This is a genomic window from Hydrogenophaga intermedia (assembly GCF_023715105.1).
GTDB classification, from domain to species: Bacteria; Pseudomonadota; Gammaproteobacteria; order Burkholderiales; family Burkholderiaceae_C; genus Hydrogenophaga; species Hydrogenophaga intermedia_A.
Genome location: NZ_JAMBNO010000008.1, coordinates 55321 through 111095 on the forward strand (window position 1 = coordinate 55321; position 55775 = coordinate 111095).

Consider the following 55775-nt stretch of genomic DNA (forward strand, 5'->3'; position numbering starts at 1 on the left):
GAACAGTCTGCACCTGCTCGGCGCCGAGTACGTCGCGTTGCACCACACGAATGTCACCTGCGCCGGTGACGCCAGGCAGTGTGTCCAGCGTATAGCGCCCCGGGCCCACACTGGCGCTGCCTGCCGGGCGACCATTGACCAGCAGATCGATGGCGCTGGGAACCTGTGCGCTACCCTGCACCGCGGGCAGCGGCTGCGTGACCAGGTCGGGCCGCAAGGCGAAGTCGGTGCCGCGTTGCACGCCCGCAAAGCGCAGTGCAGGCACGAGTTCGCCTCCGCAGGTGATGGCATCACCCAGCGTGGTGCGGCGAAGCCCTTCGGGCTCGGCCTGTGTCCACGCCGTGTCCAGGCGCTGCCAGCGCGCTTGGGCCTGGGTGTCGGCACCGCCACGCAGCACACCACTCGAGCGCAGCAAGCCGCCGGTGCTCCAGCCGAAGGCCCGCAGATCAAGCAAGGCAGCGTGGCGTTGTTGGCTGCTCTCGCGCTCCAGGTGGACCGCGTAGTCCAGCGCCAACCCGGGCAAGGGCTCGACGATGGGCGTGCCGGCGGATGCTGTGGCATCGATCTGCAGGCGCTGGGGCAGGAAGTCGTGCTCGGGCGCGTCGATCGCGAGTCGCTGGGCGGCGGTGTCGATGGTGGGTTGCCAGCGCTGCAGCCCATGGTGCGGCACACCTTCGATGGTCCGGGGAGCATCGGTGGGCCGCAGCCGCCATTGGGACAGCGTGGATGCGGGCGCATACCATTGGCCCGCGTCCTCCATCAGCGGCGCAAAGCTGTCCACGGGCTGACCGTTCAGCCAGACTTCGATCAGCCGAGGCGTCGGTTGCGCGTGCGCTGCCACGGCCCACAGGGCCAGCGGCAGTGCACAGGCGCACAGGCGCTCAGCGTGGGGGCGGCGCATCGAGCGCCCCGGCCAAAGTGCCTGCATCGCTGTCGGCCTCCCAGCGTAGTGCGCCCGACCAGCCCGAGGGCAATGGCCAGCGACACCTGCCGGCCGGGAGCGCGTAACACGGACCCAGCGTGGTCCGGTGGCCGTCTTCGCTCTGCAGCTTGATGGCGCGGACCTGCAAGTGACGTGCCCCGGTGTTGCGCAGCTCCACCGCATCGCCAGTGTGGTGCCAGTGTGGTTGTGGGCCGGGCGTGCCGGCACCGGTCACGAACACGGGCAGGCTCACGCGCATGAGCAATTGCACGCCGCTGTCCGGTACGTCCGGCGTGGCCACTTGGGTCAGCCAGATCCGGAAGCTGCGTTCGACCCCTGCTTCGAGCGGGCCACGCATTCCCACGCGCATGACCTGCGAAGCGCCAGGTGCGATCTCCACGATGGGCGGGTTGATGATCAGTGCCTGCGTCGGGCGCAAGGCGTCCTGCGTATCGTCCTGGGTCCAATCGAACACCTCGGCCTGCAACAGCAGCGGCCGCGTGGTCGGGTTGTGCACCATGAGCTGCGTGGCCGTGGCGCGATTGTGCAGATCGACGCGCACCGGGCGCACCTGGAACGCGTGCGCGGCCGTGCCAAGCAGTAAGGCGACGATCAGGCTCGTGAATGCGTCGCGCGCGCGCATGGTCAGTACGTGGCCGTGACGGTGATGGTGTCGGCGTAGACGCCGACCGTGGTCGTGGCGCTGGAGGGTACGCGGCCGTAGACCGTAAAGGCCTGTGCCAGCCCGGTGCCGGTGCTGCCCACGGTGGACGAGCCCGCGGTGCCGTCGCCCCAGGGTTGGGTGCGCGCAGCATCCCGGTAAAGGCCGTAGGGCAAGATGTCGGCTCCGCTGCTCATGCGCCTCTGCGTCATCGTGGCGCCGCTGCCGGTGCCGGCATCCAGCGACAGTGTGTAGGGGGTTCCCACGGTGCAGATCGCGGTGACGCTCACGCTGCCGTCGGACTGATTGCCCGGCGTGACAATGCCGAACGCCAACGTGCCACCTCCGACGACGGTACAACTGGGCAACACCGTGGCCGTCACGGTGAAGGTGGCGCTGCTTTGTGCGCCTGCGACGGCGCAGCTCAGGGCGAGCACGGACACGGCCAGGGCGCGCGGCAGTGGCGGCACCCGGGATGAGTGTGCATTCGGTTGACGAGGGAACATCGGGCATCCTCCGCTTCGGTTGTCGGGTACGTTGCCGGCCCGCGGGCGGCGACGTGTCCCCGAAATGTCGGCGAATTTGCTGCCCAACTTGACGCCTGCACCCCGTGGCGCGGGTGCTCCCGGCGGGGCGCGTCCAGTTTTCCCGGCAAACACCGGGAAGGCGGCTCAGCCGGCCTGGCGCAGTGCCTGTGTGCGCTCAGCGAATTCCTGGCGCAGTTGCTTTCGCACCTGGGCCGCGGCGTGGCGGCGGCGCTCGTCGGGCGTGAACGCACGCAATGGCGGCACCGGGACGGGTTTGCCGTCGTCGCCCATCGCCACCATGGTGAAGAAGCAGCTGTTGGCGTGCCGCACCTCCTGCGTGCGGATGTTCTCGGCCAGCACCTTGATACCGACCTCCATGGAGGAGGTGCCGGTGTGGTTCACCGAGGCCAGGAAGGTCACCAGTTCGCCCACATGGATGGGTTGGCGGAACATGACCTGATCCACCGAGAGCGTGACCACGTACCGCCCGGCGTAGCGACTGGCACAGGCATAGGCCACCTGATCGAGCAGCTTGAGGATGGTGCCGCCGTGCACATTGCCGGAAAAGTTGGCCATGTCGGGCGTCATGAGCACGGTCATGCTCAGCTGGTGGGCGGGGAGGTCCATGGGGGTGGGCGCGTGGCGGGCGAGGCCGGCGAATGTACACCGGGCAGCCTGTCGCCCGCCTGTCGGCGCCGGAACAGGGCGGCCCGCGCCAGCACGATGGTGGTCACCGGTGCGGTGATCGACAACACGATGATGATCAGCCACACGTGCAGTGCCAGGCCCTGGGCGCGCAGGCTGAAATGCAGGATCGACGCGAGCGTGACGATCCATGCCGCCAGCGTGGACGCCAATGCTGGCGCGTGCATGCGCGAGAAGAAATCGGGCAGTCGGTGCAGGCCCAGCGCAGCAATCAGCACCACCGCGCCGCTGACCAGCAGCAGCAGGCCCACGATGAGTTCGGGCCAGGGGGGCATGGTCATTCGATCACCTCGCCACGCAGCAGGAACTTGGCCAGTGCCACGGAGCCGATGAAGCCGAACAGCACCATCAGCAGCGCGCCCTCGAAGTACATCTCGCTGTCGTAACGGATGGCCAGCACCAGCATCACAAGCATGCCGACCACGTAGAGGAAATCGACCGCGAGCACGCGGTCCTGGGCGCTGGGGCCGCGCATGAGGCGCAGCAGGCCGATGCCCATGGCCACGAGGTAGAGAACGAGGGTGATGCCGATGGCCACCGAAAGGAATGGGCTCATCCGAAGATCTCCAGCAGCGGCCGCTCGTAGTCGGCCTTGAAGTGGGCGATGAAGGCGGCCTCGTCGTCGAGGTCGAACACGTGGACCAGCAGTGCGCTGCCGTCGTGCGCGAGCTCGCTCCACACCGTGCCGGGTACCACCGCGGTGATCATCGCCAGCGCGGCCAGGCCGTGTGTGTCCCGCAGGTCCAGCGGCACCACCACGAAGGCGCCGTTCGGTGGATGTCGGCGGGTGCGCACCACGCCCACAGCCACGTCAATGGCCGAGCGCACCACGTCGCGCCCCACGCGCAGGATCAGCAGGACAAGCGTGCCCCAGGCGCGCAGCGGGCCGGGCGTGGGGCGCAGCGGTGACATCAGCAGCGGGGCGACCACGGCCACCATCAGGCCGAGCAGCCACTGGCCCGCACTGCCGCTGCGCGTGAGCAGCAGCCAGCCACCCAGCAGGCCGATCGACAACCACGGTGAAGGAATCAGGCGCTTCATGGCATACCTCCGGTCGGCGACGGTACGGTGCGCGCGCGCATCACCGCGTCGACATAGCGCTGCGGCTCGTGCAGCGCATCGGCGGTGGCGCGCGCGTAGCCGAACACCGCCTCGGCCTGCACCACCATGAACACGGCCCCACCCAGCAACAGTGCGATCGGCAGTGTCTCGGCCACGCGCAGGCGTGGCGCAGGGCGGTCCTGCGTGGTCCAGAAGTGGCGCACGCCCACGCGCATGAGCGCCATGGCCGCGAACAGCCCCGAGGCGATGAGCAGGGCAAACAGCGTCCAGGCGGCCACCGTGCCCAGCTCCAGCAGCGCGATGAGCATGCCGAGCTTGCCCACGAAGCCGGAGAGCGGTGGCAGCCCGGCGATGACCATGGCACAGAGCGTGAAGGCCACACCCAGGAACACCAGTGCCGCGGGAATGGCTCGACCGATCAGCACTTCCTCGTCGTCGTCGAGGTTGGCGCCTGGCGGCGGTTGCGCATCGAAGAAGGCGGGCAGGGCGTCGTTGCCGTCATCCAGGTCCTGCGGGCCTTGCTCCACCTCGCGTGCGCGCTCCAGCAGCTCCACCAGCAGGAACAGCGCACAGCCCGCCAATGTCGAGCTGGCCAGGTAGAACAGCGCACCGCTGCTCAGGGCTGGCGCGTCGAAGCCGATGGCCGCGATCAGCGTGCCCGATGACGCGATGACGCTGTAGCCGGCGAGCCGGCCAAGCTGCTGCGAGGCGAGCATGCCGATGGCGCCGAAGGCCAGCGTGGCCAGACCACCCAAGATGAGCACGTCGCCCCCGAAGCCAGCAGAGGCGCCCACCGCATCGGCCGGAAAACACAGCGTCCACAGCCGCAGCAGGGCGTACACGCCGACCTTGGTGAGGATGGCAAACACCGCGGCCGCCGGCGCGCTGGCCGCCCCATAAGCGGGCGTGAGCCAGAAATTCAGCGGCCACAGCGCGGCCTTGGCCAGGAAGGCAACCGCCAGGATGGCCGCGCCCGCGTGCAGCAGGCCGAGATCGCGCTCGGGTATGAGCGCGATCTTGGCCGCGATGTCGGCCATGTTGAGCGTGCCCGTGACGCCGTAGAGCACCGCCACGCCGATGAGGAACAGCAGCGAGGCCACCAGGTTGATCGAGATGTAGTGCAACCCTGCGCGCACGCGTGCGATGCCGCCACCGTGCAGCAGCAGGCCGTAACTGGCGGCCAGCAGCACCTCGAAGAACACGAACAGGTTGAACAGGTCGGCGGTAAGGAAGGCGCCGTACAGGCCCATCAGCTGCAGTTGCAGCAGCACGTGGAAGTACACGCCCGCGTGCTGCCAGCGCGCCAGCGCGTAGAGCAGGGCGGCCAGGCCCACGGCGCCGGCCAGCACCGCCATCAGCGCCGAGAGCCGGTCGGCCACCAGCACGATGCCAAAGGGCACCGGCCAGTTGCCCGGCAGATAGATGCCGAATGCGGCGCTGCCTTCGGCGTGCACACGCAGCAACAGCGCCACCGCGAGCAGCAGCCCCAGGGTGGTGGAGCCGACGTTGAGCGCGCTCTTGAGCCGCCGGTTGCCCTCGCCGAGCATGAGCATGAGCGCGGCGGTGGCCAGCGGCAGCAGCACCGGCGCGACCAGCAGGTGTTCGCTGGGCAGCATCACGGCTTCTCCTCTTCGCCGTCGACGTGGTCGCCGCCGGACAAGCCACGAAGCGCCAGCAGCACCACCAGGTACAGCGCCGTGGTGGCAAAGCCGATCACGATGGCGGTCAGCACCAGCGATTGCGGCAGCGGATCGGTGTAGTGCGAGAGATCGGCCGGCACACCAGCGCGCACGATGGGCTCGGCATCCACCGACAGGCTGCCGACGCTGAAGATGAACAGATTGACGGCATAGGACAGCAAGGCCAGCCCGATGAGCACCTGGAAGGTTCGTGGGCGCAGCACCAGCCAGACGCCGGCACCGGCCATGACGCCAATGGCAAGCGAGACGACAAGTTCCATCAGTGCGCTCCCTCGGCGGCGGGTTGTTCCTCGTCGAGCGCCTCTTGCCGGCGTCGCGCGCGCAAGGACTGGTGCGCGATCGCCGTCAGCAGCAGCAAGGTGGAACCCACCACCACCGCGAACACGCCGAGATCGAAGAGGAAGGCGCTGGGCAGATGCACCTCACCCACCAGCGGCCAGGTGACGTGCGCGGTGTGCGTGGTGAGGAAGGGATAGCCCAGCGCGAGCGAGCCCAGTCCGGTGGCCAGCGCCAGCGCCAGGCCGGCGGCGATCCAGCGCGGCGGCAGCAGGTGCATGCGGTCCTCCACCCAGCGGGTGCCGCTCACCATGTACTGCGCAATGAAGGCAATGGCGACCACCAGCCCGGCCACGAAGCCGCCACCGGGCTCGTTGTGGCCACGCATGAACAAATGGAAGGCAAACACCGCGGCCACCGGCAGCAGCAGGCGCACCAGCGCGGCGGGAACGGCGAGGTAGGGCTGGGGCGTGTCGCTGTCGTCACGCGAGATCAGGTCGCTCTCCACGTTCTGCGGCACCGCGCGCTGTTGCATGGGCTGGTCGATGACCTCCACCGGTGGGCGAAAGCGCCGCAACAGGGCGTAGACGGTCACGCCCACGATGCCGAGCACGGTGATCTCGCCCAGCGTGTCGAAGGCGCGGAAGTCGACCAGCATGACGTTGACGATGTTGGTGCCGCCGCCGCCGGGCAGGGCGTTCTCGATGAAGAAGGGCGATATCGACAAAGGCGCCTGGCGCGTGAGCAATGCGTACGACAGCCCTGCCAGGCCGACGCCGATGCACACCGCGATCACAAGGTCGCGGCGGCGCCGCCACCAGACGCGGCTCTCCAGGCGCGGGTCGTCGGCCGGCACGCGCTTGGGCATCCAGCGCAGGCCGAGCAGAAACAGCACCGTGGTGACGACCTCCACGGCCAGTTGCGTGAGCGCAAGATCGGGTGCGGAGAACCACGCGAAGGTGATGCACAGCGCCAGGCCCACCACGCTGAGCATGATGAGCGCGGCCAGCCGGTGGAACTTGGCCTGCACCGCCGCGCCCACCGCGCACGCACAGCCGATGATCCACAGCAGCACGAATTCGGGTGTCACCGGCACGCGCGGTCGGTCGCCCCAGGACAGCGGCACGACCAGTGCCGAGCCCAGGCCGGCCAGACCGGCGATCACGATCAGCCACAGCAACTGCGGCTGCAGGCGGCGCGTGCCCAGCCCACGGGCCAGGCGCCGCGCGGCGTCGGACAGCGCGGCCATCAGCCCCTCGAACACGCGCCGCCCGTTCAGGCCGAACAGGCCGGGCGCCAGGCTGTGTTCGCGCATCTTCAGGCGCCGGCCGAACAGCAGGTACACCGCCACGCCACCCGCGGTGGCGATCAGGCTCATCACCAGCGGCGTGTTGAAGCCATGCCAGACCGCCAGGCTGTAGTCGGGCAGGGTGCCGCCCACCACCGGTTGCGCGGCCGTGGCCAGCAGCGGGCCGACCGACCACGCCGGCAGTGTGCCCACCAGGATGCAGGCCAGCACCAGCAACTCCACCGGCACGCGCATCCAGTGCACGGGCTCGTGCGGCTCGCGCGGGCAGTCGGGGCGGTCGCCGAAGAACACGTCGTGTCCGAAGCGCAGCGAATAGACCACCGCGAACACACCGGCGAGCGTGGCCAGCGCCGGCAGGCCGAATTCGATCGCCGGGTTGGCGCTCACGAACACGGTTTCGGCAAAGAACATTTCCTTCGACAGAAACCCGTTGAGCAGCGGCACGCCCGCCATCGCCGCGCAGGCCACGATGGCCAGCGTGCCGGTGATGGGCATGCTGCGGAAGAGGCCATCCAGGCGCCGCATGTCGCGCGTGCCGGTCTCGTGATCGATGATGCCCACCGACATGAACAGCGAGGCCTTGAAGGTCGCGTGGTTCATCATGTGGAACACCGCGGCCACGGCGGCGAGCGGGCTGTTGAGGCCCAGCAGCAGCGTGATGAGGCCGAGGTGGCTGATGGTGGAGTACGCGAGCAGGCCCTTCAGGTCGTTCTGGAACATGGCCGCATAGGCGCCGAGCAGCAGCGTGGCCAGGCCCGCACCGCCCACGATCCAGAACCATTCCGGCGTGCCCGACAGCACCGGCCACAGGCGTGCCAGCAGGAACACGCCGGCCTTCACCATGGTGGCCGAGTGCAGGTAGGCCGACACCGGGGTGGGCGCGGCCATGGCGTGCGGCAGCCAGACGTGGAACGGGAACTGTGCGCTCTTGGTGAGCGCGCCCAGCAGCACCAGCACCAGCGCGGGCGTGTACAGCGGGTGCGCGCGCACCTGCTCGCCCGCTTGCAGCACGGCCTCGAGCTCCAGGCTGCCGACGATGTGACCGAGCAGCAGCACGCCAGCCAGCAGGCACAGCCCGCCGGTGGCAGTCACGGTGAAGGCCATGCGCGCGCCGCGCCGCGCGTCCTTGCGGTGCGTCCAGTAGCCGATCAGCAGGAAGGAGAAGACGCTCGTGAGTTCCCAGAACACCACGAGCTGCACCAGCTGACCCGACAGCACCACACCCAGCATGGCGCCCATGAAGCCCAGCAGCAGCGAATAGAAGCGCGCGGCGGGGTCCTCGGGCGAGAGGTAGTAGCGCGCGTACACGATCACCAGCAGGCCCATGGCACTGACCAGCATCGCGAACATCCAGGCAAAGCCATCGATGCGAACGATCAGGTCCATGCCGAGCGAGGGCAGCCATGGCAGGCGCTCAGTGAGCACGGCGCCGTCGCGCACCTCGGGGTAGAGCAGGGCCAGCGGCACGGCCACCGCCAGGGCCACCAGCGCGGCCCACAGCGATTCGAGGTTGCGTGCGTTCGTGGGCAACAGTGCCGCGACCACGCAGCCTGCAAAAGGCAGCAGAAGCAACAGGAACAGGGACATGTCCCCGAGTCTAGAGGAAGCTCGGGGCCTGCTCCGGCGCGGGGTTTCGTGCGCCGATCAGGCCGGCGCGGCAGTGGCCTCGTTGCGCGCTGCGGCCTGCACCGCGGGCCGTGCACCGCGCAGCAGTTCCACCAGGGCAGCCGTGTCCGTCGGCAGCGCGTCGCCACGCCACACCACGTGCTGGTCGGGCCGGCACAGCAGCAAGGCGTGGCGGTACTCCGTGGGGCGCCGGGGCTCGGCGCTCAGGTCGAGCAGCGTCATCGGCACGCCCGCGTCGGTGGCGGCCTGCAGCAGGCGCGCCGCATCGGCATGGGGCCGGGCGACGAGCAGGGTGTAGCCCGGGCCGAAGGCGTCGTACAGCGAGCGCCCGTCGCGCAGCCGGAAATGCGGAGCACGGCAGCCGGGCACGGTGGATGCCGTGAAGCTGCCCATGGTGTAGGGCGGTGGTTCCTCGCCGTCGCCGGCGATGATGGGCGAGCCGCTGTAGTAGTAGCCGTAGTTCAAACCCGCGCAGCAGAACTGCTGCACGTTCAACTGGTAGGCCTCGTCGCCGATGAGCGCGCGCGCCGCGGCGCCGGATGCATCGTCGGCCTCGATGTTCGGTGGCACGGCGCTGCGTGCCTTGATCATTTTCTGCGCGTGGTCCATCGCGAAGCGCGACACCTGCTCGGTGATCGGCTGGCGTTCGGCCTCGTAAGCGTCGAGCATGGCCGGGTCGGCCCAGCCTTGCACCTGTGCGGCCAGCAGCCACGCAAGGTTGAGCGCGTCGGCGATGCCGGCGTTCATGCCGTAGCCGGCGTAGGGCACCCACAGGTGCGCGGCGTCGCCGGCGATGAAAACGCGCCGGTCACGGAAGCGGTTGGCCACCAGGCGGCGGCCCACCCAGTCCTCCTTCGAGATCACCTCGTACGCGAAGTCGTCGCCGACGCCGAGGATGTGGCGGATGCTCTGGTCGCGATCCACCGAATCGAATTCGGTCTCCTGCGGATTGAGGTGGTTGTGCACCAGCCAGGTTTCGCGTCCGTCGATCGCGAAGACGGTGCCGCAGCGGCGCGGGTTGACCGAGTAGTAGCACCACGCCGGTTTGCCCGGCAGGCGCGAGAGCAGGCCTGGCGCGCGGATGTGGGTGGACTGCACCCGCTGGATCACGGGTGTGCCCTCGAACTGCGCGCCGATGGCCTTGCGCACGCCGGAGGAGCCGCCGTCGCATCCGACCAGGAAGCGCGCGCGCACGGTGCGTTCAGCGCCGTCGTCCACGCCAACCAGCGTGGCCGTCACGCCCGCCTCGTCTTGCGTGAAGCGCTCCAGCCGCGTGCGGTTGTGCAGCGACACGCCGGGCAGCGCCGCGGTGTGTTCGAGCAGGATCGGCTCCAGATAGATCTGGTTGATGCGGTGCGGCGGCTCGGGTGTGGGCCACCAGGTGTCCGGACCGCCGTTGTCCACGAAGCGCTCCAGGCGGTTCGGGATCGGGATGCGCGTGAGCTCGATGCCGGTCATCGCGGTGCGGAACACCACGTCGTTCGGGTACTCATCGGGCAGGCCGGCGCGGCGCAGCTTGTCGGCCACGCCCAACTGGCGAAAACGCTCCATGGTGCGCGACGAGACGTGGTTGCACTTCACGCTCGGTGGTTCGAGGTACGCGCGCGGCTCGGCGATCATCACGCGCACGCCGCGCCCGGCCAGGTCCATCGCAAGCGTCAGGCCCACGGGGCCCGCGCCGGCGATGAGCACGTCGGTGTCGAAACGTTCCTGCGTTGCGGTCATGGGCAAGGAGGTCATTCGAGTTTGATGCCGGCGTTGCGGATCACCTGGCCCCACTTCACGGTTTCGGACTTGATGTAGTCCGCAAAGGCCTGGGGCGTGGAAGGCGCCGGCTCGACACCGATGGCCCGGATGCTGGTCTGGATGGCCGGGTCGTTGAGGGCTTCGACGATGGCGGCGTTGAGCTTGTTGACGATGGCGTCCGGCGTGGCCGCGGGTGCCACGATGCCGAACCAGCCCACCGATTCGTAGCCCGGCAGGCCGGCCTCAGCCACTGTGGGCACGTCGGGCAGCGCGGGCACACGGCGGCTACCGGTGACCGAGAAGGCCATCAGCTTGCCGGCGCGGATGTGCTGGATCGCCGCGGGCAGGTCGGTCACGGCCAGCGGAATCTGGCCGGCCAGGGCGTCCATGGCGGCCGGGCCCGAGCCGCGGTAGGCCGCCTGCACGATCTTCACGCCCGCCATCTGGTCGAACAGCGAGGCGGTGAGGTGCATGGCCGTGCCGTTGCCGCCATGGCCGATGGTGAGCTTGCTCGGGTCGCGTTTGGCCAACGCGATGAGTTCGGCCTGCGTGCGCACGCCCACCGAGGGGTGGCCCACGATCACGAAGGGAATGGCCGCGACCAGCGAGACCGGCTTGAGGTCCTTCACCGGGTCGAACGGCATCTGCGGATACAGGCTCACGTTGGCCGACAGCGCGCCCGCGGCCCCCAGGCCCACCGTGTAGCCGTCGCCCTCGGCCTTGGCCACGGCGGTCAGGCCGATGTTGCCGCCCGCCCCCGGCCGGTTCTCGATCACCAGCGGCTGCCCGAGCCGTTCGCTCACGCGCGGGCTGATGGCGCGCACGATGGCGTCGGCGCTGCCGCCGGGCGGGAACGTCACGATCACGCGGATCGGCTTGGTCGGCCAGGCGGCGTCCTGGGCGCTCGCGGGGGCGGCCAGTGCGAGCAGGGCAGCGCCACCAAGCGCGGCGCACAGCGTGCGGCGCAGGAAGGGGGTCTTCATCGGCTTGTCTCCTGGTTCTGATGTGGGAAGGCCGGGTGTCATTCAACCGGCTTCGCATTCATGCGTAAAGCGAAACTTATCGAACGATTTATGATCTGAACTCATGAATGCCGAGGGCCGATTCCTGCCCAGCATGCGCCAGTTGCGCGCTTTCGCGGCCGTCTATCACCTGCGCAAGGTGAGTGCGGCGGCCGAACAGCTGTCGGTCACGCAGTCGGCGGTGAGTCTGTCGCTGCGGCAGCTGGAGGATGGGCTGGGCGCGCGGCTGTTCGAGCGCACCACGCGCACCCTGCAGCCCACGCAGGCCGCGCACGAGGCCATCGTGCTGGCCGAGCGCATCCTGCGCGACGCCGAGGCGCTGGGCGCGGGCACGCTGGAGTTGTCCGAACTGCGCCGCGGACGGGTGAGCCTGGCGATCACGCCCACGCTGGCCGAGCTGCTGCTGCCGGCCGCGGTGGTTCACTTTCGTGAGCGGTTTCCGGGTGTGCACATCGACATCAGCGACTGTGCGCCCGACCAGTTCGTGGCGCGCGTGGTCGGCGAGCAGGTGGACTTCGGCATCGGCGTGCCTGAGCAGGCAGGTGCCGACGTTGACACCGACACCCTGGTGCGCGATCACCTGGCGCTGGTGTGTCCGGCGGGGCATGCGCTGGCGGGTCGCAACCGGCTGCGCTGGGCCGACCTGGACGGCCACCCGCTCATCACCGTGCGGCCAGGCTATGGCGTGCGCCCGCTGATCGACGCCAGCGCCGCACGCGCCGGCGTGCGGCTGCGCGTGGTGCACGAGGTCACCTTCCTGTCCACCGCGCTGTGGATGACGCGCGCCGGCATGGCGGTGGCCATCATGCCCGCGTCCTACGCGCGTGTGGCGCCGGCGGGCGAGCTGGTGGTGCGGCCGCTGTCGGCACCGCGCGTGTCGCGCGACATCTGCGTCGTTACCCGGCGCGGCCGCGTGTTGTCGAACGCCGCGCAGGCGCTGGTGCGCGAGATCCGCGCGGCCTTGCGCGCGGCCTGAACCCGCGCGCTCAGCGCTCCACCACGTGCTGCCCGTCGCGCACGCCGTTGCCGGGATAGAGCACCACGCGCTCGCCAGCCTGCAGGCCCGCCTCCACCACCGCGAACTCGCTGCCGCGTGGGCCGGGTGTGACGCTGCGCGAGCGGGCGTGGTCGTCGGCATCGACCACGTAGACCTTCCACTGCCCGTTCGCGCGCAGCAGCGCGGCGGTGGGCACCAGCAGCGCGTCGGCCAGCGCCAGGGTGACGATGCGTGCGTCCACGCGGTAGCCGTCGCCGAGGGTGCTGCGTGCGGGCCAGGGTTCGTCGAGCGCGATGTGCAGGTTCACGCGCTGCTCCTCGATGCCCAGCGCCGACACCTTGGTGAAGGCCACCGGATCCACCCGCGCGACGTGGGCGCGCAGCGTGGGCAGGCCGGCACCGACCTGCAGCGTCACGGGCGCGCCCTCGGGCACGCGCGCGGCGTCGCCCGAGAGCAGGTCGACCACGGCTTCCAACCGTTCGGTGTCGCCGATGTCGAGCAACGGCTGCCCGGCGGCCACGGGCCCCTCGCTTTCGTGGTGCACCGCGATCACGCGGCCGGCCACCGGGCTGCGCAGCGTCCACACGCCACTGTCGGTGCGCCCCCCGTCGGCCAGCGACAGGGCCGCGCGTGCCTCGCTGAGCGCGAAGTCGGCCACGCGGCGTTCGGCCTGCGCCGCGGCCACCGCCTGCTGCGCCTGCCGCTGCGCCAGTTCGGCCTGCTCGCGCGCGGCCGGCGAGACGAACTGTGCCTGCGCCAACGCTTCCTGGCGCCGTACGTCGAGCTGGGCCTGCGCCAGCGCGGCCTGCAGGCGGCCCAGTTGCGCGTCGGCCGCGGCGCGCGCGGCCTGCGCGCTGCCCAGGCGCTGTTGCAGCACGGCGCGCGTGCGGGCGTCGATCATGGCCGACGCGGCAGGGCGCAGCAGCAGCACCGCCTCGCCGGCGGTCACCACATCACCCACACGCAGGCCGGGGCGTTGCAGTTCGCCCGCGGTGGGCGAGGCCACGGTGTAGCGCTGCAGCAGGCGCAGCACGCCGTCTTCTTCGATCACCTGCTCGAAGGCGCCGCGCGCCACCATGGCGGTTTGCACCGCCAGCGGCGCCGGGCGCAGGGCCCAGGCCAGCACACCGGCCACCAGCAGCACGGCAGCGCCCACGAGCATCCAGCGGCGCCAGGGATTGGCTTTGAGGTTCATTCGCGCACCTTCAGAACGGCCACCAGGTCGAAGCGGTCGACGCGGCGGCGCACGAGCAGGGCACTGGCCGCGCCCGCGGCCAGCACGATGAGCGCGGCCCAGGCGTAGGTGTCGGGCGCGATCACGACGGGGAAATCGATGTTGTCGGAGGACATGAGCCGCATCAACAGCGTGGCCAGGCCGTAACCGGCGAGCATGCCCAGCGGCAGCGCCAGCAAAAGCTCCACGGCGAGCTGGCCCAGCAACAGCACCGACACCTCGCCGCGCGTCATGCCCAGCACGCGCAGGCTGGCCAGGTCCCACGCGCGTTCGGACAGTGCGATGCGCGCGGCGTTGTAGGTGATGCCGACCGCCATCGCCACCGCGAACAGCGTGAGGATGGCGCTGAAGGCGCCCATGTTGTAGGAGGTGCGTTCGTCGAACGAGCGCTGCACCGAGCGCTTGTCGAACACCGCGGCGACGCCGGGCGTGGCCTTCACCGCGGCCCAGAAGGCGGGCAGGGCGCTGTCGTCCACCAGCAACGCGGCGTCGGAGAGGCCGGCGCCGTCGCGCGTGGCGCGGTGCAGCGCGGGCAGCGACATCCAGGCCTGCTGGCCCATGAGCGCCTGCACCACCGCCACGACCGGCAGTTGCACCTGCTCGCGGTGCCCGAGGCGAAACTCCACCGTCACCACGTCGCCCACGCCCGCACCGAGCGCGCGCGCCAGCAGTTGCGACAGCACCAGTCCCTCGTCAGGCAACGGCACCGCGCCGCGCTGCGCGTCCACCACCGGCAGCAGCGGCGCGTGCGGCGGCAGGCCGGTGAGGGCCGCGTCCTTTCGCCGGGTGCCGAACTGCACGCGCACCGGTTCGCTGCGGTAGCCCTCGGCCATCAGCACGCCGGGCAGGCGCTGCAACTCGCGCACTACCGTGGGCGCGGCGTGGGGCTGGAAGTTCAGCAGCACGTTGCCCGGCTGAACCTGGCGGAACTGCACGTCCACGATGTGGGCGATGGCGTCGAGCCAGAACGCGCCGGCGATCTGCAGCGCCATGGCCATCGCCACGCCGCCGACGGTGAAGGCGCTGCGCCAGGGGCGGTTCTCCACGTCGCGCAGGATCATCAGCAGGCGCGCGCTCACGCGCCCGCCCGGCGCCAGCCGCTCGGCCAGCGTGCGGCGGTAGCGCGGCGGCGCGGGCGGCTGCATGGCCTGTGCCGGGCGCAGGCGCACCACCGCGCGGATGGCGCTCCAGGTACCCAGCAGCGCCGCCGCGGCCGCCACCGCGGTGGCCACCGCCACCAGGGCCGGGGTGGTGCGGTAGGCCAGCGCGTCGAAGCGGAACACCGGTTCGTACAGGCTGAGCATCATGCGGCCGATCACGCCGCTGAGCGCCAGGCCGCCGAGCAGGCCAAGGCCCGCGATCACCAGTGCGAGCTCGGCGTAGTGCACGCCGATGGCAAGGTCGCGATAGCCCAGTGCCTTGAGCGAGGCGATCTGCGCGCGCTGCGTCGCGATCTGGCGCGCCAGCACGCCGTTGAGGATGAACATCGCCACCGCGAGGAAGATCGCGGGCAGCACGGTGCCCATCACGCGCAGCTGGTCGAGCTCGTCGTCCACGATGCGCGCCGAGAGCTGGTCGCGCCGCGCGACCGCACCCAGCGAGCCATAGGGATCGAGCAGGCGGTCCAGCGCGGCCGTCACCGCGGGCTCGCTGGCCGGGCTTTCCAGGCGCACCACTGCCTGGTTGAACGCGCCCTGCAGGTCGAGCAGTTCGCTCAGGCGCTGCGCGTCCACCCACCAGATGCCGTAGCTGCGTTCATCCGGCGCGCCCGCGCTGCCGGCGAACACGTACTCGGGCGATATCGCCAGGCCCGTCACGCGCACCGGCTGCAGCCGGCCGTTGAGCACCGCGCGCACCTGGTCGCCCGGGCGCAGGCCGCGCGCATGAGCGAAGCTCTCGCTCACCACGGCCTCCAGCGCGGCACCGCTTTCGGGCCAGCGCCCCTCGCGCAGGCGCACCGCGTTCAGGCCCTGTGTGCCGCGGTGCACGCGGCGCAGGTCCAGCGCCACGAAGCGGCCTGTCACGGGCGCGCCGGGGTCACCGAGGTCGATCTGCGCCTCGAGGGCCAGTCCGGTCTGCACCTCGGCCACGCCGGGCAGGGCGGCCATGCGCGTGGCCAGCGCGGTGGGCGCGCGCTTGAGGTTCACGAACACGTCGGCCAGGCGGTGGCTGCGGTAGAAGTCGTCGCGCGCTTGCAGCAGCGAGGCGTGCACCGAGAACAGGCCCACGAAGCCACCGACGCCGATGGCCACCACCAGCGCGATGGTGAGCACCTGGGCGCGCAGCTTCCACAGGTCGCGGCCGAGCTTGATGTCCAGGGCCCGCATGGCGTCGGCCTACCAGTTCAGGGCCTCGGCCGGCACGCGCCGGTCGTTGGCGCGGTCTTCGACGATGCGGCCGTCGGCCAGGCGCAGCACGCGGTGCGCCATCTGCGCGATCGGCGCGTTGTGCGTGATCACCACCGTGGTGGTGCCCAGCGAGGCGTTCACGTATTCGATGGCCTGCAGCACGCGCACGCCGGTGGCGCAGTCCAGCGCGCCGGTGGGCTCGTCGCACAGCAGCACCGCGGGGCGCTTGGCGATGGCGCGCGCAATGGCCACGCGCTGCTGTTCGCCGCCCGAGAGCTGGGCCGCGAAGTGGTTCATGCGCTCGGCCAGACCCACCATGGCCAGCGCGTCCTCGGGCGCCATCGGGTCGCTGGAGAGTTCCGTCACCAGTGCCACGTTCTCGCGCGCGGTGAGGCTGGGGATGAGGTTGTAGAACTGGAACACGAAGCCCACGTGGTCGCGCCGGTAGGCGGTGAGTTCGGCGTCGCTGGCGCCGGTGAGCTCGTGTGCTTCGCCCTCGTGGGTCCATTGCGCGGAACCGCTGCTGGCCGAGTCGAGCCCGCCCAGGATGTTGAGCAGCGTGCTCTTGCCGCTGCCCGAGGCGCCCAGCAGCACCACGAACTCGCCGCGCCGGATGTCCAGGTCCACGCCGCGCAGCGCATGCACGGCCGTGGCGCCCTCGCCATAGGTCTTGGTGAGGCCGCGGGCGGTGAAGACGGCGGGGGCGGCGTCCGGCATGTGCCGCATTGCAGCATGGTCACTCCCCTGGGCGATTGACGAACGTCAAGGCTTGGGCGACGGTCGCGGGAAGCCACCGGAGAGCCACCATGCAGCCAGACCCCGCTTCCGCCCGCACCGAACACGACGCCTGGGGCGAGATCGCCATCCCCGCCAACGCCCCCTGGGGCGCGCAGACGCAGCGCGCCATCGAGCACTTCTCGATCTCCACCGAGCGCATGCCACCCGAGCTGATTCAAGCGCTGGCGCTGATCAAGCGCTGCGCGGCGCAGGTGAATGGCTCGCTCGGCGGGCTTGACGCGCCGGTGGCGGCGGCGATCGTGAAAGCGGCCGATGCCGTGATGGCCGGCCAGTGGTCCGACGCCTTTCCGCTCTCGGTATGGCAAAGCGGCTCGGGCACGCAGAGCAACATGAACATGAACGAGGTGCTGGCGCACCTGGCCTCGACCCCGGCGCGCGCGGTGCACCCCAACGACGAGGTCAACCTGGGCCAGTCGTCCAACGACGTGGTGCCCACCGCCATCCACGTGGCCGCGCTGCTGGGCTGCCAGCGCGCGCTGCTGCCCGCGCTGGACGCGCTGCACGATGCGCTGATGACCCAGGCCGAAGGGGTGCAGGACGTCCTCAAGACCGGCCGCACGCACCTGCAGGCCGCCCTGCCGCTAACGCTGGCGCAGGAGATGCGGGCCTGGGCGGTGCAGCTACATCACGCGCAGCGCGCGGTGAGCGAGGCCATGGTGGCCGCGCAGGGCCTGGCCATCGGCGGCACCGCGGTGGGCAGCGGCGCCAACACCCACCCGCAGTTCGGCGAGCGCATGGCGCAGGCTTTGAGCGAGGCCACCGGCCTGAGCCTGCGTCGCGCCGACGACCCGTTCGCCGCGCAGGCCGCGCACGATGCGCTGGTGCAACTGCACGCCGCTCTGCGCGCGCTTGCGATCGCCCTGCGCAAGATCGCCGACGACGTGCGCTGGATGGGCAGCCCCTGGCTCGGCGAGCTGCGCCTGCCGGCCAACGAACCGGGCAGTTCCATCATGCCGGGCAAGGTGAACCCGACGCAGAGCGAATCGCTGCTCATGGTCACGGCGCAGGTGATGGGCAATGACGTCACCATCGGCTTCGCCAGCACGCTGGCCCAGTTCCAGATGCACGCGGCCAAGCCGGTGCTCGCGCTCAACCTGCTGCAGAGCATCCGCCTGTTGGCCGACGGCATGCGCAGCTTTGAGCGGCATTGCGTGCGCGGCATGCAGGCCGACCGTGAACGCATCGCCTCGGCGCTGTCACCGGCGATGCTGCAGGCCACGTTGCTGGCCAAACACATCGGGCACGAAGAGGCGGCGGTGCTGTACCGCGAAGCGCAGGCCAAGGGGCGGCCTTTGCGCGAGCTGGTGGTGGAGCGCGGCCTCGCCAGTGGCGAGCAGTTCGACGCCTGGACTCAGTAGCGTGCGCCGCGCACGAATCGCGCGATGCCCTGCGCCACGTCCGCTTCCTGCTCGGCAAAGCCGTGCGGTGAGCGGCCCTCGCAAGCCTGCAGCGGATCCGCCGTGCGCACGCCTGGGCCGCCGGTGACGCTGACGGCTTGTGCACGCACGCTGCGCGTGGCGGCGATCACGCGGGCCGATTCGGTGGGCGGCGAGCGCAGGCAGTTGTCCTGCGCGTGCACCACCACGAGCAGCGGCTGGGCGATGTCGGCCAACGGCAGGTCGAACACCGAGTGCGCCACCCAGGGCTTGCGTGCGCGCGGGTCGCCCAGCACCACGGCCGAGGTCAGCACCACGCCGTCGGGCGCGGCGTCGCCTTTCAAACGCGCCGCGGCGTTCACGGCCGAGATGGCGCCACGGCTGGTGCCAACCACCCACACCGCGCCGCCACCGCGTGCACGCACGGCGGCGATCACCCGGCCCAGCTCGTCGGCGTGCGCGGCCAGCACGCGGTGGCCACCCAGGCCGTCCGGGCCCTGGTGGCTGCGCGGTGCGTCCACGAACACCGTGCCCAGCCCCTGTGCCTGGAACAACGGCAGCGAGCGGTTGAGCGAGTTGCCCTTGAGCTGCTGCGCACAGCCCTGCGCATCCAGATCGGCGTGGCCGCCACCACCGGGCAGCAGCAACAGCGTGACGGGCGGTTGCGCCGTGGGTGCGACGTAGGCCGCGCGCAACTCGCCCGATGCGGCGGTGGCGATGGACAGCACCTCGCCGCAGCCCTGCGCCTGCGCCGCGCTGGCAATCAACAAGCTCAGCAACAGGGCAGGGTGGCGCATGGACCTTCTCTGGTCAGACCTTTTCGACGATGAGCGCAATGCCTTGGCCCACACCGATGCACATGGTGCACAGCGCGTAGCGCCCGCCCGTGTGGTGCAGGCGGTTCACCGCGGTGGTGACCAGGCGCGCGCCGCTGGCGCCCAGCGGGTGGCCGAGCGCGATGGCGCCGCCCCAGGCGTTCACGCGCGCGTCGTCATCTTTCAGGCCCAGCATGCGCAGCACGGCGATGCCTTGCGCCGCGAAGGCTTCGTTGAGTTCGATCACGTCGATCTGATCGAGCTTCAAGCCGGTGAGGGCGAGCACCTTCTCGGTGGCCGGCGCGGGGCCGATGCCCATGACGCGCGGCGCCACGCCGGCGGTGGCCATGCCCACCACGCGCGCCTTCGGCGTGAGGCCGTTCTTCGCGGCAGTGGCCTCATCGGCCAGCAGCAGCGCGCACGAACCGTCGTTCACGCCGCTGGCGTTGCCGGCCGTCACGCTGCCCTCGGGCGTGACCACGCCCTTGAGTTTGGCCAGCGCCTCCAGGCTGGTCTCGCGCGGGTGCTCGTCCTGGCTCACCACAATGGGGTCGCCCTTTTTCTGCGGGATGGTCACGGGCACGATCTCGCGCGCCAGGTGGCCGGCCTTCTGCGCCGCCACCGCCTTGAGCTGGCTGGCCAGGGCCATGCGGTCCTGCGCTTCGCGCTCGATCTTGTGGTCGATGGCCACGTTCTCGGCCGTCTCGGGCATGGAGTCGACGCCGTACTGCGCCTTCATCAGCTTGTTGACGAAGCGCCAGCCGATGGTGGTGTCGTACACGGCATTGGCGCGGCTGAAGGCACTCTCGGCCTTGGGCATCACGAAGGGCGCGCGGCTCATGCTCTCCACGCCGCCCGCAATCATCAGGCCCGCCTCGCCCGCCTTGATGGCGCGCGCCGCGCTGCCCACCGCGTCCAGGCCCGAGCCGCACAGGCGGTTGATGGTGGCGCCCGGCACGTCGATCGGCAGGCCGGCCAGCAGCGCGGCCATGCGGGCCACGTTGCGGTTGTCCTCACCGGCCTGGTTGGCGCAGCCGTAGAGCACGTCGGCCACGGCGGCCCAGTCCACATTGGGGTTGCGCGCCATCAGCGCCTTGATGGGCAGGGCGGCGAGGTCGTCGGTGCGCACGCTGGAGAGCGCGCCGCCGTATCGGCCGAAGGGGGTGCGGATGGCGTCGCAGATGAAGGCTTGTTTCGTCATGGGGTCTCCGGAGAAAAATTCAGGCGGCAGTGATTGGCAGGCCGACCAGGCGCTGCAGTTCGTCGAGCGACAGGCCGTCCACCGCGTCGATCAGCTTCAAGCCTTGCGGCGTGCATTCGAGCGTGGCGAGGTCGCTGTAGATGCGCTTCACACAGCCGATGCCGGTGAGCGGGTAGCTGCATTGCGCCACGATCTTGCTCTCGCCCTTCTTGGTGAGCAGGTCCATCATCACCCAGGTCTGCTTGGCGCCGATGGCGAGATCCATCGCGCCGCCCACGGCCGGGATGCTGCCGGGCTCGCCGGTGCTCCAGTTGGCCAGGTCGCCCGTGGCCGAAACCTGGAAGGCGCCGAGCACGCAGATGTCGAGATGGCCGCCGCGCATCATGCCGAAGCTGTCGGCGTGGTGGAAGAAGGCGCCGCCGGCGAGCAGCGTCACCGGCTGCTTGCCGGCGTTGATGAGGTCGTAATCTTCCTGCCCCGCGGCCGGCGCCGGGCCCATGCCCAGGATGCCGTTCTCGCTGTGCAGGATCACCTCGCGCCCGGCGGGTATGTGGTTGGCCACCAGCGTGGGCTGGCCGATGCCGAGGTTGACGTAGGCGCCGTCGTGGATGTCCTGCGCCACGCGCTTGGCAAGCTCGTCTTTCGTTCGCTTCACGTAGCTCATGCGGCCTCCTTGAAGCCACCGGCCTGCGTGACGGTGCGCGGCACCTGCACGACGGCGCTCACGTGGATGCCGGGGGTGACGATGGTTTCGGGGTCGAGTGTGCCGAGTTCGGCGATCTCGAACACGCTGGCGATGGTGCGCTTGGCTGCGGTGGCCATCACCGGGCCGAAATTGCGCGCGGCCTTGCGGTAGGTGAGGTTGCCCCAGCGGTCGCCGCGCTCGGCCTTGATGAACGCCACATCGCCATGGATCGGGTACTCCAGCACATAGGGCCGGCCGTTGATCACGCGCGTCTCCTTGGGCGAGCCATCGGCGTTCTTGGCAAGTTCGGTGCCGAAGCCCGTGGGGGTGAAGAAGGCGCCGATGCCCGCGCCCGCGGCGCGCAACCGCTCGGCCAGGTTGCCCTGCGGCACCAGTTCCAGCTCCAGCGCGCCGCTGCGGTACAGGCCATCGAACACGTGGCTGTCGGCCTGGCGCGGAAAGCTGCAGATGATCTTGCGCACGCGCCCGGCCTTGAGCAACGCAGCCAGCCCGTGGTCGCCGTTGCCGGCGTTGTTGTTCACCACGGTCAGGTCGCGCGCGCCCTGTTCGATCAGGCCGTCGATGAGTTCGTTGGGAATGCCGGCGGTGCCGAAGCCGCCAATGAGCACGGTGGCGCCATCGCGCACACCGTGCAGGGCCTCGGCCACCGAGGCAGCGATCTTGTTGATCACGGGACTTGTCTCCAGTGAAGGGTTGATGTTCTAATGACGAACAATTGTTCGATTAACGAACCATTCTAGACGCCCACCCCAGACCATGGCAACCCGCGCCCGTCGCGAACCCGACGCCCCCACGCCTGGTGATGGCTACGTGCAATCCTTCGCCCGCGGGCTGGAGGTGATCCGCTCCTTCAGCGCCGAGGCGAGCGTGCAGACGCTCTCCGAAGTGGCCGCACGCAGCGGCCTCACGCGTGCAGGCGCGAGGCGCATCCTGCTCACGCTGCAGGCGCTGGGCTACGTGCACAGCGACGGCAAACACTACCGCCTGACGCCGCGCATCCTGGAGCTGGGCTTTTCCTACCTCACGGCGCTGCCGATCTGGAACCTGGCCGAGCCGGTGATGGAGCGGCTCGCCGACGACGTGGGCGAGAGCTGCTCCGCCGCCGTGCTCGACGGCACGGACATCGTCTATGTGCTGCGCGTGCACACCCACAAGATCATGGCCATCAACCTGAACGTGGGCACGCGCCTGCCCGCCTGGTGCACTTCATTGGGCCGGGTGCTGCTGGCGGGTCTGGACGACGCCGAGGTGAAAGCACGCCTGAAGGCGAGTGACATCCGCGCCAACACGCGGCACACCGCCACCGACATGGGCGAGTTGCTGGCGCGCGTGCAGCAGGTGCGCCGCCAGGGCTGGGCGCTGGTGAACCAGGAACTGGAGGAGGGCCTGATCTCCATCGCCGCGCCGGTGAAGAACCGGGCGGGAGCGGTGGTGGCGGCGCTCAACGTGTCGGGGCAGGCGAACCGCACTTCGGCGGCGGTGATGAAGGACAGCATGTTGCCGAAGCTGCGGGCGGCGGCGGATGAGGTGTCTGCGTTGTTGGCGCAAACCGGTCGGGCTTGAGTTTGCTCGGCCAGTGGCGGGGTGGCGCACGTGACGAGCAAAGGCAAGGTGTCGAATACGATGGCGCCTATCGGCCAGGAGCGGGCGGTCATCCTGCAGGACGCCCCTCTGTAACCGTCGATGCCGAGAGGCCCGCTTTGGGCCGAGGCTGTGTGAAAACCCTCTGCACTTTTCGATGATGTCCTTCTAGAGTTGCGGCATCGCAATTTCCGGAGTCGCGATGCCCCGATTCATCGAAGGCCAGGACCGCCACCAGGTGACGTTGCTGCCCGAGTGTCTGGACGACTTCGTTGCCGAGGACAACCCGGTGCGCGTGGTCGATGCGTTCGTGAGCGAGCTGGACCTGGCGGCGCTTGGGTTCGACGGCGCTGAGCCAGCAGCCACCGGGCGCCCCGCCTACCACCCGGCGGTGCTGCTCAAGGTCTATCTCTACGGCTACCTCAATCGAGTGCAGTCCAGCCGTCGCCTGGAGCGTGAATGCCAGCGCAACGTGGAGCTGATGTGGCTCACGCAGCGGCTGGCGCCCGACTTCAAGACGATTGCCGACTTCCGCCGCGACAACGGCCAAGGCATTCGCAACGTTTGCCGGCGCTTCGTCGAACTCTGCCGTGACCTCAAGCTCTTTGGCCAATCCCTGGTCGCCATCGACGGCAGCAAGTTCAAAGCGGTGAACTCGCGCGACAGAAACTTCACCGCCGGCAAGATCGACAAGCGCCAGCAGCAGATCGAGGAGAGCATTCACCGCTACCTGGTGGCACTGGACACGGCCGATCGCACACAGCCGGTCGAGTTCGAAGCCAAGACCCAGCGCCTCAAGGGAAAGATCGAACTGCTGCGTCAGCAAATGCGCGTGCTCGATGGGGTGCGTGATCAACTGCGCGAGCAGCCCGACGGCCAGTTGTCCATGACCGACCCCGATGCCCGCTCCATGGCCACCACCGCGCGCGCTTCGGGCATCGTGGGCTACAACGTACAGGTCGCCGTCGACAGCGAGCATCACCTCGTGGTGGCGCACGAGGTGACCAATCGCGGGCACGACCGCGACGCACTTGCGCCCATGGCCAAGGCCGCACGCGAAGCAATGGACCGTAAGAGATTGCGTGCCATTGCCGATCGCGGTTACTACAGCGCGCCTCAGATCAAGGCTTGTGTCGAGGCGGGTGTGGCGGTGATCCTGCCCAAACCCACGACCTCCGGCGCCAGAGCCGCTGGGCGCTTCGACCGATCAGACTTCATCTACATCGCCAAGGACGACGAGTACCTGTGCCCTGCAGGTCAGCGGGCCATCTACCGCTTTACCCGTGAGGAGAATGGTCTGCAACTCAGGCGCTACTGGAGCAGTGCGTGCCCGCAATGCCCGATGAAGACGCAATGCACGCCCAGCGCTCACAGGCGCATCAGCCGTTGGGAGCACGAGACGGTTCTGGAGGCGGCGCAGCGGCGCCTGGACCGAATGCCGCAGGCCATGCGGGTGCGCAGGCGCACGGTGGAACATGTATTCGGGACCTTCAAGCACTGGATGGGCCACACCCACTTCCTGACCAGGCGACTGGGCGGCGTGAGCACGGAGGTGAGCCTGACTGTGCTGGCCTACAACCTCAAGCGCTTGCTCGCCATCCTCGGGTTCGAGGACATGATGAAAGCGATGCGACTGGTGAGGGCGTAAGCCCTTTTGCCTCCAATCGCGCCCTCAGGACCAGCTGCAGAGGCCTTGAAACCTCACAGAGACGCCCATACGCGGCATGACAGGTCAAAACCGGAAGAACCGCCATCAAGTGCAATCACGTGGATGCGCTCAACTCGTTTCCACACAGCCTCGGCCCCAAGCAGAACTTCCAGGGTCCAAGTCCAGCGAGGCGCGAACACCGCTGCCGCGCCAACCACGTTCCCGTCAGGCGAGGCGCCATGCCGGGCACAGCCCCTCGCCTGACGCCCGCCAACCCGCCAACCCGCCAACCCGCCAGAGCACCCGCTCACCGCTGCGGCGGGGGTTCGTTGGTCGCCAGCCAGTACACGCCCAGCCGCGCCACCGTGTCAGCGAATTCTGCGAAGTCCACTGGCTTCTGCACGAAGCTGTTGCAGCCGTTCTCATAGCTGCCGAGCCGATCGCGTTGCTCGTCGGACGAGGTCAGCATCACCACCGGCAGCAGTTCCGTGCGGGGGTCGGCGCGCAGGCGTTCCAGCACTTCCAGGCCCGACAGCCGTGGCAGGCTGATGTCCAGCAGCACCACGGTGGGCAGGTCGGGGCCTTCGCGGTCCGCGAATTCGCCGGCCCGGAACAGGTAGTCGAGTGCCTGCTGGCCATCGCGCGCCACGTCGATGCGGTTGGCGACATGCGCCTTGCGCAGCGCGCGCAGCGTGAGCAGCTCGTCTTGCGGGTTGTCTTCGACGAGCAGGATGGTCTTCATGTTCATGGGGTGGTGGCTTCTTGCGGTTGTTCGGCCCTGGCCGGCAGCAGCACGGAGAACGTGGCGCCTTGGCCTGGCGTGCCTTGCGCGACGATCTGGCCGCCGTGGCGTCGCACGATGCGCTGCACGGTGGCCAGGCCGATGCCAATGCCGGGAAACTCGTCCTGGCGGTGCAGGCGCTGAAAGGCCTGGAACAGGCGCGCCGCGTGCGCCATGTCGAAACCGGCACCGTTGTCCGTGACGCAGAAGCCCGACATCCCGTCGGCCGTGCAGCCCTGCACGCGGATGGTCGGTTGTGTGGTGGTGCCGGTGTACTTCCAGGCGTTGTCGAGCAGGTTGTCCAGCACGCTGGCGATCATGCGTTGATCGCCCTGCACCGACAGGCCGGGCTCGACCTCGACCGCCGCGGTTCGTGACGGCTCGCTCGCCGCCAGTTCGGCCAGACGCTGGCGCGCCAGCGCCGACACGTCGACGCGGTCCACCCGCAACTCGCCGCGTGTGACGCGCGATAGCGCGAGCAGGCCTTCGACGAGATCGCTCATCTTGCGACCGGCCGTGATGATCTGTTCGACATAGGCCCGGGCGTCGCCGGGCAGGACGTCGGCGTGGTCTTCCAGCAGTGCATGGGAGAAGCCGCTCATCGCGCGCAGCGGCGCGCGCAGATCGTGCGAGACGGCGTAGGCGAACGTCTCCAACTCTTGGTTGGCCGCCGTGAGTTCGGTGGTGCGTTCGGCGACCCGGGCTTCGAGGTGGGCATTGAGTTCGCGCAGCGCGGACTCGGCGGCCTTGATGGCATCGATGTCGGTGTGGGTGCCGAGCATGCGCAGCGGTCGACCATCGGGCGCGCGCTCCAGGATCCTGCCCAGCGACAGGACCCATTTCCAGGCGCCCATGCGGGTGCGCAGGCGGAACTCGACCCGGTACTCCGGCAGGCGATCGGACACATAGGCCTCGAGGTTGTCGGAGACCACGGCTTTGTCTTCGGGATGCAGTCGCTCGCGCCACATTTCGAGGCTCTCCCGGAAGGTCCGCGGGTCGTATCCGAGCATGGTGGCGTACGCCGGGCTCACCTGGACCTCGCCGGTGGTCAGGTCGAGATCGTAGAGGCCCTGGTTGGCCGCCATCATGGCCAGACGCAGGCGCTCCTCGCTATCTCGCAGCGCCATTGTCTGCCGCGCCACTTCGCGCCGCAGCAGGGCCACGAAGCCGAGGGCGAGGGCCAGCAAGGCCAGCGCGACCCCGAGCCCCCACCAGAAGACCTGCGGTACACGCGGTTGGTCGGGGTTCTGGCCCCAGCGCGCCAGCGTCTGGAAGTAAAAAGAGCTGCCGTCGGATTGCCACGCGTCCAGTCGGGCGTCGATGGCGGCCAGCAGGTCGGCATGGCGGCCCTAGTCGGCGGCGAAGTACAGCTGGCTGGGCAGGAACACCAGGCTGGTGGCCGACAGGCCGTGGCGGCTGGCGGCGCCGTCGCCCGAGTATCGGTTGGCGGCCACCGCGTCGGCCTCGCCAGCGGCCACCATGGCGAAGGCGTCCTCGAAGGATTTCACCGGCACCAGCTCGGCGCGCAGCCCGAAGCCGCTCAACAGGCCCGCCAGGTGGGTCTGCTGGACCGAGCCCTCCAGCACCACCAGGCGCTTGCCCTCCAGGTCGAGCACCGACTGCAGCGTCACGTCGCTGCGGCGATACAGCTGCGACCAACTGGGGAGCGCGGGAATGCGGTGGAAGTCGAAGCGCGTCGCTCGCGCCTCGCTCCAGGCCACGTCCGGCATCAGGTCGATTTCGCCGTCTTCCAGCAACTGCAGGCAGCGTTCCCACTCGCAAGGCACGGGCTGCAGCGTCCAGTTCTCCAGCCGGGCCACCTCGCGCAACAGTTCACCGAGGATGCCGCTGGGCTGCCCTTGGGCATCGGCGAGCAGCTTGGGTGGGTTTTCGTAGACGCCCACCCGCACCACACGCGGTGCCGCCTGTGCCGCGTTGGCCACCAGCAGCACAAGCGAAAGCAGGGCCGTCAAACAAGGGCCGCTCAGGCGCATGCAGTCCTCTCCCTGTGCTCGCCCGTCATGGCGGCCGTTGGTTGAACAACTGGCGAACATCTTATCCCGCCGTCCCTCTGAAAAACTGATTTCCGCGCGCCGGGTTGCGGTCAATGCCGGGCCTTGCACACACTCGGCCGCTTCGAACAACCCGATGGAGACAAGCACGTGAGCCAATCACTGGGATGGATCGGCCTGGGCCGCATGGGCGAAGCCATGGTCAAGAAACTGTTGCAGGCCGGGCACACCGTGCAGGTGTGGAACCGCACCCGCAGCAAGGCCGAGCCGCTGGCCGAATACGGCGCCACCGTGGTCGACAGCAAGCTCGACCTTGCTGGCTGCGACACCATCTTCACCATGGTCTCGACCACCGACGACCTGAAAGAGGTGTTGTTCGGCGCCGGCGGCGTGATGACGGGCGCCAGGAAGCCCAAGACCGTGATCGACAGCTCCTCCATCTCGCAAGAGGGTTCGGCCGACATCCGCGAAAAGCTCGAAGCCATGGGCGTCGCCTACCTGTGCGCGCCGGTCTCTGGCAACGCCAAGGTGGCCAAGGCCGGCAAGCTGCTGCTGGTGGCCTCCGGCCCCAAGGCCCTGTACGACGCCAACGAGAAGTACCTGGCCGCGATGTCGCGCAAGGTCATGTGGGTGGGCGAAGGCGAGCTCGCCCGTGTGTGGAAGATCGCGCACAACACCATGTTCGGCGTGATCATCCAGAGCCTGTGCGAGATCACCGTGCTGGCCGAGAAGGCGGGCATTCCGCGCCATGTGTTCCTGGAGAGCATCAACGATTCGGTGCTGGGCAGCATGTACACGCGCTACAAGACACCGGTGCTCACCAAACTGAACTTCGAGCAGGTGACCTTCACGCCCAAGCTGCTGCTCAAAGACATGGACCTCGGCCTGGGTGCCGCCAAGGCGCACGGCGTGCCCATGCCCTCGGCCGCGGCCACGCGCGAGAGCATTGCGCGCATGGTGGGCCGTGGGTACGACGACATCGACTTCGCGGTGCTGCTCAAGGAAACCGCGGCCGACGCCGGCCTCAGCATCCAGCCGCTCAACGTCGATGTGAGCGACGGCCTGTCGGGCTGAGGCGGCCATGGCACAGCGCACGCTCATCCGTGGCGCCAGCATCGTCACCATGGACGCGCAGGGCGACCTGCCCGTGGGGGACCTGCTGGTGGCCGGCGACACCATCGAGGCCATCGCGCCGCAACTGGCGGTGGACGACGCGCAGGTGGTCGATGCCACCGGCTGCATCCTGGTGCCGGGCTTCGTCAATGCCCACATGCACACCTGGCAGACGGCGCTGCGCGGCGTGGCCGCCAACTGGACGCTGCTGCAGTACTTCAAGAACATGCACGCCGGCCTGGCCACCGTGTTCGCACCGCAAGACCTGCACATCGCCACGCTGGTGGGCGCGCTCAACCAGCTCAACTGCGGCACCACCACGCTGGTGGACTGGTGCCACAACAACCCCACGCCCGCGCACAACGACGCGGCGGTGAGCGCGCTGCTGCAATCCGGTATCCGCGCAGCCTTCTTCCACGGCACACCCAAGCCCGACCCCAAGCCCGGCCAGACGCCGTTCTGGGAGGTGCCGCACCCGCGCGCCGAGGTGGAGCGTTTGCTCAAGGCGCACCAGGGCCAAGCGCTGCTGGACATCCATGCCGCCGTGCTGGGCCCGCACTACAGCACGCTCGACGTGGCGGTGCACGATTTCCGCATGGCCAAGGACCTGGGCCTGATCGCCTCCCTGCACCAGGGCGGCGGGCCCGCACGCACGCCCGACGGCTGGGAGAAGCTCGAGGCGCTGGGCCTGCTCGGCGAGCAGATCAACATCGTGCACGGCCACGCGCTGAGCGACGAACAGTTGAAACGCTTCTGCGAGCTGGGCATGAGCTTCTCGGCCGCGGCCGAGAGCGAGATGTCGCAGGGCCACGGCCATCCGCTCACCGGGCGGCTGCGCGCGCTGGGCCGCGCGCCTTCGCTGGGCGTGGACCTGGAGAGCGTGATGAGCGGCGACATGATCAGCCAGGCGCGTATCGCGCTGGGCATCCAGCGCAGCCTGGACAACGTGGCCCACCGCGCGGCGCACGGCAGCATCCCCGACACGTCGACCATCACCACGCGCGAGGCGCTCGCCTGGATCACGGTGGAAGGCGCCCGCATGCTGCGCCAGCTGCACCGCATCGGCACGCTGGCGCCGGGCAAGCAGGCCGACGTGGTGCTGATTCGCGCCGATGACCTGAACATGCAGCCGGTGCACGACCCGGTGAGCGCGGTGGTGTTCCAGGCCTCGCTGGCCAACATCGATTCGGTGATGGTGGCCGGCCAGTGGCGCAAGCGCGAAGGCCGCTTGCTCGGTGTGAATCTGCCGCCGCTGCTGGCCGCGTTGCGCGCCTCGGGCGAGAAGATCACCCGCGCCATGGGTATCGGCGCGCCGCAAGGAGTGCCCGCATGAAGATCCACGTCATCGGCGTCGGCAAGATGGGCTTGCCCATGGCGCGCCATTTGCTGGCTGCGGGCCATGCCGTCACGGTGGAAGACCCCTCGGCCGAGCGGCTGGCGCTGGCGCGCGATGCAGGCCTGCAGGTGGCCGACGGCCTGGGCGCGGCCGAGGTCGTCGTCTCGTCGCTGCCGCACGACGGTGCGCTGCTGGCGGTGGGTGAGCGCGTGGCTGCGCACGCGGCAAAGGGCGCGGCCTGGGTCGATACCAGCACGGTCTCGCCCGGCGCCTCGGCCTGCGTGGCCATGGCTTGCGAGAAGACCGGTGTGCAGCACCTGCGTTGCACCGTCTCTGGCAACAACCACATGGCCGAGGCGGCCCAGCTCACGGTGATGGCCTCGGGCCCGAAAGCGCTGCACGAGCAACTGCTACCGCTGCTGCGTTGCTGGGGGCCCAACCACTTCTGGCTTGGCGATGCCGAACAGGCGCGCTTGATGAAGCTGGTGGTGAACCTCATGATCGCGCAGACCAGCGCCATGTTGGCCGAAGCGCTCAGCCTTGGGCAGAAGGGCGGCCTGGCCTGGGAGGATATGTGGCGCGTGATCGGCGCCAGCGCCGTGGCCTCGCCCATCGTCAAAGCCAAGAGCGTGCAGCTCTCGCAGCACGACTACACGCCCACGTTCACCGTGGGCCAGATGAACAAGGACATCGACCTCATCCTCGGTGAGGCCGCGCGCCTGCAGGTGCCGCTGACGCAGACCGCGGCCACGCGCCAGCTCATGGCGGCCGCGCAGGCGCAGGGCGACGGTGATCTCGATTACGCCGCCATCATCCGCGTGGTGCAGCGGGCCGCGGGCCTGAACACCGACTGAGGAGAACCGAATGCGATCGTTCGTTTACCAGGGCCTGCCCAGCCGCGTGGTGTTCGGCGCCGGCGCACTCGCGCAACTGCCGCAGGCCATCGCCGCCATGGGCGCGCAGCGCGCGCTGGTGCTGTGCACGCCCGAGCAGCGCGCCAGCGCCGAGCGCGTGGCGCAGCTGCTCGGCGATCGCGCCGCGGGCATCTTCGACCGCGCGGTCATGCACGTGCCGATCGAGACCGCGCGCGAAGCGCGCGAGGTGGCGCGCCAGCTTGGTGCCGACTGCGCCGTGGCCATCGGCGGCGGCTCCACCACCGGCCTGGGCAAGGCCATCGCGCTCGACTCGGGCCTGCCCATCCTCGCCATCCCCACCACCTACGCGGGCTCGGAGATGACGCCGATCTACGGCATCACCGAGGCCGGCCTGAAGAAGACCGGCAAGGACTTCAAGGTCTTGCCCAAGAGCGTGCTCTACGACCCCGAACTCACGCTCACCTTGCCCGTGGGATTGAGTGTCACCAGTGGCATCAACGCCATCGCGCACGCGGCCGAGGGGCTGTACTCGGTGGAAGGCAACCCGGTGATCGACCTCATGGCCGAGGAAGGCATCGCCGCCATCGGCCGCGCGCTGCCGCGCATCGTGTCGAATGCGAAGGACGTGCAGGCGCGCAGCGACGCGCTCTACGGCGCCTGGCTGTGCGGCATCGTGCTCGGCTCGGTGGGCATGGCGCTGCACCACAAGCTCTGCCACACCCTGGGCGGCAGCTTCAACCTGCCGCACGCCGAAACCCACACCGTGGTGCTGCCGCACGCGCTGGCCTACAACGCCGCCGCCGCGCCCCAGGCCATGCAGCGCATCGCGCGTGCCCTGGGCCGTGATGACGGCAAGGCCGCGCAGGCCGTGTTCGACCTCGCGAAAGCCAACGGCGCGCCGGTGTCGCTGCGCGACATCGGCATGCAGGCGGGCGATCTGGACAAGGCGTGCGACATCGCCCTCCAAAACCAGTACCCCAACCCCCGGCCGCTGGAGGCGCGTGCCATTCGCGAGCTGCTGCAGGCGGCATGGGAAGGCGCGCGGCCGGGTTGATCCGTCCGTCGGCCAGGGGGCTTGACGCCTGACCAACGCCAGAGTTTCCAATGGCGGCATCGAAAGGAAACCCCATGTCGGCCCCCTGCTGCGAACACGAGACGCCGCCCGCACAAGCCCTGGCCCCCGCCAATCTGGCGCGATACCGCAAGATCCTGTGGGTCGCCCTGATCGTCAACGCCGCGCTGTTTGCGGTCGAGATCGCGGCGGGCCTGCAGGCCGGATCGCTCTCGCTGCTGGCCGACGCGATCGACTTCGCGGGCGATGCCACCAACTACGCGGTCTCGCTGGCCGTTCTGGCCTCGGCCCTGGCGTGGCGTGCGCGCGCCGCCATCCTCAAGGCGCTCAGCATGATGGCGTTTGGCCTGTTCATCCTCGGGCGAACGGTTTGGGCCGTGTGGCACGGTGCGGTGCCCGAGGCCATGACCATGGGTGTGGTGGCCGTGCTGGCGCTGACGGCCAACCTGGGTGTGGCCTGGCTGCTCTACGCCTGGCGGGAGGGCGATGCCAACATGCGCTCGGTGTGGCTATGCACCCGCAACGACGCCATCGGCAACCTCGCGGTGCTCACGGCGGCGCTGGGCGTGTTCGGTACCGGCACCGCCTGGCCCGACCTGCTGGTCGCCAGCCTCATGGCCAGCCTGGCGTTGCAGAGCGGCTGGGCCGTGCTGCGCCAGGCGCGGCAGGAGCTGGCCACCGGCCAGGTGGCCGTCGACCCGCACGACCACGCGCGCTGGCGCGCATTGGCCTGCACTGACGCGCGCGGCCACGCTCAACCCCACAGGCGCACCACGAAGTACAGGGCCGCCTGCGCCATTGCCCACACCACGCCCGACACCACGGCGAGCGCGAACGCGGCGAGGGCGGTGCCGGCCAGCACCCACAGGCCGTCGCGCTCCAGCACGCCCAGCGCGAGCACGCTGATGGCCAGCGCGGGCAGGGTGTTGCCCAGCGGGATGGGCAGCGACAGCACCACCGCCAGCACCAGGCAGAGCAGGCCGATGGCGTATTCGAGCGGCGGATGCGTGAGCAGGCCCCAGCGCGGGCGCAGGAGCTTCTCGGCGCGCGCCAGCCAGGGGCGGATGCGCCGCACCAGCGTCTGCAGGTCGTCGCGTGCGAGGGAACGGCGCGCGATGACACCCGGCAGCCAGGGCCGCAGGCCCAGCATGAGCTGCGCGCCAAGGAAGATCAACGGCGCGCCCAGGATGGCCGAGACGCCTGGCGGCACCGGCATCACGTTGGGCACGGCGAACACGAACATCAGCGCGCCGATCGCGCGGTCGCCCAGCGCGGCCAGCAGGTCGCCGATGCTGATGCGCTCGGAGGTGCCTTCGTGCGCCAGCCGGAACAGCACCAGCGACAGCGGCTGACCGTGCAGGCCGCCGGGCAGCAGCGCGGGAGAGGGGTTCATGCCGCGGTGCCGTCCTTTTCGCTGGCGGGCGTCGGCAGCCTCGTCGCCATCACCTTGTCGATGGTTCGACCATCCATGTCCACGATCTCCAGGCGCCAGCCTTCCCAGCTGGCATGGTCGCCCACGCGCGGCAGGCGGCCGGTCAGAAGCATGAGCATGCCACTGAGCGTGTGGTAGCGACCGCGCTCCTCGTCGGGCACGGTGTCCAGGTCGAGCCGGTCCTTCAGTTCGGGCACGGGTATGTGCCCGTCCAGCAGCCAGGACCCGTCCTCGCGCTGCATGGCCCATGAAGTTTCGGGGTCGCGCGGCTGGAACTCACCGGTGATGGCCTCGATGAGGTCCTGCAGCGTGACGATGCCTTGGACCTCGCCGTATTCGTCGATCACGAAGGCCATCTGCACGTCGGACTGGCGGAAGTTGTCGAGCAGTTCCATGCCGGTGATGGTCTCCGGCACGTACAGCGGTTGCTGCAGCGGCTGCTGCTCCAGCCCGCGCTTGTCGCCACGCAGCACCTGGGCCAGCCACTGGCGCGCATTGAGCACGCCCTGCAGGTTGCCCAGATTGCCCTTGACGACGGGGAAGCGCGAATGGTCGCTGCCTTCCAGGCGCGCCATGTTCACCTCGAAAGGCTCCTCGATGTCGAGCACCACCACGTCGCTGCGCGGCACCATGAGCGAGCCGATCTGCCGGTCGTCCAGGCGGAACACGTTGCGCACCATGGCGTGTTCGTGCGATTCGATCACGCCCGCGCTGGTGCCCTCGGCCAGCATGGCGTGGATCTCTTCTTCCGTCACGGCGTTGCCGCTGTTCTCCTTCACACCCATCAGGCGCAGCAAGGCCTTGGTGGAGAAGGACAGCAGCATCACGAACGGCTTGGTCGCGCCAGCCAGCCAGTCGATCGGCCGCGCCACCAGGCGCGCCAGCGCCTCGGGGTGTGTCTGGCCCAGGCGCTTGGGCACCAGCTCGCCGACCACGATGGAGAAGTAGGTGATGACCACCACCACCAACGCGGTTGCGCCGATCTGGCTGGCCTGCATCGGTGCGCCCAGCGACTGCAGCCACAGCGCCAGCGGGCCGGCCAGCGCGGCCTCGCCCACGATGCCGTTGAGCACGCCGATGGAGGTGATGCCGATCTGGATGGTGGAGAGAAAGCGGTTTGGGTCCTCACCGAGCTTGACAGCAGCAGCGGCCGCGCCGTCGCCTTCGTCGATGAGTTTCTGCAGACGCGCCTTGCGCGCGGTCACGAGCGCCAGCTCCGACATGGCAAAGACGCCATTGAGGAGGATGAGCGCGATCAGTAAGGCAATTTCCATGATGGTGGTGGGTGGGAAATCAGAGCGGTGCCAGCACGCCGGCGGCGAGCAGGAACAGCACCAGGGCGCCCAGCGCGATGCGGTACAGCACGAACGGCATGTACCCACGCGTGGACACGAGTTTGAGGAACCAGACGATGACGGCGTAGCCGACCACGAAGGCGATCAGCGTGGCCAGGGCCGTGGGCCCCGGGGCGATCGGGCCGCTGACGCCCCAGCTGCGGTAGAGCTGGTAGAAGCCCGAGGCCGCCACCGCCGGCAGCGCCAGCAGGAACGAGTAACGCGCCGCGGCCTCGCGCGTGTAGCCCATGAGCAGACCCGCCGTGATGGTGCCGCCCGAGCGCGACACGCCCGGAATGAGCGCCAGCGCCTGCGCAAAACCGAACACCAGCCCGTGGCCCCAGCCCAGCTCGCGCAGGGTGCGCCGCTGCGGCGCGCGCCGATCGGCCCATCCCAGCAGCAGCGCGAAGACGATCAGCATCGTCGCCGTGATCGCGAGGTGGCGCAGCGAGGTCTCGATCGCGTCCTTGAACAGCAGGCCCAGCACCGCAATGGGCAGCGTGCCGATCAGGATCAACCAGCCCATGCGCGCGTCGGGGTCGCGGCGCAATGCGGGCTGCGTGAGCGAGCCCCACCAGCGCACGAGGATGCGCGCGATGTCGTGGCGGAAATACACCAGCACCGCGGCCTCGGTGCCGAGTTGCGTGATCGCGGTGAACGCGGCGCCCGGGTCGGTGCCCGAGGGCAGCAGCGGGCCAAGAATGCGCAGGTGCGCGCTGGAAGACACCGGCAGGAACTCGGTGAGCCCCTGGACAACGCCCAGGATCGCGGCTTCAAGCCACGGCAGGAGTGAACCCATGAATGGAGGAGGAGGGTGGACCTCGGCCGCAGGCCGGGGCCGGGCCGCCGCCCGCGCCGTTGAGGCGCCTGGGGCTGGCGGAGCGGGTGATGACGCTCAGGCGGGCCGCGGCGGGCGGAAGGGTTGCTCGAGCACGGGCGTCGATAGGCCGCCATGGCGCCACAGCGGCAACGCAGGCGCCAGCACATGCGCTCCTGCCGGTGCGGCGTGGCGCTGCAGGGTGTCGGGCAGGTCGGGCAGTTCGTCCGCCAGCGCATGGGCGAGGTCGGCCAGGCCCTTCTGGCTCGGCGCCGGGGTGTCGCTGGCGTGGGCGCCGCCCGCCGTCAGGCCCGCGACGGGCACGTCGACGACATGATCGGGAATGGCGAAGCCGACGACTCCCATCAGGAAGTGCAAGGCGAAAAGCGCAATGAGCCAGCGGCGCATGGACCTGATTTTACGGACTCGCCCGCTCGCGCTCGCTCAGGTGGCTGGCGCGGGGGGCGCCAACACGTGCCGCGCCATCGCCTGGGCGATCTCGGCCTCGCCCAGGAACACCGTGTCCACCCCCGCGCTCATCAGGCGCTCGGCCTCATCCTCGTTGTGCGAGCGCACCACGATGCGGATGCCGGGGTTGAGGGTGCGCGCGGTGTCGATCATCTGCGGCAGTGATAGCGTGTCCTGCGTGGCCACCACCAGCATGCGCGCGTTGGCGATGTGGGCCTGGATCAGCACCTCCGGCTCGCCCGCGTTGCCCACCACCGCGGCCATGCCCTGCTCGCGCAGCGCCTCCACGATCTCGCGGTTCTGCTCGGCCACCACAAAGGGCTGGCCCGCCGCCTTGAGCGCCGCGGCGATGCGCCGGCCCACGCGGCCATAGCCCACCAGCACCACCTGGCGCGAGAGGTACTTGGCCTCGGTGCTGCGCGGCAGCTCGGCCAGCGGGTCGTCGCGCGCCTCCAGCCGACGCACCAGGGGGGAGTGCTCGCGCAGCAGCGCCTGCAGCGGCTCGATGGCCTTGAACAGCAGCGGATTCAGCGCAATGGAGATCAGCGCGCCCGCCAGCACCAGGCTCTGGCCCACGTCGGGCATCAAGCCGAGCTTGGCGCCCAGGCCGACCAGGATGAACGAGAACTCACCGATCTGCGCCAGGCTGGCCGAGACGGTGAGTGCGGTGTTGAGCGGGTAGCGCAGCGCCAGCACCAGGGCGGCCGCCGCGAGCGATTTGCCCACCAGGATGATGGCCACCACGCCCAGCACGTGGAACGGCTGGTTCACGATCACGCTCGGGTCGAACAGCATGCCCACCGAGACGAAGAACAACACCGCAAAGGCATCGCGCAGCGGCAGCGACTCCTGCGCGGCGCGGTGGCTGAACTCCGACTCGCGCAACACCATGCCGGCAAAGAAGGCGCCGAGCGCGAACGACACGCCGAACAGCTCGGCCGAGGCGAAGGCGATGCCCACCGCCGCGGCCACCACGCACAACGTGAACAGCTCGCGCGAGCCGGTGTGCGTGACCTGCCACAGCACCCAGGGGAAGAACTTGCGCCCGATCAGCAGCATCACCGCGACGAAGGCGCCCACCCGCAGCAGCGTCATGCCCAGCGTGCCCCAGACGGTTTCGCCGGCCGCGACGTCGGGGGAAGCGCCGCCCAGAAACCCCGCCAGCGGTGGCAGCAGCACGAGCACCAGCACCATGGCCAGGTCTTCCACCACCAGCCAGCCCACGGCGATGCGCCCGGTGATGGAACCCAGCAGGCCCAGGCCTTCGAGCGCGCGCAACAGCACCACCGTGCTGGCCACCGAGAGCGAAATGCCCAGCACCAGCGCCGCGCCGTGGCCCCAGCCCCACCAGCGCGCCAGCCCGTAGCCCATCAGCGTGGCCACCACCATCTGCACCACCGCGCCCGGCAGTGCGATCTTGCGCACCGAGAGCAGATCGTCGAGCGAGAAATGCAGGCCAACGCCGAACATCAGCAGCATCACACCGATCTCGGCCAGTTGCGCCGCGATCGCCGCATCGGCCACGAAGCCCGGTGTGTACGGGCCGATGATCACGCCCGCGAGCAGGTAGCCCACCAGCGCGGGCAGGCGCACCTTGGCACACAGGAAGCCGAAGATCAGCGCCAGGCCGAGGCCGGCGGCAATCGTGTTGATCAGCGTCAGGTGGCCATGCATGTCGGGGTGTCCGGCGGGTGGGATGTTCGGGGTGCGGGTGGCGACAGGCCCGCCCGGCACCGCTGTCCTCGGCCCTGTGGGCGCGCGCTCTGTGGCCTTGAGTGTCGCGCAAAAGCGCAACCGGGTACCGATCCGGGTTTCCGGTGCGTGCTCGAAGGCGCGCTCCTCAGGCTGCCCGTTGCCGCGCGTGGGCCTTGATGGCCTCCAGAAAACGCGTCAGGCGCGCGGGCTGGAAGCGGGTGTACGGGTACACGAGATGCACCGGCATTGGCGAAGCCTCCCAGCCGGGGCACAGGTGCACGAGCTCCCCGCGCTGAAGTTCGTCGTGGACCAGCCACGCCGACACGATGGCGACACCGAGGCCGGCCAGGGTGGCGCTGCGCAAGGCGTAGAGGCTGTCGGTGCGCAAGCGTGGGCGGATGTCGAAGGCGTGGGCTGCACCGCCGCCGACCGGCTGGAGCACCACCCGTTCGCGGTAGTAAGTCTGCAGTGCCAGCCAGGGCAGGATGTGCAGCGCCTCGGGTGCCTGCGGCGGGCGTCGTCGGCCGAGCAATGCAGGCGCCGCAATCACGATGCGGGGCAGGGAAAACAGCGGCACCGCGACGAGGTTGGGGTCGGCAATCTCGCCGACCTGGATCGCGCAGTCGATGCCTTCGGCCACGAAATCGGGGTGACGATCACCGAGCAGCCACTCGACCTCCACCTCGGGGTGCTCGCGCAGGTAGTGCGCCAGGGGTTCGACCAGGCGCTCCTGCCCGAGTGCGTGCGGCACCAGCACCTTGAGCGTGCCGCGGGCAGCGCTGCGCGAGCCGCGCAGGGTCTCCTGCATCGCTTCCCATTCGTCGATGAGCGCGCGTGCCATGGCCAGGCAGCGCTCGCCGTCGGGTGTGAGCGTGATCGCGTGGGTGGAACGCTGCAGCAGGCGCACCCCGAAGAGGCGCTCCAGGGCCTGCAGGCGGCGGCTCACCGTGGGCTGCGTCGTGTCCAGGCGTTGCGCCGCGGCCGAGAGGTTGCCGCTCTCGACGATGCGCACGAACGTGTGCAGCAACTCGATGCGGTCGCCGGGAAATGGAGGGGTTTTCATGCGTTCTGCGTATGAAGCATGTGCGTATCGCAGTCTATCCGCATACTTTGCGAGGAGAAACAATCGCGGTCATGAGTCTGCTGTCCCGTTCCGTTACCGAAACCACCATTCACGCCGCGCATGACCACGCCGCGTCCGCAGCCTCGTCGCGAACGCTCACGCTGTTGCTGGCCACCGGCGCGGGCCTGGGCGTGGCGCCGCTCTACTACAGCCAGCCCATGTTGCCCGGCATGGCCCTCGACCTGGGGGCCAGCGAGGGCGCCATCGGCGTGGTGCCCGTGCTCACGCAGCTTGGCTATGCACTGGGGATCCTGTTCCTGGCGCCGCTGGGCGATCGCTTCGACCGCCGCCACGTGATGCTGGTGAAGATTGCCCTGCTGGCCGCAAGCCTGCTGGCCAGCGCGATGGCGCCGGGCATCGGGTTGTTGCTGTTTGCCAGCCTGTGCGTGGGGCTCACGGCCACGCTGGCACAGGATTTCGTGCCCGCGGCGGTGTCGCTGGCGCCGCTCGAGCAACGCGGCCGGGCGGTGGGCACGGTGATGACCGGACTGCTGCTGGGCATCCTGCTGTCGCGCGTGGCGGCGGGCACGGTGGCGCAAGGCGCCGGCTGGCGCACCATGTTTGCGTTGGCCGCGGGCAGTTTGTTGTTGCTGGCGGTGGCGGTCATCTGGCGCGTGCCGCGGTTTGCGCCGACCACGCGGCTGGGCTATGGCGCCTTGCTCGCCTCCATGGTCGCCTTGTGGCGCCAGCACCCCGCCTTGCGGCGTGCGGCGGTGACCCAGGGTTTGCTGGCGGTGGGCTTCAGCGCGTTCTGGTCCACGTTGGCCGTGATGCTGCACACGCAGTTCGGGCTGGGTAGCCATGTGGCGGGTGCGTTCGGGCTGGCCGGTGCGGCGGGGGCGCTGGCTGCGCCGCTGGCCGGGCGGTTGGCAGACCGGCGGGGACCGCGGTTTGTGGCGATCCTCGGGGGTGGCGTGGCCACCGTGGCGTACGCGGTGATGGCCGGCATGGCGCTGCTGCCCGCGTCGGGTCAGCTGCTCTTGCTGGTGATTGCCGCCATCGGTCTCGACTTCGGTGTGCAGGCGGCGCTGATCGCCCACCAGAGCACCATCTACGGTCTCGATCCGGCCGCGCGCAGCCGCCTCAACGCCCTGCTGTTCACCGGCATGTTCACCGGGATGGCCACGGGCGCGTTCCTCGGCGCGCTCGCGCTCGCACAGTGGGGCTGGCCCGCCATCGTCGCAATGGGCGTCGTGGGCTCTGCCGCGGGTGTGTTGTGGCGATGGCGCGCCTGACGCGGCGGCTCAATACACCGCGAAGCGCCCCGTCCACTTGCGCTCGTAGTTCATCTTGGCGAAGTGCCCCGCCATGAAGTCGATGAAGGCGCGCACCTTGGCACTGAGGTGCTTGCGGCTGGGGTAGGCGAGGTTGATCGTGAGGTGGGGCAGGTCCCAGTCTTCCAGCACCGGCACCAGGCGGCCGGCCACGATGTCGTCGTAGATGATGTAGCTGGGCTGGATCAGGATGCCCATGCCGTCGAGCGCGGCAGCGCGCACGATCTGGCCGTCGTTGGTTTCGAGCAGGCCCTTGATCTGGATGGTCTTCTGCTCGCCGCTGGCCAGGTGGGTGAAGCGCAGTTCGTTCGGCGTGTTGGCGTGCAGGTAGACCAGCAGCTTGTGGCGCTGCAGGTCGTCCAGCCCTTCGGGAAAACCGTGCTTCGCCAGATAGCCCGGTGAGGCCGCGAGCACGCGGCGCGTTTCCCCCAGGCGGCGGATGGTGATGTTGCTGTCGGGCTCGTACTCGCGCGTGCGGATGGCGACGTCGATGTTGTTGTCGATGATGTCCAGGTAGCGGTTGGCCGCCTCCACGTGCACGCTCACGTTGGGGTAGCGCTCCGTGAATTCGCGCAGCAGTGGCGCAATGTGGTGCATCGCAAAGCTCAACGACGCCGTCACGCGCAGCACGCCGGTGGGGTTGAGCGCGGCGGCGTTGACGTCGGACTCGGCGTCGCGCAGGTCGGCCAGGATGTTGCGCGCGCGCTGGAAGAACTCCTGCCCGGTGTCGGTGAGGTAGAGCCGGCGTGTGTTGCGCTCGACCAGGCGTGCGCTCAGGCGCTCTTCCAGGGCGGCCAGGTGCCGGCTGGCGCTGGCATTGGAGAGGTTCAGGGCCTCGGCCGCGCGTGAGAGGCTGCCGGTCTCGGCCACCTGCACGAACAGTTCGATCTCGGTCCAGCGGTCCATGGCTTGTCTCGGTGCTCTTGTGGTGTTCTTCGGGTTGTCCCTGATGCTCTTGCGCCGGGTGGAAAAGTCTTTTCGGTTCCCGGCATTGGTTTTCCATTTCGAGCCGCCTACATTCTGCCGCCACGGTGCCCATCACGCGCGCCACAGCGGAGACAAGACGGTGAGGAACCTCGATCAGGACAACATCACGCAGGCGGTCATCGCCCGCCTGGCGGCCACGCCCGACCCGCGCCTGAAGCAGGTGCTGACGAGCCTGGTGCAGCACCTGCACGCCTTCGCCCGCGAGGTGAAGCTGACCGAGGCCGAGTGGGCCTACGGCATCGATTTCCTCACCCGCGTGGGCCACACCTGCGACGACCAGCGCCAGGAGTTCATCCTGCTGTCGGACACGCTGGGTCTGTCGATGCTGACGGTGGCGTTGAACAACCAGAAACCCGCCGGTTGCACCGAGGCCACCGTGTTCGGCCCCTTCCACGTCGAGGGCGCGCCCGAAGTGCCGCACGGCGCAGACGTGGCCAACGGCGCGCCAGGCAAGCCGTGCGAGGTCCGTGGTCACGTGCGCGGCCCGCAGGGCGAAGCCATCGCAGATGCGGTGCTCGACGTCTGGCAGGCCGATGCCGACGGCCTGTATGACGTGCAGCGCGAAGGCCTTGACCACGCGCAGGGCCGCGCTGTGCTGCGCAGCGGCGCCGACGGCGGCTTTCACTTCAAGACCGTGGTGGCCGAGTCATACCCCATTCCCACCGACGGCCCCGTGGGCGAGATGCTCGTGGCCACCAAGCGCCATCCGTGGCGTCCCGCGCACCTGCACTTTCGCATCCAGGCGCCGGGCTACCAGACCCTGGTGACGCACGTGTTTCGCAACGGCGACCCCTACCTCGACTCCGACGCCGTGTTCGGCGTGCGCAGCTCGCTGCTGGCCGACTGGGTGGAGCAACCCGACGGCCGCGTCACCCTCGATTTCGACTTCGTGCTGGCGCCGGCCATGGCCGTCAGCGCGTCAACCGGCAAACCCGTGGCAACCCAAGCGGCCTGAACCGACCGCCAACCAACAGGAGACAAGACCATGACGATGAAGAAGCGGACCTTCGTGTCCACCGCACTGGCCGCCGCGCTGATGGCCGCCGGCCTCACCAGCGCGCACGCGCAGCAGACCTTCAAGTTCACCATCGCCTCCAGCCACCCCACCACGCTGCCCTGGGTCGGCCTCATGAGCACGCTGTTCGTGCCCGAGGTCACCAAGCGCGTCGAGGCGTTGGGCAAGGGCTACAAGATCGAGTGGAAAGAGGCCTACGGCGGCCAGCTCTACAAGATGAACGCCACGCTCAGCAGCGTGGGCTCGGGCATCGCCGACATCGGCTGGGTGTTCGCCAACCTCGAAGCGGCCAAGATGCCGCTGACGCAGTTCGCCACCGTCACGCCGTTCGCGTCGGGCGACGTGCGCACCCTGCTGCAGGTGGCCAACGAGATGAACGAGAAGGTGCCCGCGCTCAAGGCCGAGTGGGACAAGAACAACGTGGTGTTCCTGGGCGCCAGCGGCGTGGACACCTACCACCTGTTCACCAAGGCCCCGATCAGCACCTACGCCGATCTCAACGGCAAGAAAATCTCGGCGCCTGGCGCCGTGGGCATGTGGCTCAAGGGCTCGGGCGCGGTGCCGGTGGACGGCTCGCTCACCAGCTACTACACCGACATCCAGACCGGCGTGAGCGAGGGCACGATCTCGATCGCCACCGGCATCCTGCCCAACAAGATCTACGAGGTGGCGCCCTACGTCACCACGGTGGACATCGGCGCGCTCTACAACGGTGGCATGGCCATCAACAAGGACACCTTCAACGCGCTGCCGCCCGAGGTGCAGAAGATCGTGAAAGACGTGGGCCTGGAATACTCGCGCGTGCTGGGCGATACCCTCATGCAGCGCTACGAGGCCGCGCTCAAGGCCATCGGCGAGCAAGGCGCCAAACAGGCCGTGCCGGTGAAGATTGCCCCCATGGCCCCTGGTGAGCGCGCGAAATGGGCAAAGACCATGCCCAACATCGCCAGCGACTGGGTCAAGGCGAATGCGTCGCGTGGTCCTTCGGCGCAGATCATCAGGACCTACATGGAGGAGCTGCGCAAGCGCGGCGCCAAGCCGCTGCGCGACTGGGACAAGGAACTGTGATCGATCACCCATGAGCTACGAAGCCAATACCGACCTCGACGCGGCGCCAGCGCCGTCGGCGCCCTCCAGCCCGTTCGGGCACGTCATCGACGCGCTCAACGGTCTGGGGTCCATCGTGATCGCGCTCGTGATGGTGCTGATGTGCACCGACGTGTTCATGCGCAACGCGTTCAATCAGCCCATCGATGGCGTCGCCGAGATGGTGGCGGCTTCGATCATCGTGATCGTGTTCCTGCAACTGCCAGCCACGCTGCGGCATGGCCGCATGAGCCGGGCCGATCTGTTCATCGACCCGTTCCTGATCAAGCGCCCGCGCGCGGGGCGGCGCCTGCGGGCGCTGTTCTCGCTCGCGGGCATCTTTGCCTGTGCGGTGATCGCGTACGCCACCTGGCCGCTGTTCTCGCGCGCCTGGACCAATAACGAGTTCTTCGGCGTCGAAGGTGTGTTCACCTTCCCCACCTGGCCGATGCGCATCGTCGTCTTCACCGGGGCCGCGCTGGCCGCGGTGCAGTACGCGCTGCTGGCCTGGCAAGACTGGCGCGACAGCGCCACCGCACCCACCACCGCCGCACAAGGAGCTCGCCATGAGTGACCTCATGCTGGGCTTTCTCGCCATCGGCGGCATGCTCGCCTTCATCATCCTGGGCATGCACATCGGCGTGGCGCTCATCGTCACCTCGTTCGTCACCGTCTGGCTGATGCGCTCGCCCGAAATCGCGGCGCGCTTCGTGGGCGCAGCCGCCAATGACGCCATCCGCGACTACCTGTTCGGCGTGGTGCCTCTGTTTGTGCTCATGGGCATGTTCGTGAGCGTGAGCGGGGTGGGGCGCGACACCTTCGACGTCTTCCAGTGGCTCCTGCGCCGCCTGCGCGGTGGCCTGGGCCTGGCCACCGTGGGCGCCAACGCGGTGTTCGCGGCCATCACCGGCATCTCCATCGCCTCGGCGTCTGTGTTCACTAAGGTGGCCACACCCGAGATGATCCGCCACGGCTACACGCCGCGCTTCTCGGTCGGCGTGGTGGCGGGCTCTTCCATCCTGGGCATGCTGATCCCACCCTCGCTGCTTATGATCATCTACGGCGTGATCGCCGAGGAGTCGATCGGGCGCATGTTCCTCGCCGGCATCCTGCCCGGCCTGCTGCTGGCGCTGCTGTTCTGTGCACTGATCATCGGCATGGCGTACCTGCGCCCGGCCAGCATCTACACCAGCGGCGCTCCCGCGTCGGCCGCCGACCAGGACACCGAGACCGCTCGCAGCGCCACGGTGAAATTCCTGCCGATCCTGCTGCTCATCGTGCTGGTGCTCGGCGGCCTCTACAGCGGATTCTTCACCCCCACCGAGGCGGGTGCTGTGGGCGCGGCCGGAGCGTTCGTGATCGCTCTCGCGCGCCGCCGCCTCACTTGGCGCAAGCTGTGGAGCGTGCTCACCGAAACCGGTTACGTCTCGGTGGCGGTGCTGTTCCTCATCGTCGCTGCGTCGCTCTACAGCCGCATGCTGGCCCTCACCGGCATGCCGGCGGCCATCACCACCGGCATCACCGACATGGGCCTGGGCCCCTGGGGCTTCCTGGTGGCCTACCTGCTGATCGTGCTGCTGCTGGGCTGCATCATCGATTCGGTGTCCATCATGCTGATCATGCTGCCCATCGTGCTGCCGATCGCCAGCGCTTTCGGCATGGACCTCATCTGGTTCGGCGTGCTCACCGTGGTGGCGGTCGAGATCGGCCTGCTCACACCGCCGTTCGGGGTGTCGGTCTACACCGTCAAGAGCGCGCTCAACGACCCGAATATCACCATCAAGGACATCTTTGCCGGCGCCTTCCCTTTCGTGCTGATGATGGTGCTCTCGCTTTTCATTCTTGCCATGTTCCCGGGCCTGTCCACCTGGCTGGCCCGCATGTGATCCGCCTCCCATGATTTACGTCTTCCACCTGCTCGACAAACCCCACGGCCTTGATTTGCGCCAGCGCATGCGGCCCGAACACAAGGCCTACCTGGCCGCCGTGGCCGACCGCATCGCCTTTGCCGGCCCGCTGCTGGCCGACGATGGCACCACCATGGTGGGCAGCGTGCTGGCCATCGACTTCGACAGCCGCGAGGCCGCGCTGCAGTGGCAGGCGGGCGAGCCCTTCACCAAGGCGGGCCTGTACGCCAGCGTGGCGGTGCATGCGTTCCAGAACCTGTGGCCGCAGAAGGCGGGCTTTCCGCCCGCCGCCTGACCCCGCCATGCCTGTGCTCAAACACATCGTGATGTGGAACATCCTCGGCGACAGTGCCGAGGAGAAGGCGCGCAACACGCAACGCCTGAAGGCCGCTTTCGAAGGCATCCGCGGCCGCATCCCGGGGATGCTCACGCTGGAGATCGGCGTGGACGTGAGCCACGTGGACTACGCCTGTGACGTGGTGCTGTACTCGGAGTTCGAGTCCGCCCAGGCACTGGCCGACTACGCCACCCACCCCGAACACACCCGCGTGCGCCAGGAACTCGAAGGCCTGCGCATTGCACGCCACCAGGTGGACTATTTCCCGAACTGAAAGGACCTGCTTCCGTGAACCCGATCGACACCGCTGCCCTCGACACGCTTTTCATCAAGGCTCGCACCGCCAACGGCTTCCTCGACAAGCCGGTGCCCGAGGACCTGCTGCGCCGCGTGTACGAGATCGCCGCGCTTGGCCCGACGTCGATGAACACGCAGCCCACGCGCTATGTGTTCCTGAACACGAAGGAAGCCCGTGAGCGCCTGCTGCCCGCCATGTTGCCCGGCAACCTGGACAAGACGCGCAGTGCACCGGTGACAGTGATCGTGGCCACCGACACGAAGTTCTACGAGTACATGCCGAAGGTATGGCACCGCGAGGGCGCAAAGGAAAACTTCGAGGCCAACGCCGCGCTCGCCAGCGCCACCGCCACGCGCAACGGCACGCTGGGCGGCGCCTACTTCATGATCGCGGCGCGCGCGCTCGGGCTCGACTGTGGCCCCATGAGCGGGTTCGACATCGCCAAGGTCGACGCCGAGTTCTTTCCCGACGGCCGCTGGAAGACCAACTTCCTCATCAACCTCGGCTACGGGGACGACTCGTTGCTGTTCAAGCGCAATCCGCGGTTGGCGTTTGATGAGGCTTGCCGGGTGCTCTGAGCGTCGCTCTCCGGCGAGGTGTCGGCATGCGAACGGTGGCGTGTCGAGACGCAGGCGTCAGGGGAGTGGCTGTCTCTGTGGTGGCGCCTGTGCAGTGCTGAGAAGCGCAGTGCGGGAGGCGGCGCGCGCAGCGCGCTTCGTGAACTGACTTGCGGCATCTGTTTGAACGGAGCGGGCGCAGCTCGCGCAGTGAGTTATGCCGCACGCCTCCCGCGCGAGCATCGCAAGGGACCCCTCGCGCAGCGAGGGGCGCTGCAGCGAAGCCACCGCAGAGACGGCCACTCCCCTGACACCCGCCACAAAAGCAGGCACACCTACCAGACCAACAACCAACCACGCAGCAAGACGGAGATCACCCCGCATGCCCCGCCGCCGCCCGCCGGATCACCGAGGCCATGTGCTTCACCGTCGGCGAGCGGTTCACGCCTTTCTTCCAGAGCAAGCCCGGCGTGCGGATCGGCGACGGGTCTTCGAGCGGGATCAGCCGCAGATCGGGCGAGGGCGTGAACGCCGTCTCGGCGATGATGCCCGCGAGGTCGGTCTGGCGGATGAGTTCGATCATCGGTGCGATCGAGTTCAGTTCAGCCACCACCAGCGGCTGCGCGCCCGCTGCCTCGAAGCATTCGTCCAGCAGGCCGCGCGTGCTGAACTGCGCTGGCAGCAGCACCAGCCGGCGCTGGTGCAACTCCACCATGCGCACACGCCGCCGCTTGGCAAGTGGGTGCGAGGCCGCCACGCACAGACGCAGCTCCTCGTTGTAGAGCGGCTCGAACCACAGCTCGGGCCGATCGGCCGGCCGGTACGACACGCCCAGGTCCAGATGGCCACTGGAGAGGCGCTTGGCGATCTGCTCGGCCGAGAGCTCCTCCACGCCCACCTTCACGTTCGGGTGCGTGGCCAGGAAGGCCGACACACACATGGGAATGAGCCGCGTGTTGAAGCTGTGCGTGGCGGCAATGCGCAGCTCGCCTGCCAAGGCCTCACCCGAGTGGCTCAGCGCCTGCAGCCCGCGGTCGATCTGCTGCAACGCGGGCACGAGGTGGCTACGCAGCAGTTCCCCGGCCTCCGTGAGCGCCACCTTCTTGTGGGCGCGGTCGAACAGCACCAGCCCCAGCTCTTCCTCGAGCTGGCGGATCTGGTGCGACAGCGTGGACTGCGTGACGTGCAGCCGCTCGGCCGCGCGCGTGAAGTTCAGCGTCTCGGCCAGGGTGTCGAAGTAGCGCAGATGCCGCAGTTCCATGCCCGATGCCCCCGATCAACAATCGATGGCATCGATCATAGCCGTTGAAATTCATCACTTCCATCGCAGACTTCGGGTGCCTAGACTGCGGTGGCGACTTGGACAGACGCACCCATAACGACAGGAGACAGCACCATGGCTCAGCTCGAAGCCGAAGACATCACCCAGGCCGTCATCGACCGCATGACGGAGTGCCAGGACCCGCGCTTCAAGCAGGTCATGACCGCGCTCGTGAAGCACGCGCACGCCTTCATCCGTGAGGTGGAGCTGAGCGAAGAGGAGTGGATCAAGGCGATCTTCTTCCTCACCGAGACCGGCAAGATGTGCGACGACAAGCGCCAGGAGTTCATCCTGCTGTCGGACACGCTGGGCATTTCCATGCTGGTGGTGGCGCTCAACCAGATCAAGGCCGCCCGTGCCTTCCAGCAGGGTGGTGGCGGCGCTGAGAAACCCACCGAGGCCACGGTGCAGGGCCCGTTCTACTGGGAGGGTGCGCCCGAGCTGCCGCTGGGCGCCGACATCGGCGAAAGCATGCCCGGCGAGCCGGCCTACTACCACGGCCGCATCACCGACACCGAGGGCAAGCCGATTGCCAACTGCTGCCTGGACGTGTGGTCCGGCGACGGCGAAGGCGTGTACGACATGCAGATGGGTGAGGACGCCGGCATGCGCCTGCGCGCGCGCTTCCACACCGACGCGCAGGGCAACTACCGCTTCTGGTCGATCAAGCCGAGCTACTACCCGGTGCCCGACGACGGCCCGGTGGGACGCATGCTGCGCCGCATGGGCCGCCACCCCAACCGGCCCGGCCACATCCACATGAAGGTTTATGCGCCCGGCCACCAGACCGTGACCACCCACCTGTTCGTGGCCGACAGCCCTTACCTCGATTCCGACGCCGTGTTCGGCGTGCGCAACAGCCTCATCGTGCCGTTCACGCAGCACCCCGCGGGTACCGCGCCCGACGGCCGGGTGATGGACAAGCCCTACCACAGCGCCACGTACGACTTTCGCCTCGTGCCGGCGCGCTGACCCTTCCCCCGCTTTCACCGGAGACCCGTCTTGAAGATCGGCAAGGCCACCGTGCCGCAATCGGCCATCTGTGCCCACAACCCCGAAGCCATCGTGGTGCGCGGCCAGGACCTGTGCAACGAACTCATCGGCCAGGTCAATTTCGCGGACTATTTCTACTTGCTGCTCACCGGCCGCAAACCCGACGCGCCGGCCAGCGCCGTGCTCAACGCCACGCTGGTGGCCATTGCCGAGCACGGGCTGGTGCCCAGCGTGCAGGCCGCGCGCATGACACTGGCCGCCGCGCCCGACGCGCTGCAAGGTGCTGTGGCTGCGGGCATTCTGGGCTGCGGCTCGGTGATCCTGGGCGCCTCCGAGACGGCGGGTCGCCTGTTCGACGAAATCGACCGCACCGCCAACGCGCACAGCGGCGATCTGCATGCCGCGGCGCGTGCCGTGGTGGGCGAATGGCGCGCGCGCAAGCAGGCCGTGCCTGGCTACGGCCACCCCGTGCACAAGGAGCGCGACCCGCGCGTGGACGCGCTGTTCCGCGTGTCAAAACAGGCCGGTGGTGGCCAGCGCTTCGTGCAGATCGCCGAGGCGGTGGAGGCCGTGCTGCCCGATGTGATCGGCAAGCCGCTCAAGCTCAACGTGTCGGCGGCCATCCCCGCGGTGCTGCTGGGTGTGGGCTTTCCGCTCAACGCACTCAAGGGCGTGCCCATGCTGGCGCGCTGCGCCGGTCTCATCGCCCACATGAGCGAAGAGCTGGAGACGCCGATCGGCTTCGCACTCTCTTACCAGGCCACGCGTGAAGAGCGCTACACCGGCCCGGTGCCCGCCGGCTTCGTGCCGGTCCAGAAGATCGACTGAGGGTTCCACCATGACACAAGTGCTCAAGGGTCTGCGCGTGGTCGAGCACGGCACCTTCATCACCGGGCCTGCGGCCTCGATGATCCTGGCCGACATGGGCGCCGAGGTGGTGAAGGTAGAGCTGCCCGGCACCGGCGACCCGTTTCGCGCCTTCAAGGGCGGTCTCTACAGCCCGCACTACCAGACCTACAACCGCAACAAGCACAGCGTGGCGCTGGACACCCGCAAGCCGGAGGACCGCGCCACCTTCGACAAGCTCATCGCGGGCGCTGATGTCTACATCCAGAACTTTCGCCCCGGGTTTGCCGAGCAGATCCAGGCCGGCGAGGAGCGCCTGCGCGAGATGAACCCGCGCCTCATCTACTGCGCCATCAGCGGCTTCGGGCAGGACGGCCCGGCCGCCAGCCGCCCGAGCTACGACACCGTGGCCCAGGCCGCCAGTGGCTACCTGCGCCTGCTGGTGAACCCGGCCAACCCGCGCGTGGTGGGGCCGGCCATTGCCGACGCCATGACCGGCTACTACGCGGCCTTCGGCATCCTGGGTGCGCTGCACGAGCGTCACGCCACGGGCAAGGGCCGGCGCGTGGACGTGTCGATGTTCGAGGCCATGTCGCACTTCAACCTCGACGCCTTCACGCACCTGTTCTCGGTGGGCGAGGTGATGGGTCCGTACAGCCGGCCCAGCGTGTCGCAGAGCTACGTGCTCGAGTGCGCCTGCGGCGGCTGGATCGCACTGCACATGTCCTCGCCCGAGAAGTTCTGGCAGGGCCTGGCGATCGCGATGGACAAGCCCGACATCTTCGAGGACGAGCGCTTTCGCGACCGTTTCGCGCGCATCGCGAACCAGGACGATCTCATCGTGGTCCTGCGCGACATCTTCAAGGGCCGAACGCGCAACGAATGGTGCGAGCGCCTGCTCGCGCAGGACGTGCCGCATGCGCCCATGTACCGCACCGACGAAGTGCCCGAAGACCCGCAGGCCAGGCATCTGCAGCTCTTCGTGGACACGAACCACCCCACCATGGGCCCCTCGCGCACCGTGCGTTCGCCGATCAGCTTCGACGGCCAGCGCAACCTGCACGTGACCCCACCGCCCACGCTGGGCGAACACAACGCGCTCTACGCCAACGGCTGGCCCGAGGCCGAGACCGAAACCGCCCACACCCCCGAGAAGGAGACCAACGCATGACCACGCCCCGACAGCCCAACCGCCGCGATGCCTTGCTGGCCCTCGGCGCGGGTACCGCCGCCCTGGCGCTGCCCGCCGCCGCGCAGAGCTACCCCGACCGCGCCGTGCGCCTGGTGGTGCCCTTTGGTGCCGGCACCACCACCGACATCATCTCGCGCGTGGTGGGTGAAGGCCTGGGCCGCGAACTCGGCCAGTCGATCGTGGTGGACAACCGCGCCGGCGCCGGCGGCACCGTGGGCTCGGCCCAGGTGGCGCGCGGCGCGGCCGACGGCTACCAGCTGCTCATGGGCACCGTGGGCACGCACGCCATCAACGCGACGCTGTTCAAGAGCCTGAGCTACGACCCGATCAAGGACTTTGCACCGATCGCGCTGGTGGGCTACACGCCGACTTTGCTGGTGGTGGCGGGCGACGGCCCCATCAAGACGCTGGCCGACCTCAAGGCCAAGGCCGCGCAAGGGCAGGGCGTCACCTTTGCCTCCGCCGGCAACGGCACGTCGGGCCACCTCGCGGGCGAGCTGCTCAAGGCGCGCCTGGGCGGGCAGATGCTGCACGTGCCCTACAAGGAAGGCGGCATGGCCATGAACGACGTGATGACCAGCCGCGCCGACTTCATGTTCTACCACCCGGCCGCGGTGCTGCCGCACATGCAGGCCGGCAAGCTGCGCGCGCTCGGCGCCTCCGGTGCGCAACGCAGCGCCGCCGCGCGCGATGTGCCCACCATCGCCGAGCAGACCAGCAGCGACTTCGACCTCGTGGCCTGGTTCATGCTGTACGCGCCTGCCGCCACGCCGGCACCGGTGGTGGCCCGCTTGCGCCAGGCCACGGCCGCAGCGCTTGCCAAGGCCGAGACCGCTGGCAAGCTGGCCGCGCAAGGCGTCGAGCAACGCCCGCTCGGCCCCGACGCCATGGACGCCTTCGCGCGCACCGAGGTGGCCAAGTGGGCCGCGCTGGTGCGCCAGTCCGGCGCCCAGGTGGATTGATTTTTCCCCGTTCCCGTGTTCGCGTCAGACCATCACCACAACTGGAGACAAGCATGAAACGTTCGACCTTTGTCCGCCTCTCGGCCATTGCGCTGGCCGCTTCGGCCGCCATGGCCCTGCCGCTGGCCGCTTCGGCCCAGCAGGTCATCAACCTCACGGTGGCCTCCAGCCACCCCACCACCATTCCGTGGGTCGGCTTCATCAAGGACGTGTTCATGCCCGAGGTGGACAAGCGTCTGGCCGCGGGCGGCAAGTACAAAATCCAGTGGCGCGAGGCCTTCGGCGGCCAGCTCTACAAGGCCAACGCCACCCTCACCAGCGTGGAGCAGGGCATCACCGACATCGGCTGGGTGTTCAGCTACCTCGAACCAGCCAAGATGCCGCTGTCACAGGTGAGCGCGCACACGCCCTTCACGACCAGCGACACCCGCATCGTGCTCGGCGCCATGACCGAGATGATCGAGAAGAACCCCGCCTTCAGGGCCGAGTGGGACAAGTACAACCTGGTGTTCCTGGGTGCCACCGGTTCCGACACCTACGATCTGTGGACCAAGTTCCCGGTGAAGTCGATCGACGATCTCAAGGGCAAGAAGATCTCCGCCCCCGGCATCCTGGCCCTGTGGCTGCGCGGCGTTGGCGCCACGCCGGTCGACGGCGCGCTCACCACCTACTACACCGACATCCAGACCGGCGTGAGCGAAGGCACGCTCTCGCTGGCCACCGGCATCCTGCCGGCCAAGGTGTACGAGGTGGCGCCTTACGTGACCAAGGTCAACATCGGCGTGGTGTTCTCCGGCGGCGTCGCCATCAACAAGGACAGCTGGGCCAAGCTGCCGCCCGAGGTGCAGCAGGCCATGCGCGAAGCCGGTGCCGAATACACCCGCCGCCACGGCGAGGACCTGGTGCAGCGCCACCAGACTGCCATGAACCGCATGGTCGAACTCGGCAAGACGCAGAACCCGCCCGTGACGGTGACGCCCATGTCGGACGCCGACCGCCGCAAGTGGATCGACAACCTGCCCAACCTCTCGGCCGAGTGGGTGAAGAACAACGAGGCCCGCGGCGTGCAGGCCAAGCCGCTGCTCACGCAATACATGGCCGCCGTCAAGGCGCGTGGCGCCAAGCCCGAGCGCGACTGGGAGAAGTGAGGCGCGAGCAGTGTCGGTGGCGGCGCACCGGGCGCCGCCCCCTTCACTGCTGCTTCGAGCCTTCGCCCAGGCGGCGCCCCAGCGATACCGCGTAAGGCGCTGCCCGTGCCGCCAGCATCGGGTCGGCCGAGGGCTCCACGCCCTTGGGCAACACCATCGGGTTGAAGGTGATGTTCAGACACGCACCGCCGGCGTCCTCGGCCACCGACGTGACGCGCAGCATGCCCAGGTTGACCTTGCGGCGGCCCTCCGGCAGCGGCACGGTGGCGTTGTCGAGGCGGTCACCCAGCTGTGCCAGTTCCAGGTTGAAGTTGAAGGCGACCTTGCCGTCCTTGACGCGCTGTCGCAGATCGTCGAACAGGAAGGCCGGCCCTTTGGCCTTGGCTTCCTCGTCGCTCAAGCCCTGCACGCCGGCCACGGGTTCGAAGATCCATTTGCCCCATTGTTTCTCGCCGCGCGCGTTGACGAACCCGAACGCGTGCACGCCCCAGTAATTCACGCTCGCAAAACTCGCGGGCACGGGTTGTGAGGCGAAGTAGCGCCCTTGCAGCAGCACCTCGGGGTTCGCATCGGCGAAGGCCTTCACGCGCGCCGGATCGGGTGCCCGGGTGGCCGGGTCGGGCCGCAGCGATTCCACCCGGCCCAGCATCTGCGCTGGTGAGGACGCGCCGAACACCGGCGACGAGATATTGCCCATCTGCCAGGTTTCGCCACCGGGCCCGTTGAACTGCAGTGCCAGGTTGCGTTGGCCCTTGGTGTTGTCGGGCGCCTTGGGGTTGGCACCGCCCACCGAGAACCGAACGATCACCGGCACTGCGCTGCCGCTGAACACGGACGCGGTGGACAGCGAGCGGGCCTCGGGCGTGCCCGTGAATTCGCCCATGGCACAGATACCTTTGGCGCCCGAGCGGCGATAGCCCTCGAACTTGCCGTTGGTGGCCTCGAAGGCATCGACCATGACGGTTGGGTCCACGTCCTTCGATTGCGCATGTGCGTGCGGCAGCGTCAGTACGGCAGCAGCGGCCAGGGTGGTCAGGATGATCGGTTTCATGCGTTTCCTTGCTGGGGGTGAGGGGGGACGAATCGAACCGGGTGTCGACTCAAGGCGTAGTCGCAAGAAATGCATACGGATTACACAAGGGTAAACCCTATGTTGTAGGCTTCAGCAACGCCCCAGACAGCGCATTCCAGGCCTGACCATGACCGGATCCGACCTCTCCTTCGGTCGCCACTCCCACGCATTCCACACCAGCGACGCCCACGCCGAGCGCGGCACCCGCTGGGTGCTGTGGATCACCCTCATCGCGATGGCGGTCGAGATCGTGGCGGGTTGGTGGTTCAACTCCATGGCGTTGCTGGCCGATGGCTGGCACATGGGTTCGCATGCGCTGGCCATCGGCTTGAGCGTGGCGGCCTATGCGGCGGCACGGCGCTACGCGCACGATCCGCGCTTTGCCTTCGGCACCTGGAAGATCGAGGTGCTGGCGGGCTTTGCCAGCGCGATTGCGCTGCTGGGCGTGGCCGCCCTCATGGCGTGGGTATCCGTGGAGCGCTTGCTCACGCCCCAGGCCATCGCATACCGTGAAGCAATGGTGGTGGCCGTCATCGGCCTGGTGGTGAACCTGGCGTGTGCCTTCATCCTTGCGCGTTCCAAGGGCCACGCGCACCATCATCACGGGCATGGCCATGGAGATCACGGCCATGCGCATGGGCACGACGCCGGGCACGAGGACCTCAACCTCAAGTCGGCCTACATGCACGTGCTGGCCGACGCACTGACCTCGGTACTCGCCCTTGTGGCACTGGCGGGCGGCTGGCTGTACGGGTGGGGCTGGCTCGATCCGGCGATGGGCATCGCCGGTGCGGTGCTGGTGGCGTGGTGGGCGCGTGGCCTGCTGGTGCAGACGGCCACGGTGCTGCTCGACCGCGAAATGGACCACCCGGTGGTGGAAGAAATCCGGGAGGTGGTGGAAGCCGACGGGCAGACGCACATCACCGACCTGCATGTGTGGCGCGTGGGCCGCGAGGTCTACGCCTGCGCGATCGCGCTCGTCACACGCGACGCCGCCCTCACACCGCAGGCGGTGCGTGGGCGGCTTGCCGTGCACGAGGAGGTGGTGCACGCGACCATCGAGGTGGTGCACCGGCCTTGAAGCCCCTGCGCGGACGCGCGGGGTGCCCGCGCCTTCAGGGCGCCAGTTGCGCCAGGTAGTGCGCCATTGCCTTCAGGTCGGCATCGCTCAGGCCGTAGAGCGAGGCGGCCATGATCGTGTCGCGCCCCGTGGCCTGCCCGCTCTGGAACGCACGCAGGCTGTGCAGCAGGTAGTCCTCGCGCTGGCCGGCCAGGCGCGGCATCTGCTCGCGGCCCAGGTAGGTGGGCAGGTGGCAGCTTGCGCACCGGTTGCCGTTGGCCACTTGCTCGCCGCGCGCGTACAGCGCAGCGTCCCGAGCGCCGGGTTGCGGCTTGAGCGTCTGCTGAGCGAAGTGCCTTGCCATCGCCGTGAGGTCGGCGTCGCTCACGCCGTCGAGAAGGCCTTTCATGGACGGGATGTCGCGCAGGCCTTCGCGGATCATCACCAACTGGTTCTCCAGGAACACCAGCGGCTGGCCCGCGAGAGAGGGCGCGTTGGCCAGCGGGGCGGGGGCGCCGTCGGCCCCGTGGCAGGCAGCGCACGCGGCCAGGCGCTCGGGGAGCGTCTGGGCCGTCGTGCCGCCCACCGCGAGGGCCAGCAGCGCGCCGATCAGGATCAGCGCGCCCCGCATCAGCTGCCGTAGCTCACGCGGTAGATGGCGCCGAGCTGCTCATCGGAGACCAGCAGCGAGCCGTCCTTCATCTGCAGCAGGTAGGCCGGGCGGCCCCAGAAGCTCTGGTCGGCCTCGTTCATGAAGCCGGTCATGAAGGGCACGACCTGCGCGTTCTTCCGATCGGCCGTGGCCTTGACCATCACCACGTCGTAGCCGATCTTCTTCGTGCGGTTCCATGAGCCCTTGCGCGCGTTGAACAGCACGCCGCGGTACTCGGGCGGGAACATGGTGCCGGTATAGAAGGTCACGCCCATGCTGGCGGCGTGCGGCCCCATCAGCGCCACGGGCGGCTCCACGCCAGCACAGGCGTTGGCCTTCTTCACGTCCGGGTCGGGGATCTTGCCTTCATGGCAATGCGGGAAGCCGTGGTTCAGGCCCGTGGCGCGCATGCGGTGCATCGTGTCGTTGGGCGTGTCGTCGCCCATCCAGTCGCGGCCGTGGTTGCTGAACCAGAGTTCGCGCGTCTGCGGATGCCAGTCGAAGCCCACCGTGTTGCGCACGCCGGTGGCCACCACCTCCATGCCCGATCCGTCGGGGTTGTAGCGGCGGATCTGCGCGTACTCCGGTGTCGGCAGTTCGCAGATGTTGCACGGCGCGCCGAACGGCACGTAGAGCTTGCCATCGGGCCCGAAGGCGATGTACTTCCAGTTGTGGTGCGGCTCTTTCGGCAGCTTGAAGGCGGCGGTCATGTCCACCGGTTGCGCATTCGGGTTGGTGGCGATGCCGTCG

At 69.0% G+C, this 55775-nt stretch carries 55 protein-coding genes and 1 pseudogene (2 of these 56 only partly in view); 23 read left to right on the top strand and 33 right to left on the bottom strand.

The window, feature by feature from the left end; genetic code table 11:
- From M3149_RS09000 to M3149_RS09055, 12 genes are all read right to left on the bottom strand, one after another.
- Window positions 1–901 carry the beginning of a fimbria/pilus outer membrane usher protein gene (locus M3149_RS09000; protein WP_251708968.1) on the bottom strand. It extends 1421 nt beyond the left edge of the window, so the window shows 901 of its 2322 coding nt (coding positions 1–901); its start codon is at window positions 899–901; its stop codon lies beyond the left edge, outside the window.
- A complete protein-coding gene (locus M3149_RS09005; protein WP_251708969.1) occupies window positions 882–1565 on the bottom strand; it encodes a fimbrial biogenesis chaperone in 684 nt (227 codons plus the stop codon). Before M3149_RS09005 ends, M3149_RS09000 begins: the two co-directional genes overlap by 20 nt.
- Window positions 1566–1567: 2 nt before the next feature.
- A complete protein-coding gene (locus M3149_RS09010) occupies window positions 1568–2053 on the bottom strand; it encodes a Csu type fimbrial protein (RefSeq protein ID WP_251708970.1) in 486 nt (161 codons plus the stop codon).
- 201 nt (window positions 2054–2254) lie between these two features.
- On the bottom strand, window positions 2255–2737 hold the full coding sequence (locus tag M3149_RS09015; RefSeq protein ID WP_251708971.1) for an acyl-CoA thioesterase: 483 nt from the start codon (window positions 2735–2737) through the stop codon (window positions 2255–2257).
- The gene (gene mnhG, locus M3149_RS09020) at window positions 2713–3090 is read right to left on the bottom strand and encodes a monovalent cation/H(+) antiporter subunit G (RefSeq protein WP_251708972.1); all 378 of its coding nucleotides are present in this window, start codon (window positions 3088–3090) and stop codon (window positions 2713–2715) included. Before mnhG ends, M3149_RS09015 begins: the two co-directional genes overlap by 25 nt.
- Window positions 3091–3092: 2 nt before the next feature.
- On the bottom strand, window positions 3093–3371 hold the full coding sequence (locus tag M3149_RS09025) for a K+/H+ antiporter subunit F (protein ID WP_251708973.1): 279 nt from the start codon (window positions 3369–3371) through the stop codon (window positions 3093–3095).
- Entirely contained in the window at window positions 3368–3856 is a 489-nt protein-coding gene (locus M3149_RS09030; protein ID WP_251708974.1) for a Na+/H+ antiporter subunit E, read from the bottom strand. Before M3149_RS09030 ends, M3149_RS09025 begins: the two co-directional genes overlap by 4 nt.
- Window positions 3853–5493: a monovalent cation/H+ antiporter subunit D gene (locus M3149_RS09035; protein ID WP_251709096.1), complete on the bottom strand. Its 1641-nt coding sequence runs from the start codon at window positions 5491–5493 to the stop codon at window positions 3853–3855. Before M3149_RS09035 ends, M3149_RS09030 begins: the two co-directional genes overlap by 4 nt.
- Window positions 5493–5837 carry a Na+/H+ antiporter subunit C gene (locus M3149_RS09040; RefSeq protein WP_251708975.1) on the bottom strand — a complete coding sequence of 115 codons (345 nt, stop codon included), beginning with the start codon at window positions 5835–5837 and terminating at the stop codon, window positions 5493–5495. The genes M3149_RS09035 and M3149_RS09040 overlap by 1 nt, the downstream gene beginning before the upstream one ends.
- Window positions 5837–8749 carry a monovalent cation/H+ antiporter subunit A gene (locus tag M3149_RS09045; protein ID WP_251708976.1) on the bottom strand — a complete coding sequence of 971 codons (2913 nt, stop codon included), beginning with the start codon at window positions 8747–8749 and terminating at the stop codon, window positions 5837–5839. Before M3149_RS09045 ends, M3149_RS09040 begins: the two co-directional genes overlap by 1 nt.
- A 57-nt stretch (window positions 8750–8806) precedes the next feature.
- Complete coding sequence (locus tag M3149_RS09050) at window positions 8807–10528, bottom strand: FAD-dependent oxidoreductase (protein WP_435370733.1); 1722 nt, start codon at window positions 10526–10528, stop codon at window positions 8807–8809.
- Complete coding sequence (locus tag M3149_RS09055) at window positions 10525–11517, bottom strand: Bug family tripartite tricarboxylate transporter substrate binding protein (protein ID WP_251708977.1); 993 nt, start codon at window positions 11515–11517, stop codon at window positions 10525–10527. Before M3149_RS09055 ends, M3149_RS09050 begins: the two co-directional genes overlap by 4 nt.
- Window positions 11518–11620: 103 nt before the next feature.
- Here M3149_RS09055 and M3149_RS09060 point away from each other — a divergent pair, with 103 nt between their 5' ends.
- Window positions 11621–12532 carry a LysR family transcriptional regulator gene (locus M3149_RS09060; RefSeq protein WP_251708978.1) on the top strand — a complete coding sequence of 304 codons (912 nt, stop codon included), beginning with the start codon at window positions 11621–11623 and terminating at the stop codon, window positions 12530–12532.
- A gap of 10 nt (window positions 12533–12542) precedes the next feature.
- Here the strand turns inward: M3149_RS09060 and M3149_RS09065 are convergent, their stop codons facing one another.
- From M3149_RS09065 to M3149_RS09075, 3 genes are read right to left on the bottom strand one after another with little or no spacing between them, the layout of a single operon-like run.
- Complete coding sequence (locus M3149_RS09065; RefSeq protein WP_251708979.1) at window positions 12543–13748, bottom strand: efflux RND transporter periplasmic adaptor subunit; 1206 nt, start codon at window positions 13746–13748, stop codon at window positions 12543–12545.
- Window positions 13745–16114 (bottom strand): ABC transporter permease, encoded by a 2370-nt coding sequence (locus M3149_RS09070; protein WP_251708980.1) that lies wholly within the window; start codon window positions 16112–16114, stop codon window positions 13745–13747. Before M3149_RS09070 ends, M3149_RS09065 begins: the two co-directional genes overlap by 4 nt.
- A 9-nt stretch (window positions 16115–16123) precedes the next feature.
- Window positions 16124–16852, bottom strand: coding sequence for an ABC transporter ATP-binding protein (locus M3149_RS09075; RefSeq protein ID WP_251708981.1), 729 nt, complete (start codon window positions 16850–16852; stop codon window positions 16124–16126).
- Window positions 16853–16941: 89 nt separating this feature from the next.
- Between M3149_RS09075 and M3149_RS09080 the strand changes: the two genes are divergently transcribed.
- Window positions 16942–18291, top strand: a complete 1350-nt coding sequence (locus M3149_RS09080; protein ID WP_251708982.1) for a class II fumarate hydratase — start codon at window positions 16942–16944, stop codon at window positions 18289–18291.
- Here the strand turns inward: M3149_RS09080 and M3149_RS09085 are convergent.
- The 4 genes from M3149_RS09085 to M3149_RS09100 are packed head-to-tail and all read right to left on the bottom strand — an operon-like array spanning window position 18285 to window position 21702.
- The gene (locus M3149_RS09085) at window positions 18285–19106 is read right to left on the bottom strand and encodes a hypothetical protein (protein WP_251708983.1); all 822 of its coding nucleotides are present in this window, start codon (window positions 19104–19106) and stop codon (window positions 18285–18287) included. The genes M3149_RS09080 and M3149_RS09085 overlap by 7 nt on opposite strands.
- A 13-nt stretch (window positions 19107–19119) precedes the next feature.
- Complete coding sequence (pcaF, locus tag M3149_RS09090; RefSeq protein ID WP_251708984.1) at window positions 19120–20325, bottom strand: 3-oxoadipyl-CoA thiolase; 1206 nt, start codon at window positions 20323–20325, stop codon at window positions 19120–19122.
- Window positions 20326–20344: 19 nt separating this feature from the next.
- Window positions 20345–20989, bottom strand: a complete 645-nt coding sequence (locus tag M3149_RS09095; protein ID WP_251708985.1) for a 3-oxoacid CoA-transferase subunit B — start codon at window positions 20987–20989, stop codon at window positions 20345–20347.
- Complete coding sequence (locus M3149_RS09100; RefSeq protein ID WP_251708986.1) at window positions 20986–21702, bottom strand: 3-oxoacid CoA-transferase subunit A; 717 nt, start codon at window positions 21700–21702, stop codon at window positions 20986–20988. The genes M3149_RS09095 and M3149_RS09100 overlap by 4 nt, the downstream gene beginning before the upstream one ends.
- A gap of 85 nt (window positions 21703–21787) precedes the next feature.
- Here M3149_RS09100 and M3149_RS09105 point away from each other — a divergent pair, with 85 nt between their 5' ends.
- Complete coding sequence (locus M3149_RS09105; protein WP_251708987.1) at window positions 21788–22594, top strand: IclR family transcriptional regulator domain-containing protein; 807 nt, start codon at window positions 21788–21790, stop codon at window positions 22592–22594.
- A 220-nt stretch (window positions 22595–22814) separates the two neighbouring features.
- Entirely contained in the window at window positions 22815–24260 is a 1446-nt protein-coding gene (locus M3149_RS09110; protein ID WP_251708988.1) for an IS1182 family transposase, read from the top strand.
- Window positions 24261–24567: 307 nt separating this feature from the next.
- Here M3149_RS09110 and M3149_RS09115 read toward each other — a convergent pair whose 3' ends face one another.
- The 3 genes from M3149_RS09115 to M3149_RS09125 form a co-directional block, all read right to left on the bottom strand.
- On the bottom strand, window positions 24568–25008 hold the full coding sequence (locus M3149_RS09115) for a response regulator (protein ID WP_251708989.1): 441 nt from the start codon (window positions 25006–25008) through the stop codon (window positions 24568–24570).
- Window positions 25005–26228, bottom strand: a complete 1224-nt coding sequence (locus M3149_RS09120) for a sensor histidine kinase (RefSeq protein WP_251708990.1) — start codon at window positions 26226–26228, stop codon at window positions 25005–25007. Before M3149_RS09120 ends, M3149_RS09115 begins: the two co-directional genes overlap by 4 nt.
- Before the next feature lie 162 nt (window positions 26229–26390).
- On the bottom strand, window positions 26391–27035 hold the full coding sequence (locus M3149_RS09125; protein ID WP_251708991.1) for a transporter substrate-binding domain-containing protein: 645 nt from the start codon (window positions 27033–27035) through the stop codon (window positions 26391–26393).
- Window positions 27036–27158: 123 nt separating this feature from the next.
- Here M3149_RS09125 and M3149_RS09130 point away from each other — a divergent pair, with 123 nt between their 5' ends.
- The 5 genes and pseudogenes from M3149_RS09130 to M3149_RS09150 all read left to right on the top strand — a co-directional run.
- A complete protein-coding gene (locus M3149_RS09130; protein WP_285886825.1) occupies window positions 27159–28127 on the top strand; it encodes an NAD(P)-dependent oxidoreductase in 969 nt (322 codons plus the stop codon).
- A gap of 7 nt (window positions 28128–28134) precedes the next feature.
- Entirely contained in the window at window positions 28135–29499 is a 1365-nt protein-coding gene (locus tag M3149_RS09135; protein ID WP_251708993.1) for an amidohydrolase family protein, read from the top strand.
- On the top strand, window positions 29496–30356 hold the full coding sequence (locus M3149_RS09140) for an NAD(P)-dependent oxidoreductase (RefSeq protein WP_251708994.1): 861 nt from the start codon (window positions 29496–29498) through the stop codon (window positions 30354–30356). Before M3149_RS09135 ends, M3149_RS09140 begins: the two co-directional genes overlap by 4 nt.
- A gap of 10 nt (window positions 30357–30366) precedes the next feature.
- Window positions 30367–31431: a maleylacetate reductase gene (locus tag M3149_RS09145; protein WP_251708995.1), complete on the top strand. Its 1065-nt coding sequence runs from the start codon at window positions 30367–30369 to the stop codon at window positions 31429–31431.
- Window positions 31432–31505: 74 nt separating this feature from the next.
- Window positions 31506–32129, top strand: a pseudogene (locus tag M3149_RS09150) (cation transporter); the annotation flags it as partial.
- Between the two features lie 74 nt (window positions 32130–32203).
- On the opposite strand, the gene M3149_RS09155 reads toward M3149_RS09150, so the two are convergent.
- The 6 genes from M3149_RS09155 to M3149_RS09180 form a co-directional block, all read right to left on the bottom strand.
- Complete coding sequence (locus M3149_RS09155) at window positions 32204–32842, bottom strand: exopolysaccharide biosynthesis protein (protein ID WP_251708996.1); 639 nt, start codon at window positions 32840–32842, stop codon at window positions 32204–32206.
- Window positions 32839–34155 carry a hemolysin family protein gene (locus tag M3149_RS09160; protein ID WP_251708997.1) on the bottom strand — a complete coding sequence of 439 codons (1317 nt, stop codon included), beginning with the start codon at window positions 34153–34155 and terminating at the stop codon, window positions 32839–32841. Before M3149_RS09160 ends, M3149_RS09155 begins: the two co-directional genes overlap by 4 nt.
- Window positions 34156–34174: 19 nt before the next feature.
- Window positions 34175–35014, bottom strand: a complete 840-nt coding sequence (locus M3149_RS09165; protein WP_251708998.1) for an undecaprenyl-diphosphate phosphatase — start codon at window positions 35012–35014, stop codon at window positions 34175–34177.
- A gap of 96 nt (window positions 35015–35110) precedes the next feature.
- Window positions 35111–35440, bottom strand: a complete 330-nt coding sequence (locus tag M3149_RS09170; protein WP_251708999.1) for a hypothetical protein — start codon at window positions 35438–35440, stop codon at window positions 35111–35113.
- 36 nt (window positions 35441–35476) lie between these two features.
- The gene (ybaL, locus tag M3149_RS09175; protein WP_251709000.1) at window positions 35477–37174 is read right to left on the bottom strand and encodes a YbaL family putative K(+) efflux transporter; all 1698 of its coding nucleotides are present in this window, start codon (window positions 37172–37174) and stop codon (window positions 35477–35479) included.
- 166 nt (window positions 37175–37340) lie between these two features.
- A complete protein-coding gene (locus M3149_RS09180) occupies window positions 37341–38258 on the bottom strand; it encodes a LysR family transcriptional regulator (RefSeq protein ID WP_251709001.1) in 918 nt (305 codons plus the stop codon).
- 71 nt (window positions 38259–38329) lie between these two features.
- On the opposite strand from M3149_RS09180, the gene M3149_RS09185 reads away from it, so the two are divergent.
- Entirely contained in the window at window positions 38330–39553 is a 1224-nt protein-coding gene (locus tag M3149_RS09185) for an MFS transporter (RefSeq protein ID WP_251709002.1), read from the top strand.
- A gap of 9 nt (window positions 39554–39562) precedes the next feature.
- Here the strand turns inward: M3149_RS09185 and M3149_RS09190 are convergent, their stop codons facing one another.
- Entirely contained in the window at window positions 39563–40498 is a 936-nt protein-coding gene (locus tag M3149_RS09190; RefSeq protein WP_251709003.1) for a LysR family transcriptional regulator, read from the bottom strand.
- A 160-nt stretch (window positions 40499–40658) separates the two neighbouring features.
- Here M3149_RS09190 and M3149_RS09195 point away from each other — a divergent pair, with 160 nt between their 5' ends.
- The 7 genes from M3149_RS09195 to M3149_RS09225 are packed head-to-tail and all read left to right on the top strand — an operon-like array spanning window position 40659 to window position 45800.
- Window positions 40659–41534 carry an intradiol ring-cleavage dioxygenase gene (locus M3149_RS09195; protein ID WP_251709004.1) on the top strand — a complete coding sequence of 292 codons (876 nt, stop codon included), beginning with the start codon at window positions 40659–40661 and terminating at the stop codon, window positions 41532–41534.
- Between the two features lie 30 nt (window positions 41535–41564).
- Entirely contained in the window at window positions 41565–42662 is a 1098-nt protein-coding gene (locus M3149_RS09200; RefSeq protein WP_251709005.1) for a C4-dicarboxylate TRAP transporter substrate-binding protein, read from the top strand.
- A gap of 10 nt (window positions 42663–42672) precedes the next feature.
- Complete coding sequence (locus M3149_RS09205) at window positions 42673–43254, top strand: TRAP transporter small permease subunit (protein ID WP_251709006.1); 582 nt, start codon at window positions 42673–42675, stop codon at window positions 43252–43254.
- Window positions 43247–44566, top strand: a complete 1320-nt coding sequence (locus tag M3149_RS09210; protein ID WP_251709007.1) for a TRAP transporter large permease — start codon at window positions 43247–43249, stop codon at window positions 44564–44566. Before M3149_RS09205 ends, M3149_RS09210 begins: the two co-directional genes overlap by 8 nt.
- Before the next feature lie 10 nt (window positions 44567–44576).
- On the top strand, window positions 44577–44882 hold the full coding sequence (locus tag M3149_RS09215) for a YciI family protein (protein WP_251709008.1): 306 nt from the start codon (window positions 44577–44579) through the stop codon (window positions 44880–44882).
- A 7-nt stretch (window positions 44883–44889) separates the two neighbouring features.
- Window positions 44890–45198 (top strand): Dabb family protein, encoded by a 309-nt coding sequence (locus M3149_RS09220; protein WP_251709009.1) that lies wholly within the window; start codon window positions 44890–44892, stop codon window positions 45196–45198.
- Window positions 45199–45212: 14 nt separating this feature from the next.
- A complete protein-coding gene (locus M3149_RS09225; RefSeq protein WP_251709010.1) occupies window positions 45213–45800 on the top strand; it encodes a malonic semialdehyde reductase in 588 nt (195 codons plus the stop codon).
- 352 nt (window positions 45801–46152) lie between these two features.
- Here M3149_RS09225 and M3149_RS09230 read toward each other — a convergent pair whose 3' ends face one another.
- Window positions 46153–47040: a LysR substrate-binding domain-containing protein gene (locus tag M3149_RS09230; protein ID WP_251709011.1), complete on the bottom strand. Its 888-nt coding sequence runs from the start codon at window positions 47038–47040 to the stop codon at window positions 46153–46155.
- 135 nt (window positions 47041–47175) lie between these two features.
- Here M3149_RS09230 and M3149_RS09235 point away from each other — a divergent pair, with 135 nt between their 5' ends.
- The 5 genes from M3149_RS09235 to M3149_RS09255 are packed head-to-tail and all read left to right on the top strand — an operon-like array spanning window position 47176 to window position 52241.
- Window positions 47176–48072, top strand: coding sequence for an intradiol ring-cleavage dioxygenase (locus M3149_RS09235; RefSeq protein ID WP_251709012.1), 897 nt, complete (start codon window positions 47176–47178; stop codon window positions 48070–48072).
- Window positions 48073–48102: 30 nt separating this feature from the next.
- A complete protein-coding gene (locus M3149_RS09240) occupies window positions 48103–48921 on the top strand; it encodes a citryl-CoA lyase (protein WP_251709013.1) in 819 nt (272 codons plus the stop codon).
- A 10-nt stretch (window positions 48922–48931) separates the two neighbouring features.
- Window positions 48932–50110 (top strand): CaiB/BaiF CoA transferase family protein, encoded by a 1179-nt coding sequence (locus M3149_RS09245; protein ID WP_251709014.1) that lies wholly within the window; start codon window positions 48932–48934, stop codon window positions 50108–50110.
- Window positions 50107–51093 carry a Bug family tripartite tricarboxylate transporter substrate binding protein gene (locus tag M3149_RS09250; RefSeq protein ID WP_251709015.1) on the top strand — a complete coding sequence of 329 codons (987 nt, stop codon included), beginning with the start codon at window positions 50107–50109 and terminating at the stop codon, window positions 51091–51093. The genes M3149_RS09245 and M3149_RS09250 overlap by 4 nt, the downstream gene beginning before the upstream one ends.
- 53 nt (window positions 51094–51146) lie before the next feature.
- Window positions 51147–52241 (top strand): C4-dicarboxylate TRAP transporter substrate-binding protein, encoded by a 1095-nt coding sequence (locus M3149_RS09255; protein ID WP_251709016.1) that lies wholly within the window; start codon window positions 51147–51149, stop codon window positions 52239–52241.
- 43 nt (window positions 52242–52284) lie between these two features.
- Here M3149_RS09255 and M3149_RS09260 read toward each other — a convergent pair whose 3' ends face one another.
- Window positions 52285–53292 carry a catalase family peroxidase gene (locus tag M3149_RS09260; protein WP_251709017.1) on the bottom strand — a complete coding sequence of 336 codons (1008 nt, stop codon included), beginning with the start codon at window positions 53290–53292 and terminating at the stop codon, window positions 52285–52287.
- Between the two features lie 148 nt (window positions 53293–53440).
- Here M3149_RS09260 and dmeF point away from each other — a divergent pair, with 148 nt between their 5' ends.
- The gene (gene dmeF, locus M3149_RS09265; protein ID WP_251709018.1) at window positions 53441–54394 is read left to right on the top strand and encodes a CDF family Co(II)/Ni(II) efflux transporter DmeF; all 954 of its coding nucleotides are present in this window, start codon (window positions 53441–53443) and stop codon (window positions 54392–54394) included.
- A gap of 34 nt (window positions 54395–54428) precedes the next feature.
- Here dmeF and M3149_RS09270 read toward each other — a convergent pair whose 3' ends face one another.
- A complete protein-coding gene (locus M3149_RS09270; protein WP_251709019.1) occupies window positions 54429–55004 on the bottom strand; it encodes a c-type cytochrome in 576 nt (191 codons plus the stop codon).
- Window positions 55004–55775, bottom strand: the 3' portion of a protein-coding gene (locus M3149_RS09275) for a PQQ-dependent sugar dehydrogenase (RefSeq protein WP_251709020.1). Its footprint extends 479 nt past the window's final position; only the last 772 of its 1251 coding nucleotides appear in the window; its start codon lies off the right edge, out of view; it ends in the stop codon at window positions 55004–55006. The genes M3149_RS09270 and M3149_RS09275 overlap by 1 nt, the downstream gene beginning before the upstream one ends.

Bases quoted from the DNA above. Each gene is read 5' to 3' on its own strand.
- M3149_RS09005 (WP_251708969.1), bottom strand. From the start codon at position 1,565: ATGCGCGCGCGCGACGCATTCACGAGCCTGATCGTCGCCTTACTGCTT.
- M3149_RS09015 (WP_251708971.1), bottom strand. From the start codon at position 2,737: ATGGACCTCCCCGCCCACCAGCTGAGCATGACCGTGCTCATGACGCCC.
- mnhG (WP_251708972.1), bottom strand. From the start codon at position 3,090: ATGCCCCCCTGGCCCGAACTCATCGTGGGCCTGCTGCTGCTGGTCAGC.
- M3149_RS09025 (WP_251708973.1), bottom strand. From the start codon at position 3,371: ATGAGCCCATTCCTTTCGGTGGCCATCGGCATCACCCTCGTTCTCTAC.
- M3149_RS09030 (WP_251708974.1), bottom strand. From the start codon at position 3,856: ATGAAGCGCCTGATTCCTTCACCGTGGTTGTCGATCGGCCTGCTGGGT.
- M3149_RS09035 (WP_251709096.1), bottom strand. From the start codon at position 5,493: ATGCTGCCCAGCGAACACCTGCTGGTCGCGCCGGTGCTGCTGCCGCTG.
- M3149_RS09040 (WP_251708975.1), bottom strand. From the start codon at position 5,837: ATGGAACTTGTCGTCTCGCTTGCCATTGGCGTCATGGCCGGTGCCGGC.
- M3149_RS09045 (WP_251708976.1), bottom strand. From the start codon at position 8,749: ATGTCCCTGTTCCTGTTGCTTCTGCTGCCTTTTGCAGGCTGCGTGGTC.
- M3149_RS09050 (WP_435370733.1), bottom strand. From the start codon at position 10,528: ATGACCTCCTTGCCCATGACCGCAACGCAGGAACGTTTCGACACCGAC.
- M3149_RS09055 (WP_251708977.1), bottom strand. From the start codon at position 11,517: ATGAAGACCCCCTTCCTGCGCCGCACGCTGTGCGCCGCGCTTGGTGGC.
- M3149_RS09060 (WP_251708978.1), top strand. From the start codon at position 11,621: ATGAATGCCGAGGGCCGATTCCTGCCCAGCATGCGCCAGTTGCGCGCT.
- M3149_RS09065 (WP_251708979.1), bottom strand. From the start codon at position 13,748: ATGAACCTCAAAGCCAATCCCTGGCGCCGCTGGATGCTCGTGGGCGCT.
- M3149_RS09070 (WP_251708980.1), bottom strand. From the start codon at position 16,114: ATGCGGGCCCTGGACATCAAGCTCGGCCGCGACCTGTGGAAGCTGCGC.
- M3149_RS09075 (WP_251708981.1), bottom strand. From the start codon at position 16,852: ATGCCGGACGCCGCCCCCGCCGTCTTCACCGCCCGCGGCCTCACCAAG.
- M3149_RS09080 (WP_251708982.1), top strand. From the start codon at position 16,942: ATGCAGCCAGACCCCGCTTCCGCCCGCACCGAACACGACGCCTGGGGC.
- M3149_RS09085 (WP_251708983.1), bottom strand. From the start codon at position 19,106: ATGCGCCACCCTGCCCTGTTGCTGAGCTTGTTGATTGCCAGCGCGGCG.
- pcaF (WP_251708984.1), bottom strand. From the start codon at position 20,325: ATGACGAAACAAGCCTTCATCTGCGACGCCATCCGCACCCCCTTCGGC.
- M3149_RS09095 (WP_251708985.1), bottom strand. From the start codon at position 20,989: ATGAGCTACGTGAAGCGAACGAAAGACGAGCTTGCCAAGCGCGTGGCG.
- M3149_RS09105 (WP_251708987.1), top strand. From the start codon at position 21,788: ATGGCAACCCGCGCCCGTCGCGAACCCGACGCCCCCACGCCTGGTGAT.
- M3149_RS09110 (WP_251708988.1), top strand. From the start codon at position 22,815: ATGCCCCGATTCATCGAAGGCCAGGACCGCCACCAGGTGACGTTGCTG.
- M3149_RS09115 (WP_251708989.1), bottom strand. From the start codon at position 25,008: ATGAACATGAAGACCATCCTGCTCGTCGAAGACAACCCGCAAGACGAG.
- M3149_RS09125 (WP_251708991.1), bottom strand. From the start codon at position 27,035: ATGCGCCTGAGCGGCCCTTGTTTGACGGCCCTGCTTTCGCTTGTGCTG.
- M3149_RS09135 (WP_251708993.1), top strand. From the start codon at position 28,135: ATGGCACAGCGCACGCTCATCCGTGGCGCCAGCATCGTCACCATGGAC.
- M3149_RS09140 (WP_251708994.1), top strand. From the start codon at position 29,496: ATGAAGATCCACGTCATCGGCGTCGGCAAGATGGGCTTGCCCATGGCG.
- M3149_RS09145 (WP_251708995.1), top strand. From the start codon at position 30,367: ATGCGATCGTTCGTTTACCAGGGCCTGCCCAGCCGCGTGGTGTTCGGC.
- M3149_RS09155 (WP_251708996.1), bottom strand. From the start codon at position 32,842: ATGAACCCCTCTCCCGCGCTGCTGCCCGGCGGCCTGCACGGTCAGCCG.
- M3149_RS09160 (WP_251708997.1), bottom strand. From the start codon at position 34,155: ATGGAAATTGCCTTACTGATCGCGCTCATCCTCCTCAATGGCGTCTTT.
- M3149_RS09165 (WP_251708998.1), bottom strand. From the start codon at position 35,014: ATGGGTTCACTCCTGCCGTGGCTTGAAGCCGCGATCCTGGGCGTTGTC.
- M3149_RS09170 (WP_251708999.1), bottom strand. From the start codon at position 35,440: ATGCGCCGCTGGCTCATTGCGCTTTTCGCCTTGCACTTCCTGATGGGA.
- ybaL (WP_251709000.1), bottom strand. From the start codon at position 37,174: ATGCATGGCCACCTGACGCTGATCAACACGATTGCCGCCGGCCTCGGC.
- M3149_RS09180 (WP_251709001.1), bottom strand. From the start codon at position 38,258: ATGAAAACCCCTCCATTTCCCGGCGACCGCATCGAGTTGCTGCACACG.
- M3149_RS09185 (WP_251709002.1), top strand. From the start codon at position 38,330: ATGAGTCTGCTGTCCCGTTCCGTTACCGAAACCACCATTCACGCCGCG.
- M3149_RS09190 (WP_251709003.1), bottom strand. From the start codon at position 40,498: ATGGACCGCTGGACCGAGATCGAACTGTTCGTGCAGGTGGCCGAGACC.
- M3149_RS09200 (WP_251709005.1), top strand. From the start codon at position 41,565: ATGACGATGAAGAAGCGGACCTTCGTGTCCACCGCACTGGCCGCCGCG.
- M3149_RS09205 (WP_251709006.1), top strand. From the start codon at position 42,673: ATGAGCTACGAAGCCAATACCGACCTCGACGCGGCGCCAGCGCCGTCG.
- M3149_RS09210 (WP_251709007.1), top strand. From the start codon at position 43,247: ATGAGTGACCTCATGCTGGGCTTTCTCGCCATCGGCGGCATGCTCGCC.
- M3149_RS09215 (WP_251709008.1), top strand. From the start codon at position 44,577: ATGATTTACGTCTTCCACCTGCTCGACAAACCCCACGGCCTTGATTTG.
- M3149_RS09220 (WP_251709009.1), top strand. From the start codon at position 44,890: ATGCCTGTGCTCAAACACATCGTGATGTGGAACATCCTCGGCGACAGT.
- M3149_RS09230 (WP_251709011.1), bottom strand. From the start codon at position 47,040: ATGGAACTGCGGCATCTGCGCTACTTCGACACCCTGGCCGAGACGCTG.
- M3149_RS09235 (WP_251709012.1), top strand. From the start codon at position 47,176: ATGGCTCAGCTCGAAGCCGAAGACATCACCCAGGCCGTCATCGACCGC.
- M3149_RS09245 (WP_251709014.1), top strand. From the start codon at position 48,932: ATGACACAAGTGCTCAAGGGTCTGCGCGTGGTCGAGCACGGCACCTTC.
- M3149_RS09250 (WP_251709015.1), top strand. From the start codon at position 50,107: ATGACCACGCCCCGACAGCCCAACCGCCGCGATGCCTTGCTGGCCCTC.
- M3149_RS09255 (WP_251709016.1), top strand. From the start codon at position 51,147: ATGAAACGTTCGACCTTTGTCCGCCTCTCGGCCATTGCGCTGGCCGCT.
- M3149_RS09260 (WP_251709017.1), bottom strand. From the start codon at position 53,292: ATGAAACCGATCATCCTGACCACCCTGGCCGCTGCTGCCGTACTGACG.
- dmeF (WP_251709018.1), top strand. From the start codon at position 53,441: ATGACCGGATCCGACCTCTCCTTCGGTCGCCACTCCCACGCATTCCAC.
- M3149_RS09270 (WP_251709019.1), bottom strand. From the start codon at position 55,004: ATGCGGGGCGCGCTGATCCTGATCGGCGCGCTGCTGGCCCTCGCGGTG.